This window comes from Hydrogenophaga sp. (genome assembly GCF_030656115.1).
Lineage (GTDB): Bacteria > Pseudomonadota > Gammaproteobacteria > Burkholderiales > Burkholderiaceae_C > Hydrogenophaga.
Genome location: NZ_JAUSOO010000080.1, coordinates 1 through 54924 on the forward strand (window position 1 = coordinate 1; position 54924 = coordinate 54924).

At 63.3% G+C, this 54924-nt stretch carries 53 protein-coding genes, 4 tRNA genes, 2 pseudogenes and 1 riboswitch (1 of these 60 only partly in view); of the genes and pseudogenes, 19 read left to right on the plus strand and 40 right to left on the minus strand.

The window, feature by feature from the left end; translation table 11 throughout:
* Positions 1-169 precede the first annotated feature (169 nt).
* The 9 genes and pseudogenes from Q7J58_RS11265 to Q7J58_RS11305 all read right to left on the minus strand — a co-directional run.
* Positions 170-352 (minus strand): annotated as a pseudogene (locus Q7J58_RS11265) (reverse transcriptase domain-containing protein); the annotation flags it as partial.
* A gap of 77 nt (positions 353-429) precedes the next feature.
* Positions 430-1035 carry a hypothetical protein gene (locus Q7J58_RS11270; RefSeq protein WP_304827703.1) on the minus strand — a complete coding sequence of 202 codons (606 nt, stop codon included), beginning with the start codon at positions 1033-1035 and terminating at the stop codon, positions 430-432.
* Positions 1032-1592 (minus strand): hypothetical protein, encoded by a 561-nt coding sequence (locus Q7J58_RS11275; RefSeq protein ID WP_304827707.1) that lies wholly within the window; start codon positions 1590-1592, stop codon positions 1032-1034. Before Q7J58_RS11275 ends, Q7J58_RS11270 begins: the two co-directional genes overlap by 4 nt.
* A 236-nt stretch (positions 1593-1828) precedes the next feature.
* Positions 1829-2374, minus strand: coding sequence for a phasin family protein (locus tag Q7J58_RS11280; RefSeq protein WP_304827710.1), 546 nt, complete (start codon positions 2372-2374; stop codon positions 1829-1831).
* Positions 2375-2563: 189 nt separating this feature from the next.
* Entirely contained in the window at positions 2564-3553 is a 990-nt protein-coding gene (locus Q7J58_RS11285; protein ID WP_304827713.1) for a TauD/TfdA family dioxygenase, read from the minus strand.
* 64 nt (positions 3554-3617) lie between these two features.
* Positions 3618-4895, minus strand: a complete 1278-nt coding sequence (locus tag Q7J58_RS11290; protein WP_304827716.1) for an amino acid deaminase — start codon at positions 4893-4895, stop codon at positions 3618-3620.
* A gap of 20 nt (positions 4896-4915) precedes the next feature.
* A complete protein-coding gene (locus Q7J58_RS11295; protein WP_304827719.1) occupies positions 4916-5089 on the minus strand; it encodes a hypothetical protein in 174 nt (57 codons plus the stop codon).
* Positions 5090-5094: 5 nt separating this feature from the next.
* A complete protein-coding gene (gene parC / locus Q7J58_RS11300; protein ID WP_304827721.1) occupies positions 5095-7446 on the minus strand; it encodes a DNA topoisomerase IV subunit A in 2352 nt (783 codons plus the stop codon).
* A gap of 136 nt (positions 7447-7582) precedes the next feature.
* Positions 7583-9574, minus strand: a pseudogene (locus Q7J58_RS11305) (DNA topoisomerase IV subunit B); the annotation flags it as partial.
* Between the two features lie 556 nt (positions 9575-10130).
* Between Q7J58_RS11305 and Q7J58_RS11310 the strand changes: the two are divergent.
* The 5 genes from Q7J58_RS11310 to bamC all read left to right on the plus strand — a co-directional run bounded on the left by Q7J58_RS11310 (position 10131) and on the right by bamC (position 14273).
* A complete protein-coding gene (locus Q7J58_RS11310) occupies positions 10131-11360 on the plus strand; it encodes an MFS transporter (protein ID WP_304827728.1) in 1230 nt (409 codons plus the stop codon).
* Positions 11357-11500: a hypothetical protein gene (locus Q7J58_RS11315; protein WP_304827731.1), complete on the plus strand. Its 144-nt coding sequence runs from the start codon at positions 11357-11359 to the stop codon at positions 11498-11500. Before Q7J58_RS11310 ends, Q7J58_RS11315 begins: the two co-directional genes overlap by 4 nt.
* Positions 11500-12093 carry a class I SAM-dependent methyltransferase gene (locus Q7J58_RS11320; RefSeq protein WP_304827734.1) on the plus strand — a complete coding sequence of 198 codons (594 nt, stop codon included), beginning with the start codon at positions 11500-11502 and terminating at the stop codon, positions 12091-12093. The genes Q7J58_RS11315 and Q7J58_RS11320 overlap by 1 nt, the downstream gene beginning before the upstream one ends.
* A 78-nt stretch (positions 12094-12171) precedes the next feature.
* Entirely contained in the window at positions 12172-13059 is an 888-nt protein-coding gene (gene dapA / locus Q7J58_RS11325; RefSeq protein WP_304827736.1) for a 4-hydroxy-tetrahydrodipicolinate synthase, read from the plus strand.
* 131 nt (positions 13060-13190) lie between these two features.
* Positions 13191-14273, plus strand: coding sequence for an outer membrane protein assembly factor BamC (gene bamC, locus Q7J58_RS11330; protein WP_304828012.1), 1083 nt, complete (start codon positions 13191-13193; stop codon positions 14271-14273).
* Between the two features lie 102 nt (positions 14274-14375).
* On the opposite strand, the gene Q7J58_RS11335 is transcribed toward bamC, so the two are convergent.
* The 3 genes from Q7J58_RS11335 to Q7J58_RS11345 all read right to left on the minus strand — a co-directional run bounded on the left by Q7J58_RS11335 (position 14376) and on the right by Q7J58_RS11345 (position 16547).
* Complete coding sequence (locus tag Q7J58_RS11335) at positions 14376-14693, minus strand: hypothetical protein (RefSeq protein ID WP_304827739.1); 318 nt, start codon at positions 14691-14693, stop codon at positions 14376-14378.
* 229 nt (positions 14694-14922) lie between these two features.
* A complete protein-coding gene (locus tag Q7J58_RS11340) occupies positions 14923-15447 on the minus strand; it encodes a hypothetical protein (protein ID WP_304827742.1) in 525 nt (174 codons plus the stop codon).
* 32 nt (positions 15448-15479) lie between these two features.
* A complete protein-coding gene (locus Q7J58_RS11345; RefSeq protein WP_304828015.1) occupies positions 15480-16547 on the minus strand; it encodes a cupin domain-containing protein in 1068 nt (355 codons plus the stop codon).
* A 134-nt stretch (positions 16548-16681) separates the two neighbouring features.
* Here Q7J58_RS11345 and Q7J58_RS11350 point away from each other — a divergent pair, with 134 nt between their 5' ends.
* Positions 16682-17224, plus strand: a complete 543-nt coding sequence (locus Q7J58_RS11350; protein WP_304827745.1) for a peptidylprolyl isomerase — start codon at positions 16682-16684, stop codon at positions 17222-17224.
* A 70-nt stretch (positions 17225-17294) separates the two neighbouring features.
* Here the strand turns inward: Q7J58_RS11350 and dut are convergent, their stop codons facing one another.
* The 8 genes from dut to Q7J58_RS11390 all read right to left on the minus strand — a co-directional run bounded on the left by dut (position 17295) and on the right by Q7J58_RS11390 (position 25672).
* On the minus strand, positions 17295-17744 hold the full coding sequence (gene dut / locus Q7J58_RS11355; protein WP_304827748.1) for a dUTP diphosphatase: 450 nt from the start codon (positions 17742-17744) through the stop codon (positions 17295-17297).
* A gap of 15 nt (positions 17745-17759) precedes the next feature.
* Entirely contained in the window at positions 17760-19550 is a 1791-nt protein-coding gene (locus Q7J58_RS11360) for a TRAP transporter large permease subunit (RefSeq protein WP_304827750.1), read from the minus strand.
* Between the two features lie 12 nt (positions 19551-19562).
* The gene (locus Q7J58_RS11365; RefSeq protein WP_304827751.1) at positions 19563-20180 is read right to left on the minus strand and encodes a TRAP transporter small permease subunit; all 618 of its coding nucleotides are present in this window, start codon (positions 20178-20180) and stop codon (positions 19563-19565) included.
* A gap of 187 nt (positions 20181-20367) precedes the next feature.
* Positions 20368-21447, minus strand: a complete 1080-nt coding sequence (locus tag Q7J58_RS11370) for a TRAP transporter substrate-binding protein (protein ID WP_304827753.1) — start codon at positions 21445-21447, stop codon at positions 20368-20370.
* A gap of 234 nt (positions 21448-21681) precedes the next feature.
* Positions 21682-22482: a GTP cyclohydrolase FolE2 gene (folE2, locus tag Q7J58_RS11375; RefSeq protein WP_304827755.1), complete on the minus strand. Its 801-nt coding sequence runs from the start codon at positions 22480-22482 to the stop codon at positions 21682-21684.
* A gap of 26 nt (positions 22483-22508) precedes the next feature.
* The gene (gene dxs / locus Q7J58_RS11380; protein ID WP_304827757.1) at positions 22509-24404 is read right to left on the minus strand and encodes a 1-deoxy-D-xylulose-5-phosphate synthase; all 1896 of its coding nucleotides are present in this window, start codon (positions 24402-24404) and stop codon (positions 22509-22511) included.
* Between the two features lie 50 nt (positions 24405-24454).
* A complete protein-coding gene (locus Q7J58_RS11385; protein WP_304827760.1) occupies positions 24455-25360 on the minus strand; it encodes a polyprenyl synthetase family protein in 906 nt (301 codons plus the stop codon).
* A 42-nt stretch (positions 25361-25402) separates the two neighbouring features.
* The gene (locus Q7J58_RS11390; RefSeq protein WP_304827763.1) at positions 25403-25672 is read right to left on the minus strand and encodes an exodeoxyribonuclease VII small subunit; all 270 of its coding nucleotides are present in this window, start codon (positions 25670-25672) and stop codon (positions 25403-25405) included.
* 314 nt (positions 25673-25986) lie between these two features.
* Between Q7J58_RS11390 and Q7J58_RS11395 the strand changes: the two genes are divergently transcribed.
* From Q7J58_RS11395 to Q7J58_RS11405, 3 genes are read left to right on the plus strand one after another with little or no spacing between them, the layout of a single operon-like run.
* On the plus strand, positions 25987-27138 hold the full coding sequence (locus Q7J58_RS11395) for an aromatic ring-hydroxylating dioxygenase subunit alpha (protein ID WP_304827766.1): 1152 nt from the start codon (positions 25987-25989) through the stop codon (positions 27136-27138).
* A 55-nt stretch (positions 27139-27193) separates the two neighbouring features.
* On the plus strand, positions 27194-28084 hold the full coding sequence (locus Q7J58_RS11400) for a DMT family transporter (protein WP_304827769.1): 891 nt from the start codon (positions 27194-27196) through the stop codon (positions 28082-28084).
* Between the two features lie 60 nt (positions 28085-28144).
* On the plus strand, positions 28145-29005 hold the full coding sequence (locus Q7J58_RS11405) for a sulfurtransferase (RefSeq protein ID WP_304828018.1): 861 nt from the start codon (positions 28145-28147) through the stop codon (positions 29003-29005).
* Between the two features lie 111 nt (positions 29006-29116).
* On the opposite strand, the gene Q7J58_RS11410 is transcribed toward Q7J58_RS11405, so the two are convergent.
* The 3 genes from Q7J58_RS11410 to Q7J58_RS11420 form a co-directional block, all read right to left on the minus strand.
* The gene (locus Q7J58_RS11410; RefSeq protein WP_304827772.1) at positions 29117-29953 is read right to left on the minus strand and encodes a ZIP family metal transporter; all 837 of its coding nucleotides are present in this window, start codon (positions 29951-29953) and stop codon (positions 29117-29119) included.
* 95 nt (positions 29954-30048) lie between these two features.
* Positions 30049-30948, minus strand: coding sequence for a dienelactone hydrolase family protein (locus Q7J58_RS11415; protein ID WP_304827775.1), 900 nt, complete (start codon positions 30946-30948; stop codon positions 30049-30051).
* Positions 30949-31192: 244 nt separating this feature from the next.
* Positions 31193-31966, minus strand: a complete 774-nt coding sequence (locus Q7J58_RS11420) for a ferredoxin--NADP reductase (protein WP_304827778.1) — start codon at positions 31964-31966, stop codon at positions 31193-31195.
* Positions 31967-32277: 311 nt separating this feature from the next.
* Here Q7J58_RS11420 and Q7J58_RS11425 point away from each other — a divergent pair, with 311 nt between their 5' ends.
* From Q7J58_RS11425 to Q7J58_RS11435, 3 genes are read left to right on the plus strand one after another with little or no spacing between them, the layout of a single operon-like run.
* The gene (locus Q7J58_RS11425; RefSeq protein WP_304827781.1) at positions 32278-33315 is read left to right on the plus strand and encodes a ZIP family metal transporter; all 1038 of its coding nucleotides are present in this window, start codon (positions 32278-32280) and stop codon (positions 33313-33315) included.
* A 45-nt stretch (positions 33316-33360) separates the two neighbouring features.
* Positions 33361-34764, plus strand: coding sequence for an MBL fold metallo-hydrolase (locus Q7J58_RS11430; protein WP_304827784.1), 1404 nt, complete (start codon positions 33361-33363; stop codon positions 34762-34764).
* 34 nt (positions 34765-34798) lie between these two features.
* Positions 34799-36001, plus strand: coding sequence for a lytic murein transglycosylase (locus Q7J58_RS11435; RefSeq protein WP_304827787.1), 1203 nt, complete (start codon positions 34799-34801; stop codon positions 35999-36001).
* Positions 36002-36025: 24 nt separating this feature from the next.
* Here the strand turns inward: Q7J58_RS11435 and Q7J58_RS11440 are convergent, their stop codons facing one another.
* From Q7J58_RS11440 to Q7J58_RS11475, 8 genes are all read right to left on the minus strand, one after another.
* The gene (locus tag Q7J58_RS11440) at positions 36026-36544 is read right to left on the minus strand and encodes a DUF6398 domain-containing protein (protein ID WP_304827790.1); all 519 of its coding nucleotides are present in this window, start codon (positions 36542-36544) and stop codon (positions 36026-36028) included.
* A gap of 56 nt (positions 36545-36600) precedes the next feature.
* A complete protein-coding gene (locus tag Q7J58_RS11445) occupies positions 36601-37047 on the minus strand; it encodes a hypothetical protein (protein ID WP_304827793.1) in 447 nt (148 codons plus the stop codon).
* A gap of 21 nt (positions 37048-37068) precedes the next feature.
* Positions 37069-37413 (minus strand): heavy metal-binding domain-containing protein, encoded by a 345-nt coding sequence (locus Q7J58_RS11450; RefSeq protein WP_304827796.1) that lies wholly within the window; start codon positions 37411-37413, stop codon positions 37069-37071.
* A 124-nt stretch (positions 37414-37537) separates the two neighbouring features.
* Entirely contained in the window at positions 37538-37810 is a 273-nt protein-coding gene (locus tag Q7J58_RS11455; RefSeq protein WP_304827799.1) for a HepT-like ribonuclease domain-containing protein, read from the minus strand.
* The gene (locus Q7J58_RS11460) at positions 37800-38090 is read right to left on the minus strand and encodes a nucleotidyltransferase family protein (RefSeq protein WP_304827802.1); all 291 of its coding nucleotides are present in this window, start codon (positions 38088-38090) and stop codon (positions 37800-37802) included. The genes Q7J58_RS11455 and Q7J58_RS11460 overlap by 11 nt, the downstream gene beginning before the upstream one ends.
* Positions 38091-38131: 41 nt before the next feature.
* The gene (locus Q7J58_RS11465; protein ID WP_304827805.1) at positions 38132-38776 is read right to left on the minus strand and encodes an ABC transporter ATP-binding protein; all 645 of its coding nucleotides are present in this window, start codon (positions 38774-38776) and stop codon (positions 38132-38134) included.
* Complete coding sequence (locus tag Q7J58_RS11470; protein ID WP_304827807.1) at positions 38769-40415, minus strand: iron ABC transporter permease; 1647 nt, start codon at positions 40413-40415, stop codon at positions 38769-38771. The genes Q7J58_RS11465 and Q7J58_RS11470 overlap by 8 nt, the downstream gene beginning before the upstream one ends.
* Before the next feature lie 220 nt (positions 40416-40635).
* On the minus strand, positions 40636-41655 hold the full coding sequence (locus tag Q7J58_RS11475; RefSeq protein ID WP_304827810.1) for a thiamine ABC transporter substrate-binding protein: 1020 nt from the start codon (positions 41653-41655) through the stop codon (positions 40636-40638).
* Positions 41656-41764: 109 nt separating this feature from the next.
* Positions 41765-41873: riboswitch (TPP riboswitch) on the minus strand.
* Between the two features lie 179 nt (positions 41874-42052).
* On the opposite strand from Q7J58_RS11475, the gene Q7J58_RS11480 reads away from it, so the two are divergent.
* Positions 42053-42709, plus strand: a complete 657-nt coding sequence (locus Q7J58_RS11480; protein WP_304827813.1) for an SAM-dependent methyltransferase — start codon at positions 42053-42055, stop codon at positions 42707-42709.
* Between the two features lie 92 nt (positions 42710-42801).
* Here the strand turns inward: Q7J58_RS11480 and Q7J58_RS11485 are convergent, their stop codons facing one another.
* Positions 42802-42972, minus strand: coding sequence for a hypothetical protein (locus tag Q7J58_RS11485; RefSeq protein WP_172823098.1), 171 nt, complete (start codon positions 42970-42972; stop codon positions 42802-42804).
* Positions 42973-43080: 108 nt separating this feature from the next.
* Complete coding sequence (locus tag Q7J58_RS11490; protein ID WP_304827815.1) at positions 43081-43977, minus strand: transglutaminase family protein; 897 nt, start codon at positions 43975-43977, stop codon at positions 43081-43083.
* A gap of 201 nt (positions 43978-44178) precedes the next feature.
* Here Q7J58_RS11490 and Q7J58_RS11495 point away from each other — a divergent pair, with 201 nt between their 5' ends.
* From Q7J58_RS11495 to Q7J58_RS11505, 3 genes are read left to right on the plus strand one after another with little or no spacing between them, the layout of a single operon-like run.
* Positions 44179-46770 (plus strand): FtsX-like permease family protein, encoded by a 2592-nt coding sequence (locus Q7J58_RS11495; RefSeq protein ID WP_304827818.1) that lies wholly within the window; start codon positions 44179-44181, stop codon positions 46768-46770.
* Between the two features lie 4 nt (positions 46771-46774).
* Positions 46775-47932 (plus strand): carotenoid 1,2-hydratase, encoded by a 1158-nt coding sequence (locus Q7J58_RS11500; RefSeq protein ID WP_304827821.1) that lies wholly within the window; start codon positions 46775-46777, stop codon positions 47930-47932.
* 21 nt (positions 47933-47953) lie between these two features.
* Positions 47954-48823: a MipA/OmpV family protein gene (locus Q7J58_RS11505; protein WP_304827823.1), complete on the plus strand. Its 870-nt coding sequence runs from the start codon at positions 47954-47956 to the stop codon at positions 48821-48823.
* Between the two features lie 36 nt (positions 48824-48859).
* On the opposite strand, the gene msrA is transcribed toward Q7J58_RS11505, so the two are convergent.
* A complete protein-coding gene (msrA, locus tag Q7J58_RS11510) occupies positions 48860-49432 on the minus strand; it encodes a peptide-methionine (S)-S-oxide reductase MsrA (RefSeq protein WP_304827826.1) in 573 nt (190 codons plus the stop codon).
* A gap of 100 nt (positions 49433-49532) precedes the next feature.
* Here msrA and Q7J58_RS11515 point away from each other — a divergent pair, with 100 nt between their 5' ends.
* The 3 genes from Q7J58_RS11515 (at position 49533) to Q7J58_RS11525 (ending at position 53156) form a co-directional block, all read left to right on the plus strand.
* Positions 49533-49826 carry a hypothetical protein gene (locus tag Q7J58_RS11515; RefSeq protein ID WP_304827829.1) on the plus strand — a complete coding sequence of 98 codons (294 nt, stop codon included), beginning with the start codon at positions 49533-49535 and terminating at the stop codon, positions 49824-49826.
* A 70-nt stretch (positions 49827-49896) separates the two neighbouring features.
* Positions 49897-51684 (plus strand): ABC transporter transmembrane domain-containing protein, encoded by a 1788-nt coding sequence (locus tag Q7J58_RS11520; protein WP_304827831.1) that lies wholly within the window; start codon positions 49897-49899, stop codon positions 51682-51684.
* A 143-nt stretch (positions 51685-51827) separates the two neighbouring features.
* Positions 51828-53156, plus strand: coding sequence for a Glu/Leu/Phe/Val dehydrogenase (locus tag Q7J58_RS11525; protein ID WP_304827834.1), 1329 nt, complete (start codon positions 51828-51830; stop codon positions 53154-53156).
* A 206-nt stretch (positions 53157-53362) separates the two neighbouring features.
* Here the strand turns inward: Q7J58_RS11525 and Q7J58_RS11530 are convergent, their stop codons facing one another.
* From Q7J58_RS11530 to lon, 6 genes are all read right to left on the minus strand, one after another.
* Positions 53363-53986, minus strand: a complete 624-nt coding sequence (locus Q7J58_RS11530; protein WP_304827837.1) for a DUF6806 family protein — start codon at positions 53984-53986, stop codon at positions 53363-53365.
* Between the two features lie 40 nt (positions 53987-54026).
* A tRNA-Leu gene (locus tag Q7J58_RS11535) sits at positions 54027-54115 on the minus strand.
* 215 nt (positions 54116-54330) lie between these two features.
* Positions 54331-54406 (minus strand) — tRNA-Gly (locus tag Q7J58_RS11540).
* Positions 54407-54430: 24 nt separating this feature from the next.
* Positions 54431-54504, minus strand: a tRNA-Cys gene (locus Q7J58_RS11545).
* 75 nt (positions 54505-54579) lie between these two features.
* Positions 54580-54655: transfer RNA gene (locus Q7J58_RS11550), tRNA-Gly, on the minus strand.
* A 78-nt stretch (positions 54656-54733) separates the two neighbouring features.
* Positions 54734-54924, minus strand: partial view of an endopeptidase La gene (gene lon / locus Q7J58_RS11555; RefSeq protein ID WP_304827840.1) — the 3' portion only. 2242 nt of this gene lie beyond the right edge of the window; only the last 191 of its 2433 coding nucleotides appear in the window; the start codon falls outside the window, past its right edge; it ends in the stop codon at positions 54734-54736.

A 54924-nucleotide genomic window follows, 5' to 3' on the forward strand; every position in this document is an offset into this window, starting at 1 on the left:
CTTCATCGCCATTGCTTACCTGCGTATGTCCAAACTGGTCCATTTGCCAGCGAATCCGTTTGAGGCTGCAAAACCACGTAGCCAGAGGCTCATCATGCGGTGCGTCTGATGTCAAGTTCCACTCAAAACGTCATAGAGCCCCTTGATGCTGCCCACGTAGACGCAAGCAGTCGTCGGCGTAGCGCGCCAGGCTGTGGCCTCGCGCCTCCAACGCCTTGTCCACTTCGTCGAACAGTACGTTGGCCAGCAGCGGGGAGAGTGGCCCACCTTGCGGCGTGCCCAGGTGGCGATCCACCACCACCCCACCATCCATGATCCCGGCGTTCAGATACGACCGAATCAGCCGGATCACGCCAGGTAGGCATCCACCACACGGATCAACGTCCCTATTTTTCGCCCATTCGACGAAAAATTAAACAAAAAATTCCGTCAACGCAGCTTGCTTGCATTGTCGGCAACCGATCTGAGCAATTTGCCCAAGGCTTCATCGGCAGCTCGCTTTGCGGACAACGAAAAATCGCTCTTGAACTCGTCGAATTCCGCCCTTCCTTCGCCCATGGCTCGCAATTCGGTCACGAGCCGCCCTTCTCCATCGGTCACTTTGCAGACCAGTTCAATCGTGAAAATGGTTGGCGGCCAAGTAACGATGCTGGGCGAATACGACGTGGTGTTGATCTGAGGCGTAATCACGAAGCGCAAACCTTCGGACTTCACTTTCGGGTCCTGTTGTCCGCTAACCCGAACGACCTTGGTAAAACTTTCCGAAAGAGCGATGTATATCCCGGTTTCCAGATCGCGATAAGGCAGATAGCTGACCTTGTCGCCACCACCACCAGGGGTAATGACTTCGCGCTTGCGGTCTTCCTCGCTAATGGCCAGACCTACCGCATGATCAAGCTTGACCTTACCAGCTCCAATCAGGGCATCCGTGTTGCCCATCAGCGAGATGGGATGTGCACAACCCGATGCGATGACCACCAGCAACAGGGCAATCAGGGTGCCGAAAAAACGGCGCAAGATCAATCCTGTGCTCATTTCAGAGACTCCTGAAAGTTGGCATCACCCCACAGCAAAGCCAGAAGCTTCTGCACGATCAGCGGATACTGCTGCTGAGCCTTTGGGATAGCGATGTAACCCAGCAGGGATGAATCCCAGCTCAAGTCGGCACGCTTGACTTGGTCATAACGCTGCACCCCATCGTTTTTCACCACGAACCGTGCCTCAATCTCGCCACTGTTGGTAAGAATGCCGGCCGCTGCGATATCGTTCTTCAACAGTTGTCCGCTGATCTCGAGCTTGGAGTTTGGATCGAGCTTGCCCGCAAGTTTCAACTCCTTTTGCAGAGCGTCAGCAAGGTAAGCCGCATAGTCGGATCCTACAGGGGAGTCCATCTGATTGCCGCGCAAACCGATTGATCCACTGGTACCGGACTGGACAGTAAAGCTACCCACCTTGACGGAGGCCGGTGCTTTTTTGAGTTGCTCAATGTTGTCCAGCGAGGCGTTGTACTGGGGGGCTTTGATGGCGCACCCGGTAGAAAGGAGCAAGGCGGCAATGGCAACACAACTCAGGAGCGAGCGAGATGAAAACATCGGATGTACTGATAGTAAAAGGGACCAAAGTTTAACCATGAAAATAAGGATCCGAGTTCATCACGCCATGCAAGGATGAACAAGGAAAAGACAATGAGCACAATGGGTGGCGTAATCATCTCCGCTCGCTCGGAGTCCAAAGACTGAAATGCAACAACGCAAAAGAGGCTCCCGAAGGAGCCTCTTTTGCGTCAGACGGAGCCCATGGCCCGAAGGCCATTCGCTCCAGACCGGATTCAGACAGCCTTGGCGGCTTTTTTCACCATGTCGGTGGTCTGCTTGGTTGCGACAGCAAAGTTCGACTGAGCGGCTTCGGTGGCTTTCTTGATGCTGGCCTGGGCCGACTCGACGGCTTTCTGGCTGTTGCTCAAGGCGTTCTGGAAAGCGGCCACAGCAGCTTCAGAGCCAGCAGGGGCGCTCTTGACGAGCTGTTCCACCGAGGCGCCAAAGGCCTTTTGTGCTTCGGCCATCTTGGCTTCGATCTGCTTGGTGACGTCGGCGCTGCCTTCGGTGGCAATGCTTTGCACGTGCTGGAAGTAGGCGGTGGACTTTTCGGCCATGGGCTGAACGAAGCCGGTTTGCAGGGTCATGAATTCCTGGGGCGTCTTGACAGCCATGGAGGCTTTGGCGTGGCTGAAGGACTCGCTCATGATGGCTTTGGAAGCGGCCATATTGAGTTCAACCAGTTTTTCAGCACCGGTGAAGGCTTTTTTGAAGGCAGCTTCGAAGGCTTCCATGTTGGCTTTGTTGGCGGCCATGATCTGTTCAGCGGGGTTGTTCATTTCGGTTTCCTTGAGGTGGAGTGGAGGGATTGAGCCTTGAACACGGATCGGGTGACCGATTTATGTTGCAGTGCAGCATGGTTTGAATTCTACGGGTATTCCCGAAGATGGCAAGCATTTTTGCTGCACTGCAGCAAAGTTAGAGACATTCCCCCAACATCTACCATGGGCGGTGGGAACGAAAGCCGCTCAGGCCGAGGCTGGTTCACCCGGTGCCGGGAAACCGTTGCGCCCTGGGAACTCGGGCGCCAGGGCGCGGGCGTTGGGCATCTTGAGCCACAGCCGCAGCATTTTGCGGTGCCGTGCGGGGTCGGCATCGTCCTGAAAGTCGTTGCGCGAATGCAGCACGGCGTAGTTGTTGGCGAACTGCAGGTCGCCGGGCTCCAGCATCATGTCCAGGCGGATGCTGGGCTGGTGCATGACGGTATCGAACAGGTCCAGCGCCTCGATCTCCACCCTCGACAGCGGCTGTTGGCGGATCTCGTGGCCCAGCTCGATGTACTGGCGCAGGTAGCGGCAGCTGAGCTTGCCCTGGTGGTGGCTGAAGATGGGCGACAGGCTGGGCAGCGGCTCGCACAGGTGGGCGAAGTACAGGGGGCGGTAATACAAGCCCAGGTACTCGGGGTGCTTTTCCAGGATCTCGTTGTAAATGGCGGCCACGCTCACCAGGCTGCTCAGACCGCCGGCTTTGGCCTTGCGCACGCAGAGCAGGCCCACCACGTCGGACGGGTCGGAGTGGTAGGGCAAATACAGGTTGGTTTCGTAGACGCGGGTATTTTTGTCGCTGGCATCGCCCACGTTCATCACCGTGCCGATCCGTTCACCGCGTGGGTTTTGGCATACCGGCTGGCCCAGGTGCAAACCGAGGCCGTAGTACACGGTGTTGATGTCGTCGTCGGTGTAACGCTCGACCGGCAGGCCGCGCAGCGCCAGGAAACCACGGCCGTTTTCCAGCTCGTCGGCCCAGCGCTGGAGTTCGGGCTCCAGGGCTTTCAACGGAAAGTCTTCTTTGCCAAAGTGGGGGAAACGCAGGCCTTGGGCTTTGACGTGGGCAAGCGCGGCGTCGATTTCGGCAACCGATTCGCGGCTGAGTGGGTGGAGCCAGGTGGTGTCACCGGCGAGATCGGCGCCGCGCCAGGCGGCGGGGCCGGTGATGGGTTGTTTCAGGATGAGGCTCACAGAAAGGCTCCTTCAAGCAGGGAGAAACAAGAAAACCCACACGCGGGCCACAGGCAGCGCCCCGTCAAAACACGGTGGTCACCGCGTCCACCACGCGGTAGGTGTCGTCCACCACCGGCAGCCAGCGCCATTTGTCGAACGTGGTGCAGGGGTGCGAGATGCCGCTGGCCACGGTTTCGCCCAGGCGGGGCCATTCGGCCTCGGGCGCCATCGGGTCGAAGCGCAGGTAGGCGTGCTGGTCGTTCAAGGCGTCTGTGCGCCAGTGGCTGGGCACGGCCTGTGGTGCACCGCCTTGGGCGTCTGAGCGCCAGATGGGCTGCGGCAGGTCCAGGTCGTAAGACACGTCGCGCTTGCCCATGCTCAACAGCGCCAGGCCGGGCTCGGGCTGGCTCTGGACGCACGCCAGCACCTCCAGCGCGGGCTTGAGCGTTTCCCGCAGGTTCAACCGCTCGCCCACGCAGCACAGGTAGCGCGTGTAGCGTTGGTGGTCGTGCGTGAGGTAGCAGCCCGAACGCAGCACGCCGCGCACCGGGCGGCCCAGCTGGGGCGTGAGCCGTTCAGCCACCAGGTCAAAAATGGCGGAGCCACCGGCGCTGAGGATGATTTCTTCGTGCGCAAACCAGCCTTGCGCGATGGCTTCTCGCGCGATCGCGGCGACACGGTCCATGAGCTGCTGCACGGTGGCGCGGTCTTGGGCGTGGTTGCAGGTGGCGGTGGTGCCTTCGTAGCACTCAATACCGGCCAACTGCAGCACCGGACTGGCGTGGATGCGCTGGGCAAGTTGCCGCGCCCCGTCTGCGGTGCGGCAGCCGGTGCGCTGGCCGGCCATGCCCAGCTCCAGCAGCACCTCCAACCGGCCCTGGAAACCCCGGGCTGCCGCCCAGGCTTCAATGTGGTCCACCTGGCCGAGCGAGTCCACCAGAAACAGCGTGCGCAGCGTGGGCTGCTCAGCGTGCAGCAGCGCCAGCGCGTCCAGCTCGGCACGCTGGATCACCTGGTTGGCGATCAGCAGCACCGGCACACCGTGGCGCGCACCCACCGCCGCCTGAAACACGGTGGCGAAGCTGATGCCCCAGGCGCCCGCGTCCAGTTGCATGCGCCACAGCTCGGGCGACATGCTGGTTTTGCCGTGCGGCGCGATGAACAGGCCGCGCTGCGCGCAGAAATCGCGCATCCAGTGCAGGTTGTGCTGCAGCGCGCTCTGTTTGAGCACGGCCAGCGGCAAGGCCAGGTCGCCGTGCAGCAGCTGCCAGTCTTGCTGACCGATCTGCTCACGCGACAGTGGCGCCTGGCCCGCAGGAAAGCCCTTGAGGTGGGGGCCAAAGGTGGGTGTGTCAGGCATGGTGCTTTACTGGCGCTTCTTTACTGGCGGTTTTTGCGCGCCTGGGCACGCCGCACCTGGCGGCTTTGTCCGGCCAGCTGTTGCTGGGCCTGCTGGGCGGCGCGGCGGGAACGGATGCGTTTGCCCAGCGCGCGGGCCACGATGAAGGCCAGCACAGCGCTGGCCACGATGATGAACAGGGCGGTGAGGTCCATGCCGTTCACGCCACCCGCGTGATGCGGTTGGGCTTGAAGCCCAGATCGGCCGCCTTGCCTTTGCGGCCCCGAACGGCACGCGCGTTATTCAGGCTGCGAATTTCCAGCGTTTCGTCGCGCTCTTTGCCGCCACGGCCCATGCCTTCAATCTTCACGCTGCGGGTGTACGGCGCCGCACCGGCCAGGGTGTCTTTGTCTTCCAGGTCGATCAGCATGAGACCGCGCCCGCCTTTTTCCATGGCCTTGAGCTCGGTGATTTCAAAGGTGAGGATGCGCCCGCCGGTGGAGGCGCAGGCCACGTGCGTGGCGGGCAACAGCGGCTGGCCGCCCGAGGTGTGGGCGGCGTGCGATGGCGCGCAAATGGTTTCGCCGTCACCCAAGCTGATGAAGGCCTTGCCGGCTTTCTGGCGCGACACCAGATTCTCCACCGTGGCCAGGAAACCATAGCCGCCGGTGCTGGCGAGCAGCAGCGTGGCGTTGGCCGGGCCGGCGAAGTAGTGCAGCGGCTGCGTGCCGCTCTCCAGCTCGATGAGGGTGGTGATGGGCTGGCCGTCGCCCCGGGCGCCGGGCAGGCTGGCCACGGGCACGCTGTAAACACGGCCGTTGTTACCGAACACGATCAGCGTGTCCACCGTGCGGCATTCAAAGGTGCCATACAAGCCGTCGCCCGCCTTGAACGCAAAGCTGCCAGCCTCGTGGCCGTGGCCAGTGCGCGCCCGCACCCAGCCTTTGCTGGAGATCACGACAGTGACCGGCTCGTCCACCACCTTGATCTCGGCCACGGCCTTTTTCTCGGCCTGAATGAGTGTGCGGCGCGCATCGGCAAAGGTTTTTGCGTCGGCTTCGATCTCTTTGACCATCAGGCGTTTCAAGCTGCCGGGATTGCCCAGAATGTCTTCGAGCTTGCCCTGCTCTTGGCGAAGGGTGCTGAGCTCTTGTTCAATTTTGATGGCTTCAAGCCGGGCCAGCTGGCGCAGGCGAATTTCCAGAATGTCTGCGGCCTGGCGCTCGCTGAGCTTGTAGGCTGCGATGAGCGCGGGCTTGGGCGCATCGCTGTGGCGAATGATGCGGATCACCTCGTCGATGTTCAGCAACACCAGCTGCCGGCCTTCCAAGATGTGGATGCGGTCGAGCACCCTGTTCAGCCGGTGCTGCGAGCGGCGCACGATGGTGGTCTGGCGGAACGCGATCCACTCGTTCAGCATGAGCCGCAGGCTCTTTTGCGTGGGCCGTCCGTCCAGGCCGATCATGGTGAGGTTGATGGGCGACGAGCTTTCCAGGCTGGTGTGGGCCAGCAGCGCGGTGATGAGTTCTTGCTGCTGGATGCGGCTGCTCTTGGGCTCAAACACCAGGCGCACAGGCGCGTCTTTGCTCGACTCGTCGCGCACCACATCCAGCACCATCAGCATGCTGGCTTTGAGCTGCGTCTGGTCCTGGCTCAGTGCCTTTTTACCGGCCTTGACCTTGGGGTTGGTGATCTCTTCAATCTCTTCCAGCACGCGCTGGCTGCTCACGCCCGGTGGCAGCTCGTTCACCACCAATTGCCACTGGCCGCGCGCCAGATCTTCAATTTTCCAGCGCGCGCGCACCTTGAGGCTGCCACGGCCGGTGCGGTAGGCGTCGGCAATGTCGCCCGCCGGGCTGATGATTTGCCCGCCACCGGGGTAGTCGGGCCCGGGCAGGATGGTCAGCAAGTCTTCTTCGCTGAGCTGCGGGTTTTTGATGAGCGCCACGCAGGCGTCGGCCACCTCGCGCAGGTTGTGGCTGGGAATTTCGGTGGCCAGGCCCACGGCAATGCCGCTGGCGCCGTTGAGCAGGTTGAACGGAAGTCGGGCCGGCAACTGCTTGGGCTCCACGGTGGATCCGTCGTAGTTGGCGATGAAGTCCACCGTGCCTTCGTCGATCTCGTCCAGCAGCAAGCCGGTGATTTTGGCCAGGCGCGCTTCGGTGTAGCGCATGGCAGCAGCGCCGTCGCCGTCGCGGCTGCCAAAGTTGCCCTGGCCGTCGATCAGCGGGTAGCGCTGCGCGAAGTCTTGCGCCATGCGCACCAGCGCATCGTAGGCGGCACTGTCGCCGTGCGGGTGGTAGCGGCCCAGCACATCGCCCACCACACGGGCGCACTTCACCGGTTTGGCGGCGGGGTTGTGGTTGGTGCCGCTGTAGCCCAGGCCCATGCGGTCCATGGCGTACAAAATGCGGCGCTGCACCGGCTTCTGGCCATCGCACACATCGGGCAGCGCTCGGCCCTTGACGACGGACAGCGCGTACTCCAGGTAAGCGCGCTGGGCGTAAGTGGCCAGGTTGTCTTCGCCGGGCAACTCTGCCGGTGCGAGATCGAGTTCAGGGGTGTCGTTCATGTGGTTTCAGCTGTCTTGATGAGGAACCGCTGCGCGAGAAATGCCTGCCGTCCAGAACATCGCGGAACCGGCTTTGCCGGGCCGCGGATGTTGCCTCCCAGGGGGGGTGACGCCGCAGGCGGCGCGGGGGGTATCCAATATCTATTTCCACCGAGTCGCCGTGCAATTCCATGAGTTCGCGGCGCGAAGCGGCTTCGCCCTTGCCCATGAGTTTGGTGATGAGCGCTTCGGTGGCGGCAAAGTCCATAGACCCGAGGTTGACCTGCATCAGGCGGCGGGTGTCGGGGTTGAGCGTGGTGTCCCACAGCTGCTCGGCATTCATTTCGCCCAGACCTTTGAAGCGGCTGATCTGGCACTTGTCGCGCGGCACGCCGTCTTTTTCGGCCTTGTCCAGGATGGCGTGCAGCTCGCCCTCGTCCAGCGCGTACTGTTTGAGCGCCGGCTTCTTGCCGCGCGCAGGCACGTCCACCCGGAACAGCGGCGGTCGCGCCACGTACACGTGGCCGGTCTCGATGAGCTTGGGAAAATGCCGGAAAAACAGCGTCAGCAGCAGCACCTGGATGTGCGAACCATCCACGTCGGCGTCGGACAGGATGCACACCTTGCCGTAGCGCAAACCGCTCATGTCGGGTGTGTCCAGCGGGCCGTGCGGGTCGATGCCGATGGCCACCGAAATATCGTGGATTTCGTTGTTGGCAAACAGGCGGTCGCGCTCCACCTCCCAGGTGTTGAGCACCTTGCCGCGCAGCGGCAGAATGGCTTGGCTTTCCTTGTCACGGCCCATCTTGGCGCTGCCACCGGCCGAATCGCCCTCGACCAAAAAAACCTCGTTCTGCGCCAGGTCTTTGCTTTCGCAGTCGGTCAGCTTGCCAGGCAACACGGCCACGCCCGAGCCCTTGCGTTTTTCCACCTTCTGGCCGGCCTTCTGTCGCGACTGCGCGGCCTTGATGGCGAGTTCGGCCAGCTTCTTGCCGTAGTCCACGTGCTGGTTGAGCCAGAGTTCAAGCGCCGGGCGCACAAAGCTGCCGACCAGGCGCACCGCGTCGCGCGAGTTCAGGCGCTCCTTGATCTGGCCTTGAAACTGCGGGTCGAGCACCTTGGCTGAGAGGACATAGCTGGCGCGGGCAAACACGTCTTCGGGCAGCAGCTTCACGCCTTTGGGCAGCAGTGCGTGCAGTTCAATGAAGCCCTTCACCGCCTGAAACAGGCCGTCGCGCAGACCACTTTCGTGCGTACCGCCCGCGCTGGTGGGGATCAGGTTCACATAACTTTCGCGCACCGGCTGGCCGTCTTCGGTGAAGGCCACGCACCAGTTGGCGCCCTCGCCTTCGGCAAAGCTGTCGTGCCCGCTGTCGGCGAAGCCCTCGCCCTCAAACAGCGGAATCACCGGCTCGCCGTGCAGCGTTTGCTGCAGATAGTCGCGCAGGCCGCCTTTGTAGAGCCACACCTGCGAGTCTTTGGTTTTCTCGTTCACCAGGGTCACCGTCACGCCCGGCATCAGCACCGCCTTGCTGCGCAGCAGGTGGGTGAGTTCGTTCATGGGCAGCGCGGCGGATTCGAAATACTTGGCATCGGGCCAGGCGCGCACCGTGGTGCCTTGTTTGCGATCGCCCTCCCCTTTGGGCGCGATCACGAGTTGTTCGATCACATCGCCCGCCGAGAACGCCAGCTTGGCCACCTTGCCTTCGCGGTAGCTGGTCACTTCCAGCCGGGTCGAGAGCGCGTTGGTGACCGACACGCCCACGCCGTGCAAGCCGCCCGAGAAACTGTAGGCGCCACCGCTGCCTTTGTCGAACTTGCCACCGGCGTGCAGCCGGGTGAACACCAGTTCCACCACCGGCGCTTTTTCTTCCGGGTGCAAGCCAAAGGGTATGCCCCGGCCATCGTCTTCCACGCTCACCGAGCTGTCGGCGTGCAGCGTGACCTTGATTTTTTTGCCGTGCCCGGCCAACGCTTCGTCGGCCGCGTTGTCCAGCACTTCCTGAATGATGTGCAGCGGGTTGTCGGTGCGGGTGTACATGCCCGGACGTTGCTTGACCGGCTCCAGTCCCTTGAGGACGCGGATCGAACCTTCGGAATAAGCATCGCTGGCGGCGACGGACTTGGGTGCAGCGGGTTTCTCTGTCATGCGCGGCATTGTAGAGCGCCGCACCATTTGGCCTAGAAACCACAATTGATCGCTTATGTGAACGTGTAAGTTATTGATATTAAAAACATTATTGATATTCAGACCAGTCACCCATCTGGTGAAAATGTGGATCGCCCGGTGGCGCCACCCTGGTGCAGGCTGGCGGCATTGTTCCTCCTGGCTGGCAGCCGCCAGCAGCGGCGCCGCGCCTTGCCAGCACGCCCCAGACAGCCCTCTCGGGCGCGTCCAACTGCGGCTTTCCGGAGCTTGTCGAACTTGGGAGTCGCCGGCTGCACATCGACCACAGCGGCCCACGTACCCGCTTCTTGACCCACAGCGGTGCTATGGGCCTGCGAATCGGGCAAAAACGTTCCGCACGGGGGCTGTTTTTTGCTTTCGGCGCTTCAGGTCCGACCGGCTCCTCGCTCGACGCAAGCGCAGTTTTCTGATGGCCATGGCTGAGTGCACGGTCAATTTCCCCAAGGTGGCAGCGGACGTGGGGCAAATTCGCTACATTCGCCGGATGTCCATTGCCTCAAAAAACCCCTCCGGAGCCATGCCTACCCCGGGCCCCGCCGGTCTGTCCACCCTGCAGGTGCTCGCCTGCGGTGCTTTCATCGTCACGCTGTCCATGGGCATCCGCCACGGTTTTGGTCTGTGGCTGCAGCCTGTGACCCAGTCCCAGGGCTGGACACGCGAAACCTTTGCCTTTGCCTTGGCGGTGCAAAACCTGTCCTGGGGGGTGTTCGGTATTTTTGCCGGCATGGCGGCCGACCGCTTCGGCGCCTTCAAGGTGCTGGTGATGGGCGCGGTGCTGTATGCGTTGGGCCTGGTCGGCATGGCCATGTCCACCACCTCGGTGGGCTTTGCGCTCACGGCAGGCATTTTGATTGGCGCGGCTCAGGCCGGCACCACCTACGCGGTGATTTACGGCGTGATCGGGCGGCAAATACCGGCTGAAAAACGCTCGTGGGCCATGGGCGTGGCGGCGGCGGCAGGCTCGTTTGGGCAGTTCCTCATGGTGCCGGTGGAAGGCTGGCTCATCAGCAGCTTCGGCTGGCAAGAGGCTCTCATGGTGCTGGGCGCAGCGGTGCTGCTGATCATGCCGCTGGCCTGGGGCCTGCGTGAGCCGGGCTTCGCGGGCGGCACCATGCCCAAGCGCGAGCAATCCATTGTGCAAGCGCTGCGCGAGGCGTTCAAATACCGCAGCTTCCAGCTGCTCATGGCGGGCTACTTTGTGTGCGGCTTCCAGGTGGTGTTCATTGGTGTGCACATGCCCAGCTATTTGAAAGACAACGGGCTGTCGCCCCAGGTGGCGAGCTACGCGCTGGCGCTGATTGGCCTGTTCAACGTGATCGGCACCTACGCGGCGGGCGCGTTGGGCCAGCGCATGCCCAAGCGCTACATCCTGGCGTTCATTTACCTGGCGCGTGCAGTGGCTATCAGCATCTTCTTGATCGTGCCGCTGTCTCCCGCCAGCGTGTATGTGTTTTCTGCCGTCATGGGCGTGCTGTGGCTGTCCACCGTACCACCCACCAACGCGGTGGTGGCACAAATCTTTGGTGTCGCCCACCTGTCCATGCTCGGCGGGTTTGTGTTTTTCAGCCACCAGATTGGCAGCTTCATGGGCGTGTGGCTGGGCGGTGTGCTGTACGACCGCACCGGCAGTTACAACATCGTCTGGTACATCTCGATTGCCTTGGGTGTGATGGCCGCGCTGATCAACCTGCCGGTGCGGGAGTCTGCCATCGTGCGCGGAACCCAACGCGTGGGGGCCGCAGCGTGAAAACCACCGGCTGGAACGGTCTTTGGGCCAAGACAGCCCTCTGGGTGGGCATCGGTGCGGCGCTGCTGGTCACCCTGTCGCTGTACAACCAGCCCGACTTTCTGTTGAACCTGGCCGACCAGCTTTGGAGTTGCTTCTGATGCCCCGTACCGCCGATCCATCGCCAGGCCCCGCTGTGTTGCACGGCAACGAAGCCCCCTCCAGCTGGGTGCGCCGCTGGACGCACCTGATCGCCACGGGCGGCACGGTGCTGGACGTGGCCTGCGGTCATGGCCGCCACCTGCGCTGGCTGGCCGCGCAGGGCCACAGTGTGACGGGCGTGGACCGCTCGCCCGAGGCCATCGCCGCCGTGGCACCGCTGGGGCGCGCCGTGCTGGCCGACATTGAAAACGGACCCTGGCCGTTTGCTGGCGAAACGTTTGACGCGGTGGTGGTCACCCACTACCTGTGGCGTCCGCTGCTGGCGCAAATCGTGGCCAGCGTGGCGCCGGGTGGGGTGCTGCTGTACGAGACCTTTGCCATCGGCCACGAAACCGTGGGACGGCCGGCGCGGCCCGACTTTCTGCTGCAACCGGGCGAACTGCTGCAGGCCTGTAGCGGGCTGCGGGTGGTGGCCTTTGAGGACGGCTTTTGCAGCACGCCCGAACGCTTCGTCCAGCGCATCGCGGCGGTGCGCGAAACCAAGGCCGCCGGGGGCCTGCCAGCGCGTCATCGGCTCGACATCCCTGAGTAGAATGCAAGATTCCGTGCCCATCGCGGGCCGGCCCGTCCTGACGCTGGGTCAGGGTGCATTCTTTCGAGCCTGAAGCTTATGAAAACCATCACCGGCAGCATCGTGGCCCTGGTCACGCCCCTGTTAGAAGACGGCAGCGTGGACTACCCCACCCTGCGCAAACTGATCGACTGGCACATTGCCGAGGGCACCGACTGCATCGGCGTGGTCGGCACCACCGGCGAGTCGCCCACGGTCACCGTGGAAGAGCACTGCGAGATCATCCGCGTATCGGTAGAGCAGGCGGCCAAACGCGTGCCCATCATGGCCGGCTGCGGCGCCAACTCCACCGCCGAGGCCATTGAACTGGCCAAATTTGCCCAAAAAGTGGGCGCCGACTGCCAGCTGCAGGTGGTGCCCTACTACAACAAGCCCACCCAGGAAGGCCAGTACCAGCACTTCAAGGCCATCGCCGAAGCCACGGGCGACCTGCCCATCGTGCTGTACAACGTGCCCGGTCGCAGCGTGGCCGACATGTCGGTCGAAACCGCCCTGCGCCTGGCGCAAGTGCCGGGCGTGGTTGGTATCAAGGAAGCCACCGGCAACATTGAGCGCGCACAGTGGCTCATTCGCGAAGCACCCGAAGGCTTTGCCATTTACTCGGGCGACGACCCCACCGCCGTGGCGCTGATGCTGTGCGGTGGCCAGGGCAATGTGAGCGTGACCGCCAACATTGCCCCGCGCCTGATGCACGAACTGTGTGTGGCCGCCATCGCGGGCGACGTGAAGCGCGCCATGGACATCCAGTTCCGCCTGATGCCGGTGCACAAAAACCTGTTCGTGGAAGCCAACCCAATCCCGCTCAAGTGGGCCATGGCCCGCATGGGCCTGTGCCTTGAAACCATGCGTCTGCCGCTCACGCCCATGTCGCGCGCGCTGGTGCCGGTGGTCGAGAACGCCCTGCAGGACAGCGGGCTGATTGCCTGAAGCCCCCGCTTGCTGCGGCCGCCAACCTTGCCCTTACATATTCCCCTCTCACCAAGCTCCCCAACATGCCCACTCCCGCACCGTTTGACACAGCATCCCACCCGGCCGCCCGGGTTCACACCGGCGTGCGGATGGCCCGCCTGAGCCTGCTGGCCGCTGCAGCCGTGCTGGCCACGGGCTGCTCCATCTTGCAAGAAGACAAGATCGACTACAAAAGCGCTGAGCGCGGTGTTTCGTTGGATGTGCCTCCCGACCTGACCCAGCTGAGCCGCGATTCGCGCTACAACGTGCCCGGTTCCGTGGTCACGGCCAGCGGCTACCTGACCGCGCAACCCGCACAAGCTTCAAGCAGTACCACTGCGGTCAACACCGTGGGCGACGTGCGCATTGAACGTGCTGGCAACCAACGCTGGCTGGTGATCGACCGTCCGGCCGACAAGCTCTGGAGTCCGGTGCGCGACTTCTGGCAAGAGAACGGTTTCCTGCTCGAACTTGACCAGGAGAACCTGGGCATCATGGAAACCGACTGGGCCGAGAACCGCGCCAAACTGCCGCAAGACATCATTCGCCGCACCATTGGCAAAGTGTTTGAAAACCTGTATTCCACCGGGGAACGCGACAAATTCCGCACCCGTCTGGAACGCAACACCGCAGGCGGCACCGAGATCTACATCAGCCACCGCGGCATGATCGAGGTGTATTCCAGCGCACAAAAAGACCAGACGGTGTGGCAACCCCGCCCTGTCGACAGCGAACTCGAAACCGAATTCCTGCGCCGCCTGATGGTGAAGCTGGGCATGAGCGAAGCGCAGGCCAAAGCGGCCACTGAAACCGAACCGGCACAGGCTGCGGCGCGGGTCACCACAGTCAACAACCTTCCCGTGGTTCAGATCGATGATGGTTTCGACCGCGCCTGGCGCCGGGTCGGCTTGTCGCTCGACCGCACCGGCTTCACCGTGGAAGACCGCGATCGCACGCAGGGCATTTACTTCGTCCGCTACGTGCCGGCACAGGCCACCGACGCGGCCAAGCCTGGCTTCTTTGGCCGTCTGTTTGGTGGCTCCGCATCGCAAGCTGCGCCCGTCAAATACCGTGTGGTGGTGCGCAGCAGCGGCGAGAACACCACGGTGTCGGTGCTGGACGCCCAGGGCCAACCTGAGAACTCGGCCAATGCGCAAAACATCCTTCAATTGCTGGCCAACGACCTGAAGTAACCCAAAGTGCTGCAGGTCGAATCACACCTGCAGCGCACCCAAACAAAAAAGCCGCCCGTGGGCGGCTTTTTTGTGCCCGGGCACCAGGCCCGGGTGCAGCAATTACTGCGCAGGCTTGGCAGCGGCTTTGGCGGCTTCAGCAGCAGCGTCGGCAGCGGCTTTGGCTGCATCGGCAGCACCAGCGGCAGCGGCGTCAGCGGCTGCACCGGCGGCGGCTTCAACTGCACCAGCAACGGTAGGCGCTGCAGCTGCATCGGTAGCGGCAGGCGCTGCGTCGGCTGGAGCCGCTGCAGGCGCAGCCTCCACAGGTGCTGGTGCAGCAGCAGGTGCCGGCGCCTCAACAGGTGCTTCTTCTTTTTTGCCGCAAGCGGTCAGGGCAACGGCGGCCAGCAGGCTGGCGATCAGGATGGTTTTTTTCATGAAAATTTCCAATGGATGTGTACAAAACGAAGCAAAACGATTGAACCGACCAAAAAAAAACCCGAACGTTGATTCGAGTTGGATCGATTCAGCCTGGCGCCCATTTTTGAATGTGTGTCCCGGCTGGGTCGGAATCATACGATGGAAAAATCAACCGTATTTACCCTGGTCAACTTTTTCTTTTTCTCATCAAAAAGTGTTGCAAAAAAGATAATTGAATACTATTTATCTACAATCCAAGAATGCTCGGCGGCAAAGAAGGGCTTCCTTTTTGCCACCAGTGGTCAAGCCTTTCCGCCAACGCTACATGGTCTCGGGCTTCGCGGCTCGCCACCATGACGCCGTGGGTCGCATCGATGCGCTCCAGCGTCCAGGCGGGCGACCAGATCGCGCTGGGCCATTCATCGGCCGATGCACTGTTGCAGGCACGAACCTCAATGACATGAGCCCACGCCACCCGCCATTGCACAAAGCGTGGATGTTGCAAGCGCAAGGGACCAAAGTCCCGCCCCAGCATCTGCAGTACCCGGCCACGCCGAGCCCAGGCCTGCAGCGAAGCCACCACAGCCCGCTCACCCAAGGGCCAATCGGAAAAATCGGGGTCGCAGAGCACCAAACGAGGCCAGCCTTCGGCGGCGGCTGTGGCCAGTGACTGGCGCACCAAGTCGGCAAACAATGGCCGGCCCTGCAAACGCCCTTCGGGCAAGGGCTGCAAGGTGGTGGGTACATCGGGCGCACGGAAAGTGTCGGTCATGGCAGGCTCCTGGTGAGCTTGAACGAAAGTTTTCAGCCTTTCAGGCCAGCGTGCAGCCAACCGGCCTCAAACCAGTCTTGCAGCAGCGCGAGCGCGTCGGCGCTGGCACGTTGCACCTGCGCTGCGCTGAGGCGGCGCTCGTCCGCCAACGTGCGCATGAGTCGCGCATCGGCACCGCCAGCGCGCAGGCTTTCGCCGTTGATGAACACGTGGCGCTCGTCGTACATCATGCGGGTGCGTCGGTCCAGCTGTAGGGCACCGGGCACCCAGCCGGCCTCGGGCTCTTCAAACCATACCCGCGGCTTGGGCTCGGTCATGACCTCACCCAATGCGCAAGCCAGCGACTGACGCTCGGCCAGCAAACGCTGCAGCGCATCCACCGCAAACGCTTCCAGCGCGGGCGGCATGGCGGCGGGTGTGGCGGTGGCGGGTTGGCTGGGATCGCGGTAGAGCGTGGCATCTTCAAAGTCGTCGGCCATGCGCTGGAGCAGTTCGCCGGCCAGCCCCCCGCGCTGGGGCACGCGAAAGCCCACCGAATAGGTCATGCAGCCGTCACCCACCGCCACGCCGTCGTGCGCCCAACGCGGGGGCAGGTACAGCATGTCGCCGGGGTTCAGCAGATGCTCTTCTTCGGGTTCGAAGTGGCTCAAAATTTTCAGCGGCACCCCCTCTTCCAGCGTCAGGTCTTTTTGCCGGCCAATGCGCCAGTGGCGCTGGCCACTGGCCTGCAGCAAAAACACGTCGTAGCTGTCGAAATGCGGGCCCACCCCGCCGCCATCGCTGGCCCACGAGATCATCAGGTCGTCGAGCCGGGCGTCGGGCACAAAACGGAAGCGCTGCAGCAGTTCGTGCGCAGCATTCACATGCAGATCGACCCCTTGCACCAGCAGCGTCCAACGAGGCTGTTTGATGGGCGGCAAAGCGGTGCGTGCCAGCGGCCCGTGCTTGAGCGTCCAGCCTTGGGCCTGGTGCACGATCAGGCGCGACTCAACCGCTTCGTCAGCAGCCATGGCAAACAATTGTGGCCGGGTGAGAAAGGGCTTGAAGCCGGGCACAGCATTGCGAATCAGCAACGGCTTTTTTTGCCAGTAACGGCGCATGAACTGCGCGGGCGACAGGCCGCCCAGCAGCGTGCTGGGTGCGTCGGGTTGGGGGTGCGCGGGCGCCACTGGGGCGCCGGTCAGACTGGATGGGTTGGCTTTGAACATGGGACAATTGTCCAATGAAAAGCCCTATGACCATCACCGAACAATGCGTTGTGGCCCTGACCTGGACGCTGAAAGACACGCTGGGCGAAGAACTGGATGTGCTCGACGAGCCGATTGAGTTCTTTGTCGGCGGCAGCGACTTGCTGGCCAAGATTGAAGAAGCCCTGCAAGGCCATGAGGTCGGCGACACGCTGGACCTGCACCTGGAGCCGCAAGACGCCTTTGGCGACTACGACGACCGGCTGCTGTTTCTGGAGCCTCGCCACCTGTTCCCCTGCGAACTTGAAGATGGCATGGGCTTTGATGGCCTGCCCGCAGGATGCTACCCCAGCGCCCCACAAGACCGCATCTATTTTGTCAGCGACATTTACCCTGAACATGTGGTGTTGGATGCCAACCACCCACTGGCAGGCATTGCGTTGCGCATCTCGCTCAAGGTGCACGCTGTGCGCGAAGCCGAAGAACGCGAAGTCGGCTCAGGTTCACTGGGCACCGGCTTCTTCAGCATGCAGGTCACCCCAGCGCCAGAGGTCGGCACATCCGACGACGACACTTCCACACTGCACTGAACCCAGACTGGGTGCACACCAACGAAAGAGGGCTCCATATCTGGAGCCCTTTTCGTTGCAACCGCGGCGCTCAAGACCGTCCGGTTGATCCGTAGCCCCCTGCCCCGCGTTCGCTCGCGGCGGTGAATTCAGACACCACGTTGAATTGGGCCTGCATTACCGGCACGATGACCATTTGCGCAATGCGCTCCATGGGCTCAATGGTGAAGGCCACGTCGCTGCGGTTCCAGGCGCTCACCATGAGCTGGCCCTGGTAGTCGCTGTCGATCAGACCCACCAGATTGCCCAGCACAATGCCGTGCTTGTGACCCAGACCGGAGCGCGGCAGGATCATGGCGGCAAAGCCCGGGTCGGCCAGGTGAATGGCCAGACCCGTGGGAACCAGTTGCCAGGCGTTGGGCGGCAGGGTCAACGGTGCGTCCAGGCAGGCGCGCAGGTCCAGACCTGCGCTGCCACGGGTGGCATAGGCGGGGAGCTGTTCCGCCATGCGCGGGTCCAACACTTTCACATCAATCTGCACGGGAGGTGTCCTCACTCATTCGGCTTTTTTCATCGCGTCTTCGAGCGCCTTGGCCGGATCCACTTCGCCTTCATCCTCCGCTGCGGCGGGTTCAGACGCCTCGGCGTCCCCTTCGCTACCACCGCTCATGTTGGGCTCATCGTCATCGTCGGTCTGCAGATCTTGCATGTTGTTCAACATGTCGCTCACAGCAGCGTCATCCACCACGATGGCCTTGCCCAGGTTGCCGGTCACGATGCCCGGGTTGAACAGAATCACAGCGACCATGATGACCTGCAACACGATGAAAGCAATGGAGCCTTTGTAGATCTGGGCGGTGGTCACCGCCTTGATGCGCTTGCCGGTGACCAGATCGTCGTAGTCGTTGCGCGCAGCCACACTGCGCAGATAGAACAGCGCAAAACCAAACGGCGGCGTGAGGAACGAGGTTTGCAGGTTCATGGCCAGGATGATGCCGAACCAGATCAGGTCGATGCCCAGCTTGTCGGCCACCGGCGCCAGCAACGGAACCACGATGAACGCGATCTCGAAGAAGTCGATGAACATGCCCAGGATGAACACCATGAAGTTCACCACGATCAGGAAGCCGAGTTGGCCGCCGGGCAACTTGTCAAACAGGTGTTCGACCCAGATGTGACCATCGGCAGCGTTGAACGTGAAGCTGAAGACCGTGGAGCCGATCAGGATGAACATCACGAAGATGGCCAGCTTGGTGCTGTTTTCCATCGCCTGCTTGAGCAGGTTGAACGACAGTGTGCCCCGCGCACCGGCCATGATCAGCGCGCCAATGGCACCCATCGCGCCGCCTTCGGTCGGGGTCGCCACGCCCAGAAAGATGGTGCCCAACACCAGAAAGATCAACACCAGCGGCGGGATCAGAACAAACGTAACACGCTCGGTCAGGCGCGACAGCAGGCCCAGTTTGAACAACCGATTCAGCAGTGCGAGCCCCAGTGCCAGAAACGCACCGATGGCGGTTGAGAGGATGAACACTTCGTCACCCGGTGCGGCGTTTTCGCGTCCCAGCCAGGGGTTCATGATGGACTCATGAACCTGCGACCACAGCACACTGGCCACAGCACAAATCACCAGCAGCAAGAGCAGCGACATATGGCCGCTGGACCCATTGGGCTCGTTGTAAATGCGCGCCTCGGGCGGCAAAGCGGGTACCCAACCGGGCTTGACCAATGCGACGACCACGATGAACAGCAGGTACAAACCCACCAGCATCAGGCCGGGAACCAAGGCTCCGGCATACATGTCACCCACCGAGCGGCCGAGCTGGTCGGCCAGCACGATCAACACCAGCGACGGCGGCAGCGCCTGTGCCAGCGTGCCCGAGGCGGTGATGGTGCCGGTGGCAATGGTGCGGTTGTAGCCGTAGCGCAGCATGATGGGCATGGCAATCAGGCCCATGGAAATCACCGAAGCAGCCACCACACCCGTGGTGGCTGCCAGCAGCGCACCGACCAACACCACGGCAATACCCACACCACCACGCAACGGACCGAACACCTGACCCACCGTTTCCAGCAGGTCTTCGGCCATGCGGCTGCGCTCCAGCACGATGCCCATGAGTGTGAAGAACGGTATGGCCAGCAACGTGTCGTTCTGCATGATGCCGAACACCCGCAGCGGCAACGCCTGGAACAGGTTGGAGGGAAACAGCTCCAACTCCATGCCGATCAGGCCAAAGAACAACCCGGTGGCAGCCAATGAGAAAGCGACAGGAAAACCGATCAGCAAAAACACGAGCAGCCCGACGAACATCACCGGGACAAAATTGGAGGACAAAAATTCAACCATGGTGCAACCCGATCAGTGCTTGTTGGCCGAAGCGAGAGACGCTTCCAGCTTGTGTTTTTCTGCATCGGCAATTTCTTTTGCCAACAGCTCGGTTTCACTGGGGCCCGTGTGGCTCAGCGGGTCGGGACCCTGGCCCGTCAGAAAGGCAAAACGTTTGACCAGCTCGCTCAAACCTTGCAACATCAGCAAGGCAAAACCCAAGGGAATGAAGAGGTACACCGGCCAGCGAATCAGACCGCCGGAGTTGGACGACATTTCACCCGACGTCCAGGCATTCACAAACAGCGGCCAGCCCTCGACGATCATGAGGTAACACAAAGGGAACAAAAAGATAACGATGCCGCCAACGTCAATCCAGTTGCGGGTGCGGTCGCTGAACTTGGTGGAAATGAAGTCGATGCGCACATGGGCATTGCGCAAGAAAGCGTAGCCGCCGCCCAGCATGAACACCGCAGCAAACAAATACCACTGGATTTCAAGCCAGGCGTTGGAACTGGTGCCAAAGGTCTTGCGTATGACCGCATTGCCGGCACTGATGAGCGTGGCCGCCAGAATCAGCCACATGGCCAGCTTGCCAATGAGATCGCTGAGGCCGTCGACCAGACGGGATAGTTTGAGCAAAAGAGGCATGAATATTCCCCAATGGGTTACTGGTGAGGGTGTGTACAAAAAGCGGTTGCGTCTGTTGAAACAAACAAATCGCCACGGCGGTGGCGTGGCGAAATTGGCCGGACACCAAGGCACCCTGGGTAGGATGACTTGGTGTCCGATCAAAAAACCCCGCAAAGGCGGGGTTTTTGTCGGACTCGAAAACCGATTACAGCTTGGCCGACTGCATGTAGCGGTCAAACTGGGCTTCGGTGAAGCGGAACCAGAGGTTTTGCTCTTTGCGGAAATTGGAGTAATCCGTGTAGATTTTTTTCCAGTTCGGGTTGCTCGCGCTAAGTTCTGAATACAGCGCCATCGACTGTTTGAAGGACTCGTCCATCACCACTTTAGGGAACGGCAGCAACTTCGCGCCACCGGCCACCAGGCGCTTCAAAGCAGCTGGATTGCGTGCGTCGTACATGGCTTGCATGGTCGTGTGCGCATGCGAAGCTGCGCACTCAACGATGGCCTTGTTTTCGGTCGACAAGGCGTTGAACGCGGCCTTGTTGATGTAGAAGTCGAGCTGTGCGCCACCTTCCCACCAGCCAGGGTAGTAGTAGTTCTTGGCCACTTTCTGGAAGCCGAGCTTTTCATCGTCGTAAGGTCCGATCCACTCGGTCGCATCGATGGTGCCTTTTTCCAGGGCCTGGTAAATTTCGCCGCCGGGAATGTTTTGCGGCACAGCGCCCATGCGGGTCATCACCTTGCCGGCAAAGCCACCCACACGCATTTTCAGGCCCTTGATGTCAGCCAGCGTCTTGATCTCCTTGCGGAACCAGCCACCCATCTGGGCGCCCGTGTTGCCACCGGGAAAGTTCACGATGTTGTATTGGTCGTAGAACTCGCGGAACAGTTTCAGACCGTTGCCGTCGTAGTACCAAGCGGTGAGCTGGCGGCTGTTCAGACCAAACGGAATGGCTGTGCCCATGGCAAAGGTGTCGTCTTTGCCGAAGTAGTAGTAAGGCGCGGTGTGACCGGCTTCTACCGTACCGGCTTGAACCGCATCCACCACACCGAAGGCCGGCACCAGTTCACCAGGGGCGTGCACCGTGACGGAGAACTTGCCGCCCGACATTTCGTTGACTTTTTTGGCGAACACGTCGGCCGCGCCGTGAATGGTGTCCAGTGCCTTGGGAAAGCTGGAGGTCAGTCGCCAGCGGATGGCGGCTTGCGCGTGAACGGCGGGTGCTGCACCGGCGGCAAGCACGCCGGCAATGCCTGCGTGCTTGATGATGGAACGACGATCCATATTGGGTAACTCCATGGTTGTTGAAATCTCACTGACTTGCGCGACTGCACAAGCCTTCGACGTTAAAGCCGACATTATTTTAAGAGCGGCGCAGGCTGCATTGTCGGGGGTTTTCCCTTGAGGAGGTCCCGAAATCGCAGGTTTTCAACATCATTTTTGAACGCCATGGATCGCATGCAATTCAGCTCAAAAGGCGTGTGAAAAAACATCCCAAAAATAGCGAACCGTGCCGATTCAAGACTGCCGTTTGTCACGCGAAACGCGCGCGTGCACGTCGTGTGCATGGATCGACTCGAAGTTGGTGACATCGACCGAGTAGGCATCGATGCGGGCGTCACGCTCCAGCGCCAGCGCCACATCGCGCACCAGATCTTCCACAAACTTCGGTTGCGCGTAAGCCCGCTCGGTCACCCACTTTTCGTCGGTGCGCTTGAGCAGGCCCCAGAGCTCACAGGAGGCGTTGTCTTCTGCAAAACGCACCAGATCTGTCCAGGCCATGGGTGCATTGAGCAGCACCTCCATCCGGATGTGCGAACGCTGGTTGTGGGCGCCATCGTCGCTGACCTCTTTGGAGCAGGGGCACAACGATTTGACAGGCACGGTGGCGATCATGCGAATTTCGGTAATTGCGCCAGCGGTGCGCCCGACCGACCATCCGCCGTCGTACTCCATCAGACTTTGCAGACCTGAAACAGGTGCCGCTTTGCGAATGAAGAATGGAAAGCGCACATCAAAACCGCCAGAGGTGGTTTCCAGCAGCGACAGCAACCCGGGCATCGCCGTTTGCAGCCGCTCAAAGGTGACGGGCAACGCAGCGCCATCGGCTGGCTGGGTGAACCCATCCAGCCAGGCCAGCAGACGCGACATGTGAGCGCCTTTTTGCTCGGCACGCAGCCCCACATGCACATGCCAGGTGCCTACGCTGTGCTGCATGCGATCCGACACCAGCAACACAATGGGGTAGCGCAAATTTTTCACACCCACTTGGGCAATGGGCATGGCGCGCGGGTCGTGCCGACCTTGCACGTCAGGCATGCGCATATCAGCGGTTCGACAGTCCATTACGCCACCGCTTTCAAACCAACTTCTGTTTCCAGCAGATCGCCAAAGCGCTGACGCACCGAGCGCTCAATGCCGGTCGCATCCAAGCCCAGCATGGACAGGAGTTTGGTCGGGTCACCGTGTTCAATGAATTCGTCGGGCAGGCCCAGTTGCAATACCGGCAGGTTCCAGCCCTCGGCTTGCAAGACTTCAAGCACGGCACTGCCGGCGCCCCCTTGAAGACACCCCTCTTCCAGCGTCACCAGGGCTTGGTGATTCTGCGCAAGCTCGCGCAGCAAATCCAGGTCGATCGGCTTGGCCCAGCGCATGTTGGCCACGCTGGCACCCAACTGGTTGGCGGCTGCCAGGGCGGGGTGCAACAAGGTACCAAACGCCAAAATAGCCACACCACGGCCTTTGCGGGTCCATTCACCGCGACCGTAAGGCAGGCCATCCAGCCCGGCGGGCTGTACAGCGCCCACACCGGCACCGCGCGGATAGCGCACCGCCACCGGGTGGTTTTGTTCAAACGCGGTGCTGAGCAACTGCCGGCATTCGGCCTCGTCTGCAGGACAGGCCACCGCCATATTGGGAATGCAGCGCAAATAGGCAATGTCGTAGGCACCGGCGTGGGTGGCGCCGTCGGCACCCACCAGACCAGCGCGGTCCAGCGCGAACACCACGGGCAGGTTTTGCAGCGCCACATCGTGAATCAGCTGGTCGTACCCGCGTTGCAAAAAGGTGGAATAAATGGCCACCACCGGCTTCAGGCCTTCGCAGGCCAGACCGGCAGCAAAGGTGACGGCGTGCTGCTCGGCAATGCCGACGTCGAAATAACGGGCCGGAAAGCGGCGCTCGAATTCGACCATGCCAGAGCCCTCGCGCATGGCCGGCGTGATGCCCACCAGGCGCGGGTCGGCTGCAGCCATGTCGCACAACCACTGACCGAACACCTGGGTGAAGGTGGTTTTCGGTGGCGTGACGGGCTGGGTAAGGCCCACCGCCGGATCGAACTTACCGGGGCCGTGGTAAGCCACAGGGTCGGCTTCGGCCAATTTATAGCCTTGGCCTTTTTTGGTGACCACGTGCAGAAATTGCGGGCCGCTGTCGGTGTCGAGCAGGTGGCGGATGTTTTCCAGCGTGGGAATCAGCGAGTCGAGGTCGTGACCGTCGATGGGACCGATGTAGTTGAAACCGAACTTTTCGAACAACGTGGCCGGCACCACCATGCCTTTGGCATGTTCTTCCAGGCGCTTGGCCAGTTCAAACAGCGGAGGGGCATTTTTCAGCACCTGTTTGCCCACGTTTTTCGCAGCCGCATAAAACTGACCGCTCATCAGCTGTGCGAGGTAGCGGTTGAGCGCCCCCACGGGCGGTGAGATCGACATGTCGTTGTCGTTCAGCACCACGAGCAGACGGCCCTCGGCCACGCCGGCGTTGTTCAGCGCTTCAAAGGCCATACCGGCGGTCATGGCGCCGTCGCCAATGATGGCCACAGCGTTGCGGTTTTCGCCCTTGATCTTGGCGGCCAGCGCCATGCCCAAAGCCGCTGAAATGCTGGTGGACGAGTGCGCGGTACCGAAGGTGTCGTATTCGCTTTCTTCGCGGCGCGGAAAACCGCTGATGCCGCCCTGCTGGCGCAGGCTGTGCATGCGGTCGCGCCGGCCGGTCAGGATCTTGTGCGGGTAGGTCTGGTGACCCACGTCCCAGACCAACCGGTCTTCGGGTGTGTTGAACACGTAATGCAGCGCCACCGTCAACTCAACGGTGCCCAGGTTGGAACTCAGGTGCCCACCGGTGCGGGCCACGCTGTCCAGCAAAAAGGCCCGGAGCTCATCGGCCAGCGGGTGCAACTGGGTGCGCGACAGGCGCCGCAGGTCGGCAGGTGACTGGATGTGGGACAGCAAAGAACTCATGGATTGGGTCACGTAAGTCGCTCTCAAGGGGCTCTGTGGGCCGTTGTGATTCAGTGGGCGCGTTGCCCTACCCAGTCGGCCAGGGCATGCAAGGTGTCCAAATGGGGCAGACCGGTCTGGTCCAGCGCACTGTGCGCCTGGTCCAGCACCCGGTCGGCGTAGGCCTGGGCTTGTTCAAGCCCCAGCAGAGACACGAAGGTGGGCTTGTCGCAGGCAGCATCTTTGCCCGCTGTCTTGCCCAGGGTGGCGGAGTCGGCCGTCACATCCAGAATGTCGTCAACCACCTGAAAGGCCAGGCCCAGACTGGCACCGTACTGCGCCAACGCGGTCAACACGCCCGCGCTGACATGCCCAGTGGCGGCACCCATCATGACGCTGGCCTGCAACAAGGCACCGGTTTTCTGTCGGTGCATGGCTTCCAGGGCCGCCTGGTCCAAGGCCAGCCCCACACTGGCCAGGTCCACCGCCTGCCCGCCGGCCATGCCCGAAGAACCGGCAGAGCGCGCCAGCAAGCGGCACAGCAGAGCGGCCATACCGGGCGCTACGCTGCCGTCGTCGGGCACCAGCAATTCAAAGGCCAGCGCCTGCAAGGCATCGCCTGCCAACAGGGCCTGCGCTTCGCCAAAGCGCACATGCACCGTGGGCTTGCCACGGCGCAGCACGTCGTTGTCCATGCAGGGCATGTCGTCGTGCACCAGCGAATAGGCGTGTATCAACTCCACCGCACAAGCCGCGCGCATGGCCGCAGCGGGCGAGCCGCCCATGGCGGCACTGGTGGCCAACACCAGCAACGGGCGCAGGCGCTTGCCCCCGTCCAACACAGCGTAACGCATGGCTTCGCCCAGACCCGCAGGCGCGTGCGGCGACACCCACAAAGACAGGGCTTGCTCGACAGCGGCCTGCTGCGACGCGCGCCAAGCCACAAAAGAAGGGTTTTCAGGCAACAAAACGGTCATTCAGCGACTTCCGGGGGGCGGGTTGCATGGCAAACGCGGCATTCATGCGGCGTCCCAGGGCTTCAGCTCATCGCCGTCGAGCACCTTGATCTGGTTCTCCACGGCTTCAAGCCGTGCACGGCAATAGGCCAGCAACTCAGCGCCACGCTGGTACTGCGTGAGCAGCTGGTCCAGTGGCAGCTGACCCGCGTCCAAGCGAGCCACGAGCTGTTCCAGCTCGTCGAGTGCAGCCTCGTAGCTGGTGGCCACGGGGCTGGCCGAGCGGGCGCGCGCCAGGGATTTGGTGGGTGGGGATGGTGTGGGTGAGGTCATGGAACTGCAACAAAACAGACCGCCTCGCCGTCGGGACTGACCACAGCCAGCACCCGGCCAGCCAGACCGTCGATCGAAGATTTTAGCCGTGAGTCCTGGGCCTGCTGCTGCTGGGGAAAACCGGCGCCCAGCGGCGCGAGGCCAAACCACAGGCCGGCAGAGACCCCGGGGTACAATCCTCGCTCATTTTTTCATCACTGACGGACAAGCTTTGTCCGGAGGGACGCACCACTCCACCCATCCCGCGCGAATTCGATTTTCGACCAGCGCTTACCCTGCCCCTTCATAGGGGGAGTCTCTAGGTCAAGACCACCATGTCTGATTTAAGTCTTCAACTCCAGCAGGCCAGAAGCCAACTCCCGGTTTCCAGCTACTTCAACCAGACGCTTTTTGAGCGCGAACTGGAAACCCTCTTTCAGCGCGGGCCCCGGTATGTGGGGCACGAACTCGCTGTACCCAACGTAGGGGACTACCACGCCCTGCCCCAGGAAGCGGGTGGCCGCGCCTTGGTGCGTACACCGAACGGCGTGGAACTGGTGTCCAACGTATGCCGCCACCGCCAGGCGGTGATGCTCAAGGGCCGAGGCAATCTGAACACCGCCCAGCCTGGCAGCGCAGGCGGCAATATCGTGTGCCCGCTGCACCGCTGGACCTACAGCGGCGGCCAGGGCAGCGCGCCTGCCGGCAACCTGCTGGGCGCACCCCATTTTGCGCAAGACCCCTGCTTGAACCTGAACAACTACAAGCTGCGCACATGGAATGGCCTGCTGTTTGAAGACAACGGCCGTGACATCACCGCCGACCTGGCCCACATGGGCCCGCGTGCGGCGCTGAATTTTGACGGCATGGTGCTGGACCATGTGGAACTGCACACTTGCAACTACAACTGGAAGACCTTCATCGAGGTCTATCTGGAGGACTACCACGTCGGTCCGTTCCACCCGGGCCTGGGCAACTTTGTGACCTGCGACGACCTGCGCTGGGAATTCAAGCCCGAATACTCGGTGCAAACCGTGGGCGCAGCCAACCTGCTGGGCAAGGCGGGCAGCCCGGTGTACCAACGCTGGCAGCAGCAGCTGATGCAGTACCGACAGGGCCAGATGCCCGAACACGGCGCCATCTGGCTCACCTACTACCCGCACATCATGGTGGAGTGGTACCCACATGTGCTGACGGTTTCGACCCTGTTCCCCCTCAGCGTGGACAAGACGCTGAACATGGTGGAGTTCTATTACCCCGAAGAAATTGCGGCCTTTGAGCGCGAATTTGTGGAGGCCCAACGCGCGGCCTACATGGAAACCTGCATCGAAGACGACGAAATCGCCGAGCGCATGGACGCTGGGCGCCAAGCGCTGCTCGCGCGTGGCGACAACGAAGTCGGCCCCTACCAGAGCCCCATGGAAGACGGCATGCAGCATTTTCACGAGTGGTACCGGCGCCAGATGCGCGGCGCTGCCCTGGACTGAATCGAGCCCGTCCATCACCGCCAGCAACCCCCTTCACCGCACCAGCGCCTGAACCATGCAGGCGCTCTGGATGCTGCTCGCGTCGCTGTTTTTTGCCACCATGGGGGTGTGCATCAAGTTCGCATCCGAGCACTTCAACAGTTTTGAGATCGTGTGCTACCGGGGCATGGTTGGGGTTGTCTTTCTGATCGGAATGACCCGCGTGCGGGGCGTTTCTTTGCGCACCAGCGTGCCCATGATGCATTTCTGGAGGAGCGTGGTGGGCGTCACCGCGCTCACGTCCTGGTTCTACGCCATTGCCGCCCTGCCGTTGGCCACGGCCGTCACGCTCAATTACATGAGCAGTGTGTGGATTGCGGCCTTTTTGCTGGGCGGCGCGCTGCTGGTGCAGGGCCGCAACGCGCCCATCAAACAGCAAGGGCCGCTGTTTCTGGCGGTACTGGCCGGTTTTGGCGGGGTGGCCATGATGCTGCGCCCGACCCTGAACGAAGACCAGTTTGTGGGTGCCTTCGTGGGCTTGCTGTCGGGCATTTTTTCGGCCTTTGCCTACCTGCAGGTGGCCGCCCTGTCGCGCGCGGGTGAGCCCGAAAGCCGCACCGTATTTTATTTTTCCATCGGTGCGGTGCTGGCCGGGGCGCTGGGCATGGTGTTCGTGGGTGCCAGCGCATGGCACTGGCCCAGCGCGCTGTGGCTGCTGCCCATTGGCTTGCTGGCGGTGTTGGGCCAACTGTGCATGACGCGCGCCTACGCCAGCGGCGCCACGCTGGTGGTGGCCAACCTGCAATATTCGGGCATTGTGTTTGCGGGCATTTACAGTCTGACCATTTTTGGCGACCAACTGCCGCTGATCGGCTGGCTGGGCATGGGCTTGATCATCGTCAGCGGCATCACCGCCACCGTGCTGCGCGCCCGAGCGGTACCGCATGCGCCCGTCGAAGAGCATTGACACACCAGAACGGACTCAGGACTCACGCCCACGCTCAACCCCCTGCCCAACCCCATGCCCATGCACACCACCCTCATCTCTGCCGCCGATCTGAAACAGCTGCTCAACGCCGCCACGCCTGTGCAGGTGTACGACTGCAGCGCCGACCTGATGAACCCCGCCACTGGCCGGGCGCAATACGAGGCCGAACACATACCCGGTGCGTGTTTCGTGGGTCTGGACGAGCACCTGAGCGACAAAACCAGCCGCGCCAGCGGCGGGCGCCACCCGTTGCCCTCGCGCGAACGATTCGCCACCTGGCTGGGCCGCACCGGCCTCACATCGTCCCACACCCAGGTGGTGGTGTACGACCGGCAAAACGCCAACTACTGCGGCCGCCTGTGGTGGATGCTGAAGTGGTGCGGGCACGACAACGTGGCCGTGCTCGATGGCGGTTGGGCTGCTTGGCAGTCTTTGGGGGCTTCGGTTGAAAACGGCGCTGGTCCCACACTGGCAGCAGAAGCCCCGGCCTACCCGCTGAGTACAGCGCGCGCCACCATGGTCGACACCACCACCATTGCGCAACGCCTGGGCAACCCCGGCCTGACCTTGATCGATGCCCGTGCAGCGGCCCGGTTTCGGGGCGAAGTAGAGCCGCTGGACCCGGTGGCTGGCCACATTCCTGGCGCTCTGAACCGACCCTTCACCGAGAACATCGGCCCCGACGGCCGCTTCAAACCCGCAGCCCAATTGCGAGCCGAATTCGAACAGCTGCTGGCGGGTCGCGACCTGGCCAGCGTGGTGCACCACTGCGGCAGCGGCGTCAGCGCCATTCCCAACCTGCTGGCCATGGAAGTGGCCGGTTTGGGCCGCACCGCGCTCTACCCCGGCAGTTGGAGCGAGTGGTGCAACACGCCTGGCGTGCCGTGTGCGGTGGGTTGACATCGACAGCACACCCACAGCGACGCCCACGGTGCCCAGATCGGTAGCCGGAGCTTCCAGCTCCGGTTCCTCTGACACTCTGGAGCGGGAAGCTCCAGCGACTTCGCTTGCTCAGTGCGCGTGCGCCAGGCGGCTGACCACCGTCACCAACCCAATCCCCACCAACAACCAAGCCACCTGGGCCGCTGTCTCGCGCAGGCTCAGCCGCTTTTGCAGTTGCGGAATCAAATCCGCCAGCGCCACATAGACAAAACTGCTGGATGCCGCCACCAGGAAATAAGGCAAAAACTGGTCCAGCGTTGAGAGCAAAAAGTAGCCCACCAAGCCGCCAATGGCGGTGACGGTGCCGGCCAGCGACACCTTCACCAGCGCGGCACGCGAGGTGCCCGAGGTGTGCCGCAGCACCACCAAATCGCCCATGTGGTGTGGCACCTCGTGCGCCAGCACCGCCAACGAAGCTACCACCCCCAGCTTCATATCGGCCATGAAGGCCGATGCAATCAGAATGCCGTCGCCAAAAGCGTGCACGCTGTCGCCAGCGAGCACCGCCCAGCCCCCCGAACGCGGCCCATGGTGGTGGTGGCCGCCCCCATGGGCTGCCGCGCTGGCGTGGCTGTGGTGGGAATGGCCGTGCCCGTGAACAGGCTCATGTGCAGGCTCGGCGTCCTGGTGGTGCTCGTGCCCGTGGTGCCACAGCTCGGCCTTGTCGAGCAAAAAGAAAAACACCAACCCCGCCAGCAACATGGAAAACAGCTCGTGCGCGCTGGCCTGACTCTCAAAAGCCTCCGGCAACAGGTGCATGAAGGCGGTGGCCATCAGCGCACCCGCGGCCAGGCTCAGCATGTGCTGCGTGTAACGCGCCAGCATGGCCAAGCCGAGCAAGGCGGCCAGCCACACACTGCCCACACCCGCCAGAATGGTGCCCACCAGAATCGCTAACAAAGTCATCTTGTTCTGCTCAATTCGCCAGAGGAAAAATTCCACCACACGGTGCCACCGCAACAAAAAAGCCGCTTTTCAGCGGCCCGTGTTGGCTCAAACACCTACGCCACACCGTGTTGCTTGAACCAGGCCAGCAACCGCTTCCAGCCGTCTTCGGCGGCTTCCTGGCGGAAACTGGGCCTGTAATCGGCATGGAACGCGTGCGGTGCGTCGGGGTACACCACGAAGGTGGACGCCTTGGCCGCTGCGTTGCCCGCCGCCAACGCCGTCTTCATCTTATCCACCGTGTCCAACGGAATGCCGGTGTCGGCCGCGCCGTACAAACCCAGCACCGGCCCATGCAGCCCCGCAGCCACGTCCACCGGGTGCCTGGGGTTGAGTTCACTGGTCTGGCCCACCAACCGGCCGTACCAAGCCACACCCGCCTTCACCGCCGGGTTGTGTGCGGCGTACAACCAAGTTTGGCGTCCACCCCAGCAAAACCCGGTCACACCCAGTTTGCGGGCATCACCGCCGTGGGCTGCAGCCCATTTCACGGTGGCGTCCAGGTCGGCCAAGACTTGCGCGTCGGGCACTTTGGAAATCACCTCGGCGATCAGCTTGGCCATTTCACCGTAGCTCTGGGCGTCGCCCTGGCGCACAAACAGCTCGGGGGCAATGGCCATGTAGCCGGCCCGGGCAAAGCGCCGCGCCGTGTCGGCAATGTACTCGTGTACGCCAAAAATTTCGGACAGCACCAGCACCACCGGCAAACCGGTTTTGCCTGCGGGCGCAGCCCGGTAGGCCGGCATGGCGTAGCCGTTCACGTCGATCATCACCTCGCCCGTGGTCAGGCCATCGGCCGGGGTTTTGATGGCGGTTTGGGCCATGACAGGCAAGGCTGCGGCGGCGTAACCCACACCCAGCGCGGCTTTCAGCGCGGTGCGGCGTGTGGCGCCCTGCTCGGTGGATTGGCCGGGCAACAGCGCGCCGAGGTCTTGGATCTGCGATTCGTTGAGCATGGAGCGTCTCCTGGTCGGGTTGAGGAAGAAAAAGCAGGACTTGCGCAAAACCGTCAGGGCTAAGCGCAAAGCCGCAGACAGTACACCCGGTACGGCAAGGCTTTGCAACAACGCCATCGCGGTTGTGCACAAGTCCTGGAACGATTATTTCCACATGGACAAAGTTCTGCCCTGTGTGGGAATGGTGCGCTCGTGCAGGCCGTCTGGCCGATCGCGGGCACCCCCATGTTCAGCCTCTCAGCGCTTAGCTGCCAGCAAACGCCCGTTCAATCACAAATTCCCCAGGGCGGCTGGTGCTGCCTTCTTCAAAACCGTATTTTTCAGCCAGACCTTTCAGATCGCGCAGCATTTCGGGGCTGCCGCAGATCATGATGCGGTCTTCAGTCCGGTTGAGCTGGGGCAGGCCCAGGTCTTTGGCCAGCGTGCCGTTTTCAATGAGCGTGGGAATGCGGCCCTGGTGCACAAAGGGCTCGCGGGTCACCGTGGGGTAATACAGAAACTTCTGCGCCACCATTTCGCCCAGAAACTCGTCCTGCTTCAGGGTTTCTGACAGCAGCTCACGGTAAGCCAGTTCTTTCACCTCGCGCACGCCGTGCACCAGCACCACTTGCTCAAAGCGCTCGTAGGTTTCGGGGTCGCGGATCACGCTCAGGAACGGCGCCAGACCGGTGCCGGTGGCAAACATGTACAGGCGCTTGGCGGGCAACAGGTAGTCGATCAGCAGCGTGCCCGTGGGTTTGCGTCCCACCAGCACGGTGTCACCCACCTGGATGTGCTGCAGTTGCGAGGTGAGCGGGCCGTCGGGCACCTTGATGCTCAGAAACTCCAGATGCTCCGCGTAATTGGGGCTGGCAATGCTGTAAGCGCGCACCAGCGGCTTGCCGTTGATGCGCAGGCCAATCATGGTGAAGTGGCCGTTGGAAAAACGCAGGGACGAACCCCGGGTGGTGGTGAAGCTGAACAGGCGGTCGGTCCAGTGGTGAACGCTCAACACGCGCTCTTCGTCAAATGCACTCATGGGGTCCGGGAGGTTGGTGAGAAAACAGGATGCGGGCCGTGCACACGGCGGCTGCCGCGCAGGGTCCTGATGCAGTGAATGCCGCAAGCCACCCCTGATCGGCAACTCTGGGGCATCCCTGAATTGTAAAACGTGTGGAAACCGTGCCACCGGCACCCCCATGAACGCGGCACCCCTGCCCGCGCTCCCACCCAACAAAAGTGCCCTATGGAACCGATAAAAATGATCGAATGGTCTTTTTCAATAGGTTTTGACAAACTACTCCACACAGACGATTGAACGCATCCCACCAAGGCAAGGAGCACAACACCATGGCAACACTCATCAGACACGTTCGCCCTGTCTGGGCACAAATACAGCGCTTTGAACGGCCTGTGCCACCGCACGCCTTGTTGCACAGCCTGCTGGCGCTGGGCGCTGGCCTGCTGCTGATGGCGGGGGTGGTGTCGCTCAGCACGTTCTGGGCACCCACCCGCGCCTGGTGGGACGCCGCCCACAACGGCAGCGCCATGGCCGCAGGCGTACAGGCTTCGTTGATCGCGGCACTGGCCACCGCCGTGGGTGCGTTGCCGGTGTTTCTGGTGCAGCGCGTGAGCAAGCTGCAAGAAGCGGCGCTGATGTCGTTTTCTGCCGGGGTGATGCTGGCTGCCGCCATTTTTGCGCTGCTGTTGCCTTCGCTGGCCGCTGGCCAGGCCTTGCTGGAGGGTGCTCCCGGCAGCGCCACCGGTGCGGCCGCACTCAGCGGTGTGGGCCTGGCGCTGGGCATGGGCCTCATGCTGGCCATTGACCGCTTCACACCGCACGAACACGCGGTGTTGCCGCCCGCAGCCCCAGGCCATGCCGGTCAGTGGTCCACCGCCGGCGCGGTGGACCAGGCCGCCGCGCAGCGTGCCTGGCTCATGGTGTTGGCCATCCTCATTCACAACGTGCCCGAAGGCCTGGCGGTGGGTGCCGCTTATTCCGGCGCTGCCTTGGGCGTTGAGACCGGTGGTACGGCGCAAGCCGGCGCCTCGGTGGCGCTGGCCATTGGCCTGCAAAACATGCCCGAGGGCCTGATTGTGGCCATGGCCCTGCGCACGCTGGGCCGCAGCGCGGGCCAGGCCTGGGGCGTGGCCGCCCTCACCGGGCTGGCCGAGCCGCTGGGCGCCATCCTGGGCCTGTGGGTGCTGGGCAGCGTGCCGGCGCTTTACCCAGTTGGGCTGGCGCTGGCGGCGGGTGCCATGCTGTTTGTGGTCAGCCACGAGATCATTCCCGAAACGCACCGCAACGGGTTTGAAACCCTGGCCACATCCACCCTGCTGGGTGGCTTCATCTTTATGCTCTTGCTCGACGCGGCTCTGGGCAGCTGAATGACCGCAGCTTGACGCCTCGCTGGTCGGAGGTAGGATGCGCCCATGAACGTACACATTCGCTTTCTGGGTGCGGCCGGCACCGTCACCGGCTCCAAATACCTGGTCGAGCATGGCGGCCACAGCGTGCTGGTGGACTGCGGCCTGTTTCAGGGTTACAAGCAGTTGCGCTTGCGCAACCGCGACCCGCTGCCGGTGATGCCCAACCACATCAACGCGGTGGTCTTGACCCACGCCCACCTGGACCACAGCGGCTACTTGCCCGTGCTGGCCAAAGAAGGCTTTCACGGCAAGGTGTGGGCCACGCCCGCCACGCGCGATCTGGCCAAGATACTGTTGCCCGACAGCGGCCACATTCAGGAAGAAGACGCCGCGTTTGCCAACCGCCACGGTTTTTCCAAACACGCGCCTGCCCTGCCGCTGTACACCGAAGACGACGCCCATGAAAGCCTGAAGCTCTTCAAGACCGTGCCCATGGGCCAAAGCTTTGAACCTGTGCGCGGCTGGACGGCCCAGTTCTTCGGTGCCGGGCACATTTTGGGCGCGGCCAGCCTGCTGCTGGAAGTGGGCGGGCGGCGCATCCTGTTTTCAGGCGACCTGGGCCGCCCCGACGACATGCTGATGAAGCCCCCTGAAAGGCCTCCAGCGGCCGACGTGGTGGTGATCGAGTCCACCTACGGCGACCGCGAACACCCCGAAGAAGACGTGCTGGCCGAACTGGGGCCGGCCCTGCAGCGCGTGGCCGCACGCGGCGGCACCGCCGTCATTCCTGTGTTTGCTGTGGGCCGCGCCCAAGAGCTGTTGCACGCCATTGCCCTGCTCAAAGCCCATGGTGTGCTGCCGCACAGCCTGCCCATTTACCTGGACAGCCCCATGGCCATCCACAGCACCGACCTGTTTTCGCAACACTTGGGCGAACACCGGCTCAGCGCGGCCCAGTGCGAAACCATGGAGCGCGTGGCCAAAATGACGCGCTCGGTTGAAGAATCCAAGGCCATTGCCCTGCAACACGGGCCCAAAGTGGTGCTCTCGGCCAGTGGCATGGCCACCGGCGGGCGCGTGCTGCACCACCTGGCCCAGTACCTCGGGCACCACCGCAACATGGTCGTGCTGGCCGGTTATCAGGCGCCTGGCACCCGTGGCGCCACGCTGGCCGGGGTTGCCAGCCAGGAAGGCGGCACGCGTGGCGCACCGGCTCCCCACAGCCACCTGCGCATCCACGGGCAAGACATTCCCGTGCGCGCCGAAGTGGTGCAACTCGGCTCGGCCTCCGCCCACGCCGATGCCAGCCAACTCATCGACTGGCTGCGCGCCCTGCCCACACCACCGCACCGCGTATTCGTGACACACGGCGACATGGACGCGTCGGACCGGCTGCGCCACCGCATTGAGACCGAACTGCGCTGGTCAGCGCGGGTGCCCGAACACGGCAGCACCTGGGGTGTTTGACCGGCCGCTTCGAGCGTGCCTGACAATGCAACGAATGAAGACAACCGCTGCCATCCCCACCCTCTTGACCGCCTGCCTGCTGCTGGCCACCCCAGCCAGGGCCCAGGCCCCCAACGCCGAATTCGACGCCTGCCTGAACAACCTGCGCGCACCCGCCCGGGCTGCAGGCGTGCAAGACGCCACCTTTGCCCAGCACACCCAGGGCCTCGCGCCCGACATGAGCGTGATCGACAAGCTGAACTTTCAGCCCGAATTCCGCATGCCCATCTGGGACTACCTGGCCGGCCTGGTGGACGAAGAGCGCGTGTCCGAAGGCCAGGCGCTGCTGGCGCAACACGCCGACACGCTGGCGCGCGTGCAACAGCGCTACGGCGTGGACCCGGCCACCGTGGTGGCGGTGTGGGGCGTGGAAAGCAATTTCGGCCAAACCTTTGGCAAATACCCGCTGGTGCAAGCGCTGGGCACGCTGTCGTGTTTTGGTCGGCGCCAGGCCTTTTTTCGGGGCGAGTTTTACGCCACGCTGCGCATCTTGCAGGCTGGGCACATCGCACCCGAGCGGCTGGTGGGCTCGTGGGCCGGCGCTTTCGGCCACACCCAGTTCATGCCCACCACCTTCGAGCGGCTGGCTGTGGACTTTGACGGCGACGGCAAGCGCGACCTGATGGACAGCACCGCCGACGCCTTGGCGTCCACCGCCAATTTCCTGGCCAAAGCCGGCTGGCAAACCGGGCAGTCCTGGGGCTTTGAAGTGCAGCTGCCTGCCGACTTGAGCACCAGCGGCGAAGGCCGACGCAGCAAACGCCCCATGGCCGAATGGACTGCACGCGGCCTGCGCAAGGTAGATGGCGCGCCACTGCCCAATGGCCTCGGATCGGCCGGGCTCATGACCCCCGCAGGCCCACAAGGCCCGGCGTTTCTGGTGCTGCGCAACTTCGACGCGCTCTACAGCTACAACGCCGCCGAGAGCTACGGCCTGGCCATTGCCCACCTGAGCGACCGCCTGCGCGGCGCCAGCCCCTTCAGCACCGCCTGGCCCACCGACGATCCCGGCATTTCGCGCGCCGCGCGCCGCGAACTGCAAGGCCTGCTGATTTTGCGCGGGCACGACATTGGCGAGGTAGATGGCATGCTGGGCGACAAAAGCCGTGCCGCCATTCGCATCGAACAAGCGCGGCTGGGGCACGAAGTGAACGGGCGCGGCGGGTTGAAGTTGCTGCGGGCGCTGCGTGGGTGGTGATGCTGCGGGCCCATTCGGAGCTTTTCAGCTCTTTTCTTTGAGCGCTGGCACGTAGGGAATAAACCCTTTGTCGAATGCGATTTGTTGCACTTCTAGGGGCATGCGGCGCACATCCACCATGAAGCCGTTGACTTCCAGCATCCAGAGCATAGGGTTTTGCTCCATCCGGCTCGGCAGCGTCCAGTCGGACGACATGGGATGCATGCCGAGGGCTTCTCGCACTTCTTTGGATTTGCTGGAGCCGTTGCTGCTGGAGATGCCGAAGTGATCAAACAGATCGGCGGCTTTGCAGTGCGGGGTTTGCGTGGAGTCGAACAAAAAATTGACCGTGCCCAAGGCGTGCAACACCGCAGCGGCCCAGGTGGGTTCGCGGCTTTTGAGCAGGGGCGAGGGCCGCTTGCGGCTGAGCGCGGCCAGCACCAGGCGGGCCAGGTCGCGGTATTCGCCGTTCAGGTGCTGGGCACAAAACCCATCGGTGAGCTGGGCAATGGCATCGAACTTGGCCTGCATGGCGGCAGGCACGCGGGTAGACGGGGTGGTCATGGCGGTGCACGGTGAAACAGGAGGTTGGCAAATGAATGAGCGGCTGTCAGCGCCCGTCACACCCAGCCGAACTGCGCCCGCACATCGCGCGCGGTCAGGTTCACTGGTGCGGTGGGGGCGGCGGTGTATTGGCGCAGGTTGGGTGCACGCACGCCACCGGCGTTTTGGCCCAGCACGGCCACGGCTTTGATGCGCCAGCCGCGCTCGCGCAGTGCGGCCACGTAGGCTTGGGCGTCGGGGTATTCGAGGGTGTCGGTTTTGTGGGCCTCGGGCGAGAGGCAGAACAACACGGCTTCGGCACGGGCTCGGGTCACTTCCGCCACGTACTGTTCCACCGTTACCCGCGTGTCTTGCAGGGTGCCGACACGGGCATAGAAGCGCAGCGGTTTTTTGCTGCCTTGGAGTTGGATGTCGCGCACGCTGCGGTTGAAGCAACCGGTGAGGCTGCGCACCAGCGAGGCTTTGCGGGTGTTGCTGTTGCCGATGATGATGTAAGCGTCCATGGGGTGTTTCAGGCCTTCGCGTCAGAGTTTCACCGCCGTGCCGCTCACGGCCACCATCATCATGCCGTTGGTCTCGCCCAGCACTTCGTAGTCGAAGTCGATGCCAATGACGCCGTTGGCGCCCATCTCTTTGGCGGCCTCCACCAGGCTTTCCATAGCGGCATCACGGGCACCGCTCAGGGCGCGCTCATAGCCACTGGCCCGGCCACCCACCACATCGCGCACCGAGGCGAACATGTCGCGAAAAATATTGGCGCCGATGATGGCTTCGCCGTTGACCACGCCCAGGTACTGGCTCTGCGCGATGCCGTCGGGGGTGGTGGTGCTGAGGAAAAATTTGTCGGTGCTTTTGGAAAACCAGCCCATGGTGATCGCCTCGGTTGCGCACCGCCTGTTGGGTGCGGGTTCATTGTGCCAGCGGGTGCGATCCATCCCCGAGCAAGGCACGAAGCATCTGCAAGAGCACGGGAATGTCGTCTGTGGCGGTGCGTCAGAGCACATTCAGATCCACATCAAAGTCTGCGTGAATCAGGCGGTTGCGAATATCTACCGCTTCACGCCAAGGAATGCCGGGCGCCATTTGCCGTGTTTCGGCAGACACTTTGCCCGCTGCCTCGCCAATGATTTCAATGGCACGAACCAACGCGAAGCACAGCATTTCATCCTGATCAAGGTTGGCGCGCTCTTTTTCGTGCACAAACCGTGTGACAGACAAGCAAGCGTCGCGCATGTGCATGATGCGAATGCGGTCTTCAGGCCGCATATTGCACCTGGGCACTTTCAATAACTTCTTGCCGAAAATACCGCGACAAATCGCCTGCGGTGCGCAAGTCCACGGTTTGGCCGAGCATGGCGCTGAGCTGTGCCTGCATGCGCACCATGCCAAACAGAGATGGCGTGTGTTCGGGTTCGAACTCCACCAACAAGTCCACATCGCTGTCGGGGCGCTGCGAGCCCTTGAGCCGGGAACCAAACAGCGACAGGCGCCGAACATGGTGTTGTCGGCAAAAGTCGCGAAGCACTGGGTCGGGCAGATTCAACATGCATTCATGATAGCCCGGGCATGCTGTGCGCTGCGCTCAACTCACCACAAAGCCACCAGCCGCCCGCCCTGCACGCCCCAGGCGTGTTGCGCCATGGCGCGGGCTTCGTGTTCGTCGTGGGTGACCAAAATGGCCGACATGCCAGCGGCCTGGATGCGTTCGCGGAATTCGGCGCGCAGTTGCTCGCGCAAGCTGGCATCCAGCGCGGAAAAGGGTTCGTCCAGCAGCAGCACACGCGGGCGGGTGATGAGGGCGCGGGCCAGGGCCACGCGCTGTTGCTCGCCGCCGGAGAGTGTCCAGACCCGGGCCGTGGCGTGGTCGGCCAGGCCAAAACGGGCCAGCATGTCGCGGGCTTGTTCGCGGGCGGCGGCCTTGCCCACGCCCTGTTCGCGCAGGCCAAAGGCCACGTTGTCTTGCACGTTCAGGTGCGGGAACAGCGCAAAGTCTTGAAACATGAGGGCAAAGCGGCGCTGTTCGGGCGGCTGGTGGGTGATGTCTTGGCCCTCAAACCACACGCTGCCGCGCTCAGCCGCCTCCAGCCCGGCCACGATTTTGAGCAGTGTGCTTTTGCCGCTGCCCGACGCGCCCAGCAGGGCCACGGTTTCGCCGCTGTTCACCTTCAGGTTCACGCCGTCGAGCAGCGGGCGGTGGTCCCATTGTTTGGCGATGTCGCGCAGTTCAAGCATGGGGCAGTTTGTCCTTGTTGCCCTCAATACCGGCAAAGGCCAGCAGCGCCAGCGCCATGAGCAGGCAGGCCAGCACCAGCGCGGCATCGAGGTTGCCCGCGCCGGGGCGGCCCAGGCGTTGGTAAATGAGGGTGGTGAGGGTGGTCCATTCGGGCCTCGACAAAAACAGCGACACCGCAAATTCGCCCAGCGCGGTGGCCGCTGCAAAGGCCATGCCCCGGCGCAGCGCGCCCGACACCAGCGGCAGCGTGACGCGCCAAAACACCCGCCAGTGGCTCGCGCCCAGCGTGGCCGCGGCTTGGGCGTAGCTGGCGGGCAGGTTGTCCAGCGCGGTACTGAGCGACTTGGCCACAAACGGGTAGGCCAGCAGCGCGTAAGCCGACACCAGCAGGCCCAGGCTGGCGGTCCACTGCGGGTACAGCAGCAGCAAGCCAAACCCCACCGTGACCGGCGACACCATAAACGGCAAAAAAGCCGCTGCCCGCCAACCCAGGGCCAGCAAACCCCGGGCGCTGTGGGCACCGTGGGCGGCCCCGGCCACGTCCAGCGCCCGCACCGCCAGCGCGTGGCACAGGCCCAGCGCGGTGGCCAGCGCCAGCGCCAGGGCGGAAAAGCGCAGCGTGTTCCACAGGGCTTGGGCGGTTTCGGGCTCCAGCAGCACCGCCCCGCCCTGCCCCCACAGCAGCGCCCGCGCCGCCTGCCCCACGATGGCCAGCAAGGGCGCGGCGCACACCAGCCCCAGCACGGCCCAAGTACCCACCACCGCAGCCCACGGGCCCCGCCCTTGCGGACGCTGGCGGGCCACCGGCGTGGTGCGTCCAGGCGCGGCCAGCCGCTTTTCCATCCAGGCATACGCCAGCGCCACGGCACCGGTGAGCAGCAGCATCCACACCGCCAGCACACCGGCTTGGCCCAGTTCCAGCTCGTGCGCTACCAGGGTGTAAATCTCCACCTCCACCGTGGCGTAGCGCTGTCCGCCCAACATGAGCGCCAGGCCAAAACCCGAAAAGCAGTACAAAAAGACGAGGCACAGCGCCGACGCCATCCAGGGCGCGACAGCGGGCCATTCCACCCGCCAAAAAGCCCGCCAGGGCGTGGCCCCCAGGCTGCGGGCAGCGGCGATGCGGGTGGCGCTCACCTGCTCCAGCGCGTCCACACCGGCGCGCACCACCAGGCAGAGGTTGAAAAACAGGTTGCCGTAGAGCAGCAAAAAAGGGCTGTTTTCCAGGTCAACCCCGGCGTTGGCCAGCGGCTCGCCCAGCCAGCCACGCGGGCCCCACAGTGCCAGCACGCCCATGGCGGCCACCAGCGTGGGCACGACGAAAGGCAGCATCAAGGCGCGCAGCAGGGTGGCGCGCCCGGCAAATTCCAGCCGCGCCAGCACCCAGGCCAGCGGCAGACCGAGCAACAAGGCCAGCGCGCAGGTGATGGCGGCCTGCGCAAACGACCACAACAAACGCCAGCGCAGGTGGTCGTCTTGCCACAGCGCCCACCACGACAGGGCCTCGCTCGCGGTGGCGGTGGCCCCCAACCCTTCGGCCAGCAGCCGCACCACGGGCGCGGCCAACACCAGCGCCAAAAAAACCAGCGGCACGGCGGGGAGCAGCCAGCGCATGGGCCGGGGTGGCGCGGTTTTCATGGGGTGGCGCGGCGGTGTAAACGGGCGGGATGCGCCGTCTCACGCGTGCCCCCACCCCAACATTCCCCCAGCGGGGGAAGGAGCCATTCGGGGACAGCCCACTCTGCGCTTTGGGGATTGGCTCCCTCCCCCGCTGGGGGAGGGCTGGGGTGGGGGCGCTCCCGGATTGGGGTGGGCGAAACGCGATACGGCATGCCGTTGGCCTAAAGGCCCAACCGCCTTACTTCAACACCACCTTCGTCCAGCGCTGCAACCAGGCTTTGCTTTGTGCCATCTGGGCGGCTGGGGGGTTGTCGAAGCGGGTGGGTTCGCTGGCGTGTTGTTGCATCACATCCACCCGCGCCGCACCGGCCTCGGCGGGAAACATCCACATGCTGGTTTGCAAGGCTTGCTGCACCGGGGCCGAGCGCATGAATTCGATGAACCGGCCAGCGGCCTCGCGCGCGGCGGGGTTGCCGCCTTTCACCAAAGCCACGCCCTCCACCTGACGGAACACGCCGCCTTTTAAAAACAGGTTGGCGGTGGGCGATTCGCTGAGCTTTTCTTTGGCGTAAAACACCTCGGCGGCGGGGCTGCTGGCGTAGCTGACCACGATGGGGCGCGTGCCGCCATTGCGGGTGAAGTCGGTGTAATAGGCCTCGGTCCAGCCCTTGGACACCTTCACGCCGTTGGCGCGCATGCTGGCCCACCAGTCAAATGCGGCTTGTTCGCCCAAACCGGCGATGGTGGCCCACAAAAACGCTTGGCCGGGGCTGGAGGTGGCGGGGTTTTGCACCACCAGCAGCTTGCGGTAGGCGGGCAGGGTCAGGTCTTGCAACGAAGTGGGCAGGGCCAGCTTGTTCTGGGCAAACCAGGCTTTGTCGATGTTGAGGGTGACGTAGCCAACGTCCACCGGCACCACACCGGCCACCACACCGCTGGGGCCTGCGTCTTCGCCCATGCCGGCCGCAGCGGCACGCTGGGCGGCGGGGCCGCTGTAGGCGTCGAGCACGTTGGCGGCCTGTGCGCGCGGCAGCAAGGTGTTGTCGATGCCAAACACCACATCCGCCAGCGGTTTGGCGCGGGTCAGGATGAGTTTGTTGACCATCTCGCCTGCGTCGCCCGCTTTCACGATTTGCAGCTTCACGCCCGCGTCTTTTTCAAACTGGGCCAGCAGCTCTTTGGGCAGGTCAAACGAGCTGTGGGTGAGCACGCGCAGAGGCGTGGCCGGTGCGGTTTGCGCCAGGGTGGCCGTGGCCACGAGTGACAGAGAAAACAGAAGCCCAGAAAAAATCCGCCGTTGCATGCGATGCCGCCTTGTCAAAAAACGCCACGCCGGGCGCCTGAAAAGAACGGACCACAGCACGCGGCGGACCGGCTCATCACGCTCCCTACGCTGGCACAACCCAGATCAGGTGAGAGGGGTATTTCTCAGCCGCCGCTTGCATGGCTGCAAGTTGGGCACCCCCGGTGAAGTGGCGGATTGTAGTCCTGCACGGCTTGGGCTGACCCGCGTGTTACTGTGCGTGGGCCGAACCCGCAAGGGCAAAGCCCACCGCGAGAGTGCCTCTTCGGCCCGCATGCTTTTCTTCTGGAAACGTTGTGCCCGTTCGATCTGAACTGTTTCACCACGTCACACACCATGAGAAACCCACCCCATGCCCGGCTACCAGGTCAAAACAGAGACCGTCACCTTGGGCGGCGTCGGTTGGCGCATTCGCTGCCTGATGGACACCCAGCAATACGCAGACCCCATCAACACCTCGGGTGATTTGGGCATTCCGCCCGCAGGCTGGTCGCTGTTTGGTCAGGTGTGGCCTTCGGCCCGCGTGCTGGCTCTGGCCATGCAAACGCATGCGCTGCATGGCCAGCGGATACTGGAGATGGGCGCAGGGCTGGCACTCTCCAGCCTGGTGATGCACCGCCGGGGCGCCCATGTGACCGTGAGCGACTGGCACCCGCTGACCGAACCTTTTTTGAAAGAAAACCTGCTGCTCAACGGGCTGAGGCCCCTGAATTACCAAGCCGGCAACTGGGCAACCGACAACCCACAACTGGGGCAGTTCGACCTGCTGGTAGGCAGCGACCTGCTGTATGAACGCCAACAACCGGCCCAGTTGGCGAGCTTCATCCACCGCCATGCAGCACCCACTTCGCAGGTCATCATCGTGGACCCGGACCGCGGCAACCGAGCAGCTTTTGGGCGGGAGATGGGCGTTCTGGGGTTCACACTGGACATGCGGGTGGCCGACCGGCGGCTGGAGGATGGCACCGCCTATAAAGGCCGGTTTCTGACGTTTCAACGCTCGGGCTGAGTGCCCAGCGCCCACAGGCAGAGCCCCCATGCAAAAAGCCCGCTTTCGCGGGCTTTTTGCATGGGGGCTGACCCGCGAAGGCCAGCAACCGATCAGCCGCCTTTTTTGGAGCGCTTGCCCGGGTTTTTCTTGCTGCGCGTCGCCACGCCACGCTCCAGGCTCACGCGCTGACCACGGCCAGGGCTGGTGAGCGACACGCCAGCGACGGGCGTGGGACGGGGGGTAGCTTTGCGGTCGGCTTCGGTGACGATTTTGTTGCCCATGTCGGTTCCAGAGAGAAATTGGTTGAAAACCCCTCTATTAGGCCACAGGCCGCAGCCCCTTGGCCCGAACGGGGGCGCCAAAGCGGCGGTCAAACGGTGCAAAGCCCCTCAACGGATCACATCCACCATGTTCCAGGTGAAGGCCGAATCGGTGGACAGGCCTTCTTCGCGGCGCACCGGCAACTGCCAGCCGTTTTGCGGATTGACTTGGGCGGAAATGTCGATGCGGGGCGCTTGCGCCACCACAGGGCCGAATATCGTGGCAAACGAGGCGTCGGCCGCATCGCGCCCGGTGCCGATGCGCACGAAGCCCATGGGAATGGCGGTGCCCGAGGGGTCGAAGGTGTACCAGCGGTGGCCCAGGTAGACCTCGACATAGGCGTGAAAGTCGGTCGGGCCCAGGGCCGGGTCGGCGCCGTAATCGATGGCGGTGGTGAAACGCGCCGGAATGTTCAGCGCGCGGCACATGGTGATCATGAGGTGGGCGAAGTCGCGGCACACGCCTTTGTGGTCGTTCAGCGTGTCCAGCGCCGAGGTCATGGAGTTGCTGGTGTTGGACTGGAACGTGACCTGACTTTGTACCCATTTCTGAACCGCCTCAACCCGCCGGTAGCCCTGCGGCATCTGCCCAAACAGGCTGTTGGCCAGCGCGGTCACGCAGTCCGACTGGCAGTAGCGGCTGGGGTAGAGGTAGATCAGCGCTTCGGGCGGCAACTGGGCCACAGGGGTTTCAAACACGCTGTCGGGCGCAGCCACGTGGTGGGTGATGTCCAGCGTGGCGCGGTAGCGCAACTTCAGATCACCCGGTCCGGCGGTCAGGCGCAGGGTGCGGCTGCGGGTGGCCGGGTCGGTGTGACTGACCAGCGGCACCGGCTGGCTCACCTGCAGTTCTTCCCAGACCACGGTTTGCTGCGGTGTGTGAGCAGCCTGCACATTGAAAATAAAGTCGGCAGAAGGAGGGTTGATCGCGTACTGCAGATCAATCGCGAGGTGGATGCGAACCATGGGTTTCACCGTAAAAAAAGAGGGTTGGCCAAAAATGGCAGTCCGAAGGACGGTGGATTTGAGAAGCCTGAAATGGACCATCCTACGCGCATGCAAGCATCGGGCCAGCTGAGAAGCTGAACGCTGGGGTCGCAGGCACCATGCCGGGAGCGCAGCAGCCCGGCGCAGGGGCATTCGGCATTGCATTAAGCTGCCCGGCTTATGCGCGCTTTGCTCACCACGTTTTCCTGGCAAGAACTGCGGTACCACCCGTGGCGCAACGCGTCGGCGGTGGTGGCCGTCATGCTGGGTGTGGCGCTGGCGTTGGCGGTGCACCTCATCAACGCCTCGGCACTGGCCGAGTTTTCCAGCGCGGTGGGTTCGGTCAACGGCCAGCCCGATCTGGAACTGCGTGCCCGCCAGGGCACCCTGCCCGACGAGCTGCTGGAGCGCGTGGCCGCACACCCGGGTGTGGCGCTGGCCAGCCCGGTGCTGGAGGTCAACACCGCGGTGCACCTGCCCAGCGGCGACAAGCTGCCGGTGAAGCTGCTGGGTGTGGACGCGCTCAGCGTGGCCAGCATGTCGCCCGCGCTCATGCCCCGGCCTGCGGGCGGTGGCGACAACAGCCGCCGGTTTGAGCTGTTTGCGCCCGATGCGGCGTTTTTGAACCCCGCCGCGCGCCAAGCCTTGCAAACGGAAGGCCAGGCACCCACACAGCTGCGACTGCAAAGCGGCCTGGCACTGCGCACGGTGCGGGTGGCGGGCACGGTGAACGCGCCGGGCTTGCCGCTGCTGGTGATGGACGTGGCCGCCGCCCAAGCGCTGATGGACCGGCCCGGCGAGCTCAGCCGCATCGACCTGCGCCTGCAACCCGGTAGCCAGCCCGATGCGGTGCTGACCGCGCTGCAACTGCCCGACCATGTGGTGGCGCAGCGCCCCGAGCAGGCGGGCGAGCGGGTGAGCAACCTGTCGCGCGCTTACCGTGTCAACCTCACGGTGTTGGCCTTGGTGGCGCTGTTCACCGGTGCTTTTTTGGTGTTTTCGGTGCTGTCGCTGTCGGTGGCGCGGCGCCAGCAGCAGTTTGCTTTGCTGGGCGTTCTGGGCCTGTCGGCCACCGAGCGTTTGCGGCTGGTGCTGGCCGAATCGGCCGTGCTGGGCCTGCTGGGCAGTGCGCTGGGTGTGGCCTTGGGCACCGGCCTGGCGGTGCTGGCGCTGCGGGTGCTGGGTGGCGACCTGGGCGGTGGCTACTTTGCGGGCGTGGCACCCAGCTTGCAATGGAGCACCAGCGCCGCCTTGCTGTACGGTGCGCTGGGTGTGGCCGCTGCGCTGGCCGGGGGTTGGTGGCCCGCACGCGCCACCGCCGGCATGGCCCCTGCGCTGGCGCTCAAGGGTTTGGGCGCTGCGGGCAGCGTGCGCCCGCACCACCCCGGCTGGGCGCTGGGCCTCATGCTGCTGGCCGTTGCCTTGGCTTTTGCACCGCCGCTGGGCGGTCTGCCGTTGGCGGCTTATTTTTCGGTGGGCTTGTTGCTGGTGGGCGGCATTGCCGCTTTGCCACTGGCGGTGGGCGCTGTGTTGAACCGGGTGGCGCCGTGGGTGGCGCGGCACGCCCTGCCGCTGCTGGCGGTGGAGCGTTCGCGCCGTCTGCGCGAAACCGCCGCCGTGGCCACCAGCGGCGTCGTGGCCAGTTTGGCGCTGTCGGTGGCGCTCACGGTGATGGTGGCGAGCTTTCGCGATTCGGTTACCCAGTGGCTCGACGGCGTATTGCCCGCGCCGCTGTATGTGCGCGCAGGCAGCAGCCAGGGCGAAGGCAACACCCTGCCCGACGACTTTGTACAGGCCGTGGCGCGCCTGCCCGGCGTGGCTCGGGTGGAGCCGCTGCGTGCCACCCAGCTGCAGCTCTCGCCCAACTTGCCGCCGGTGACCCTGCTGGCGCGCCCCCTGGCCGTGGTCGGCAACGCCGGGTTGCCCGGCCAGAGCCTGCCGCTGGTGGGCAATCCGCTGTCGCCACCCGACACCCGCAGTGCGGGCGCAAACGCAGGCGCGGTGGTCACGGTGTACGTGAGCGAGGCCATGCAAGACCTGCACGGCGCTGTGCCTGGCGGCTGGCTACCGTCGCTGGCGCTGGCGTTCCCAAACGCCGCACCGGGCACACGCTACTTTGTGGCCGGTGTGTGGCGCGACTACGCCCGCCAACACGGCAGCGTGGTGCTGGACCGGACCGACTTTGTGCGCCTCTCAGGCGACGCCCGGGTCAACGACCTGGCGCTGTACCTGGCCGACGGTGCGGGCGAAGACACGGTCAGCGAGCGCGTTCGCGAACTGGCCGAGTCGCTGGGTACGGCCGACCTGATTGAGCTGGCCTCTGCCGGACAAATCCGCGCCATTTCACTGGGTATTTTTGACCGCAGCTTCGCCGTGACCTACTGGCTCCAAGCGGTGGCCATTGGCATTGGCCTGTTCGGTGTGGCCGCCAGCTTCAGTGCGCAGGTGCTGGCGCGGCGGCGCGAATTTGGCCTGCTGGCCCACTTGGGCCTGACGCGGCGCCAAATTTTGGGCGTGGTGGCCCTCGAAGGCCTGGCCTGGACGGTGCTCGGCGCGCTGGCAGGTTTAGCGCTGGGCCTGGGCGTGAGCCTGGTGCTGGTGTATGTGGTCAACCCGCAAAGTTTTCACTGGACCATGGACCTCGCCCTGCCCTGGGCAAGACTGCTGATTTTGTGCGCCGCCGTGGTGCTGGCGGGCACGGCCACCGCCTGGCTGGCCGGACGCGCTGCCGCCAGCCGCGACGCGGTGCAGGCTGTCAAAGAAGACTGGTGAAGGCATGCCCCAAGAAAAACACAACCCCCAACGCCGCAGCGTTTTCATGGGCGGCACCAGCCTGCTGGCCGCGCCCTGGCTGGCCCTCGCCCCAGCGGCCACCGCATCCACCCCAAGCCCAAGCCCAGCCCTGGTGCTGCGCCCGCGCCCCCTGGTGTTCCCGCGCGACCACGGCACGCACAACGACACCCGCACCGAATGGTGGTACCTCACCGGCCACGCCCAAGACGCAGCGGGCCGGGCCTTCGGCTTTCAGGTCACGTTTTTTCGCAGCCGGGTAGACGGCACCCACACCCTGCCCGGGCGGCTGGCCGCGCGGCAGTTGCTGTTTGCCCATGCCGCCATCACCGACGTGCAAGCCGGCAAACTGTGGCACGACCAGCGCATCGCCCGCTGGAACGGCGAGCCCCCCGCCCCCGGCCTGCCCACCGAACGCGGTGTGTTCGCCAGCGCCCAAGACACCCACGTGGTGCTGCGCGACTGGTCCATCCAACGCCAGCCCAACGGTGCCTACGCCACCCGCATCCAGAGCGACCAACTGCGCATCGACCTGCACGCCACGCCCACCCAGCCCCTGCTGCTGCAAGGCGACAACGGCTTTTCGCGCAAAGGGCCCGACCCGGCCCAAGCCAGCTTCTACGTCACCCAGCCCCAACTGGCGGTGCAAGGCCAGCTGGCCTTTGGTCTCCAGCGCTTTCAGGTGCAAGGCACCGCCTGGCTCGACCACGAATGGAGCGAAGCCCTGCTGCACCCCGACGCCGTGGGCTGGGACTGGATCGGCATGAACCTGTTCAACGGCGACAGCCTCACCGCCTTTCGGCTGCGCCGCGCCGACGGCAGCGCGCTGTGGGCAGGCGGCTCTTGGCGCAGCGCAACGGCATCCACTGCCAGCAGCTTTGAGCCTCACCAAGTCAAATTCACCCCCCTGCGCCACTGGATCAGCCCCCGCACCCGTGCCCGCTACCCGGTGGAATGGCGCATCCAGACACCGGATGCGCTCTACACCGTCAAAGCCGTGATCGACCCGCAAGAGCTGGACAGCAGCGCCAGCACCGGCACGGTGTACTGGGAAGGTCTGTCCGACCTGCTGGACCAACAAGGCCAGCCCGTGGGCCGAGGTTATTTGGAGATGACGGGCTACGCCCAGCGTCTGGTTTTGTAATGCACACACCATAATTTGCCCATGAAACAAAACACCCTCCTGGCCTGTACCGTGGCCAGCCTCGCCAGCCTGAGCAGCTGGGGTGCTACCTCTGCGACTGCCCCCGATGCGCCAGCCACCGCCGTCGCACCAGCGCCCGCGGGCCTGCCGCTCTGGGAAGCCGGCCTGGCCGCCGGCGCAGGCTACGTGCCCGATTACCCCGGCGCCGACCGCTACCGCACCCGCGCCGCTGTGCTGCCCGTGTTCATTTACCGAGGCCCCGTGCTGCGCATTGACGGCGGCAGTGTCAGCGGACGTCTTGCGCGTTCCTCAGACTGGGAACTGGACCTGAGTGCCAACGGCGCTTTCAACGCCAACAACAACGCCCTGCGCCAAGGCATGCCCGACCTGGACTATCTGTTTGGCGTCGGCCCGCAAGCCATCTACAAAGGTCTGAAAACCTGGCCCGGCAAACCCACGCTGCACCTGAAACTGCGCGCCATCCTGTCCACCGACTTCAGCCGCGTGGACTCGCGAGGCATCAGCTTCGACCCCCAACTGCGCTGGCGCCTGCCCCAAGTGGCCGGCACGCCCGCCACGCTGAGCCTGTCGCTGCAACCCAGCTGGGCCAGCCGGTCGCTGCAATCGTATTTTTACCAAGTGAACCCCAGCGAAGCCACCGCCATCCGCCCGGCCTACAACGCCCGCGCAGGCTACATGGGCACCGAAGCCGGTATCACACTGAGCCACCGCCCCCTGCGCGACGTGTCGTGGTTCGTCACCGCCCGCCTCCTGTCGCTGCACGGCGCCGCCAACACAGCAAGCCCGCTGTTGCGCGACAAGCGCAACGTCTCGGTGGGCGCGGGTGTGGTGTGGACGCCTTGGCGCAGTGGCCGCACCGCCGCAGACTAAAAAACGTGTTCACCATCGGGTCGGACAAATAACAGATCACTTCCAGAGCAGCTTCACCCGCGCATCGCGGCCACAAGACAAGCGGTAATAGCTGTAGCGCACCGTGTTTTTCTTGTAATCGTCTTGGTGGTAATCCTCTGCCAGATAGAACACGTTGGCGGGTGCCAACTCGGTGTGGATGGTCTTGAAACGGCCCGACTTCTGCAGCGCATCGCGGCTGTCCAGCACCGCCTGCCGCTCGGCTGCATTGCCCCAATAAATGCCGCTGCGGTACTGGTCGCCCAGGTCACAAAATTGGCGGTCCTTCACCGTGGGGTCAATCTGGCGCCAGAAATAGTCCACCAGTTGCGGGTAGCTCACGCGGGCCGGGTCGTAGGTCACACGCACGGCTTCCGCGTGCCCGGTGTGACCCCGAGCCACCGTTTCGTAAGTGGGGTTGGTGGTTTTGCCAGCGGTGTAGCCCGACTCCACCGCCACCACGCCTGCGAGCTTTTCAAAATCGGCCTCCAGGCACCAGAAGCAACCGCCGGCAAAGAGCGCCGTGGCTGTGGCCGCCTGCGCGCTGGTCACAGCACCCGACAGCAGCCACGCCACCCAAACCCGCCGCATGGGCATCGTGGTTCACAGCCGTAGAGCACACTCTCTAAACACGCACGCTTTTCAAAATGTAAGTTTCGAGTCAGTTTGCAGGATAATGCTGCACTGCAACATGAACACATCTTCTGCACCTCTTCAACTCGGGCTTGAGGATCTCCTCGGGGAACTGCAGTACGCCCGTCGAAACGGAGACCTGGGTCGGCTGGCCTTGCTGGCCTACTGCGAAGTGCGGCGCTGGGCTCGTGCAGCCGGTGAAGAAGCGCTGGCCGAACATGCCACGGTCTTGGTCACACACAGCCCCAAAGTCAGCCGCGAGGCGTTCATGAACGATGTCGATGGGCTCATCGTTCAGCTTGAAGAAGCCCACAGCCGTGTATCGAACCGGTCCGCTGCCTTGCGCGACTGACCCGGGCACCTGCTCTGCGGCTTGAACTACCGACAGCCGCAAGCCCGCGAAACCGGCACACTTGGGCCCCATGAGCGCACCCCAACCCACCGAACGCCCCCAAGGCACCACCCCCACGTCACTCAGCGGCCTGCTACCGTTCATGCGGCCTTACCGGCTGCAAATGGGGCTGGCGGTGCTGTTCCTCATTGGGGCTGCTGCGGCCACGCTGCTGTTTCCCGTGGCACTGAGACACCTGATTGACGGCGGCTTGGTGTCGGCCGACCGCAGCGCGCAGGCCATGGGCTTGCGGGGCCATTTCTTGCAACTGTTTGGTGTGGCGGTGGCGTTGGGCTTTTTCTCAGCGGCACGGTTTTATCTGGTGAGCTGGCTGGGCGAGCGCGTGACCGCCGATTTGCGCAACGCGGTGTACAGCCATGTGCTGCGCCAGAGTCCGCAATTTTTTGAAACCACCCAGACCGGCGAGGTGCTCAGCCGCCTGACCACCGACACCACGCTGGTTCAAACGGTGGTGGGTTCGTCGCTCTCCATGGGACTGCGCAATGCCTTCATGGGTGCGGGCGCGCTGATCATGCTGGTGTGGACCAACCCGTATGTGATGACGCAGGTGTTGCTGATTTTGCTGTTGGTGGTGTTGCCCAGCATGTGGTTTGGGCGGCGGGTGCGCAAACTTTCGCGCGCCAGCCAAGACCGTGTGGCCGACTCCAGCGCCATCGCGGCCGAGGTGTTGAACGCCATTCCCATCGTGCAGAGCTACACCGCCGAAAACCGCGAGGCACAGCGCTTTGCCACGGCCACCGAATTCGCCTTCAGCACCGCCGTGCGGCGCAGCCGCGCTCGCTCGGGGTTGGTGGCGTTCATCATCATCAGCACGGCGGCGCTGTTGTTGTGGGGGCTGTACCAGGGCACGCAAGCGGTGATGGCGGGCGAAATCAGCGCTGGCCATTTGGGCCAAACGGTGGTGTATATCGTCATCCTGGCCGGCGCGGTAGCGGTGCTGGGCGAGGTGTATGGCGACCTGTTGCGTGCCGCCGGAGCCAGCGAACGGCTGATGGAGTTGCTGGCCAGCGAGTCGCCGGTGCAGTCGCCACCGCAGCCTTTGCACAGCCCATGGCCTGTGGGTGGCAGCACGCTGGAATTTCACCAGGTGGGGTTCAACTATCCTTCGCGCCCACAGCAGGCGGCGCTGACCCACTTCAGTTTGCAGGTGCGGCCGGGGCAAACGGTGGCCCTGGTGGGCGCCAGCGGCGCGGGAAAAAGCACGGTGTTTGGGCTGGTGTTGCGCTTTTACGATCCGCAGCACGGCCACATGGTGCTGGACGGTGTTCCCATTGACCAACTGAGCCTGCAGGCACTGCGCGAGCGGGTGGGCATCGTGCCGCAGGACCCGGTGATTTTTTCGACCAGCGCGCGGGAAAACATCCGCTACGGCAAGCCCGGCGCCAGCGATGCCGAGGTGCATGCCGCGGCGGTGGCGGCGTTTGCCGACGAGTTCATTGCCCAGTTGCCCGAGGGCTACGACACGTTTTTGGGCGAGCGCGGCGTGCGCCTCTCGGGCGGGCAACGCCAGCGCATTGCCATTGCCCGCGCTTTGCTGAAAAACCCGCCGCTGTTGCTGCTGGATGAGGCCACCAGCGCGCTGGATGCGCAAAGCGAGCGCATGGTGCAAGCTGCGCTGGAGTCGGCCATGCGCAACCGCACCACCTTGGTGATTGCGCACCGCCTGGCCACGGTGCAAAAGGCCGACCACATCGTGGTGCTGGAACATGGCCATTTGGTGGAACAAGGCACACACGCCGAACTGGTGGCGCGCGGCGGCGTGTACGCAGGGCTGGCGGCACTGCAGTTCAACGCCTGAACTCGCGAAGTGAGTGTTATGCATTCGGCGCATAGATAGCCGAAAACTTGGCCTTGGACAGGCACGCAGAGGCTTCGTACAGTGGCGACCGCTGGCCCGCAAAAACAAAGGCCAGCGCAAACCCACAGGAACCATCGCACCACATGTCACAAGCACCGCACCCCACAGGCGCTGTCGCCAACAGCCCAGCCGCCCTCACCAACGCCCTGCCCTCGTACCTCGACCCGAACAACCTGGGGCCTTGGGGGATTTACCTGCAACAGGTGGACCGCGTCACGCCCTACCTGGGTAACCTGGCGCGCTGGGTCGACACGCTCAAGCGCCCCAAGCGCACGCTGATCGTGGACGTGCCGATCCACCTGGACGACGGCTCGGTGGCCCACTTTGAGGGCTACCGCGTGCAGCACAACACCAGCCGTGGCCCGGGCAAAGGTGGTGTGCGCTTTCACCAGAATGTGACGCTGTCCGAAGTGATGGCGCTGTCAGCCTGGATGTCGATCAAAAACGCAGCGGTCAACGTGCCCTACGGCGGCGCCAAAGGCGGCATACGCGTGGACCCGCGCCAACTCACCATCGGCGAACTGGAGCGCGTAACACGCCGCTACACCAGCGAAATAGGCATCATCATCGGCCCGACCAAAGACATTCCGGCGCCCGATGTGAACACCAACGAGCAGATCATGGCGTGGATGATGGACACCTATTCCATGAACGAGGGCTCCACCGCCACAGGTGTCGTGACCGGCAAGCCAGTGGACCTGGGCGGCTCACTGGGCCGGCGCGAAGCCACTGGGCGCGGCGTGTTCACGGTGGGCGTAGAAGCGGCCAAACACACCGGCATGGACATCAGCACCGCACGGGTGGCCGTACAGGGCTTTGGCAACGTGGGTGGTGTGGCGGGCAAGTTGTTTGCCGAGGCTGGCGCCAAGGTGGTGGCGGTACAAGACCACGGCGGCACCATCTACCGTGAAGCGGGCCTGGACGTGCCCGGTTTGCTGGCGCATGTGGCGCGCACCGGTTCGGTGGCCGGTTTCGAGCAGGCCGAGGCGATGGCCGACGATGCCTTTTGGGACGTGCCCTGCGACATCCTCATTCCGGCCGCGCTGGAACAACAGATCACACATGCCAACGCGGGTCGCATTCAGGCGAAGATGGTGATTGAAGGCGCCAATGGCCCGACCACCCCACAGGCCGACGACATCCTGCACGATCGCGGCGTTCTGGTGGTACCCGATGTGATAGCCAACGCGGGCGGCGTGACCGTGAGCTACTTTGAATGGGTACAAGACTTCTCCAGCTTTTTCTGGAGCGAGGACGAGATCAACGCCCGTTTGGTGAAGATCATGCAAGACGCGTTTGCGGCTGTCTGGCAAGTGGCCGACGCGAACAAAGTGAGCCTGCGCACGGCCACCTTCATCGTGGCCTGCAAGCGCATCCTGCATGCGCGGGATCTGCGCGGCCTGTACCCCTGATCAATCGCCCTGGCCTTGGCGCCAGGTGCTGATGCTCACAGGCCGACGACGGTGCGCCAATAGGTCAACACCCCTGTGCGGCGCAGGGCACATCCTGCGCCGCACAACGGTCAACCGGCAACGCGCAGCGGGCGCAAGTGTGCGCGGCTCTGATCGATTGAACGAGCCCATCGAACGCGTTCAGGGACAAGGATCACATCTACATGTCAATGCAAATGGCGGGGTTTGCGTGGTCCACCATGGCCGGACGCCCCACCAAACCCACGGGGAGGACGGCCGAGCTGCATGGAGTTCACCAGTGCGTCAAAACGTTCAGTGAACAGCTTGTCAATGGCCACGACCACGTCACCGAGTTCCGCGGCATCAAAGTGGCGCTCCATGATATGGACCACGTCCTGCACGAGCAAATCTCGCTGAACCTGCATGATGGCAGCAGGCGTCGGGCCCACAAAGCACATCATGAAGTCATCACGAGCATCCTCTTCAGACGATCCGTCTTCTTCATCGTATTCGGTATCGTAGAAAGACACCTCAAGAGGTGCTCCAGCAGAGGCAATTTCGTTGAGGCCCATACACGCCTCTTCAATCACCTGCCGAAAATCTTCGTCTCCTGGAACGGTCCAGCACATCTGCAACACATGTGCCGTGGCATCGAAGCGTATACCAGGCTCGTCTTCATACGCGCTCTCAGCCGCTGCAGCCAGCGAGCGAGCGCCAGCATAGTGCCACAGGGGCTTCAAAGCATCCTGAATCTGGCTGAAGACCACATCGTCACGCAGTGGCACATCTCCATGCACATGGATTTCGAAAGGTGCGTTGTATCGTGTCATGGAAAACTCACTGTACCGGTGAAACCAGAAAAACTAGCGTTGGTGCCTCGAACCGGGGTCGAACCGGTACAGCCGATTAAAGCCGGCGGATTTTAAGTCCGCTGTGTCTACCTATTTCACCATCGAGGCCGGCCTGCCATTGTCGCAGGTTCAACGCTTAAATTTCGCAGAGGCACGAGCCAGACACAGGGCAAAAATCCTGAACATCCCACATGCATTCCTATAAGAGGAACGCGTAGATTTCTCAAGGAATCGCCTGTATATGGTTGGAACCGGATGGGGAGGCACCACCGACTGATTCCGATCAGCCAACAAAAAAGGAAGCATAGCTTCCTTTTTTGAACTGGAGCGGGATAAGAGACTCGAACTCTCGACCTATACCTTGGCAAGGTATCGCTCTACCAACTGAGCTAATCCCGCAAAACTGTGACATGCTCCAATGACTGGAGGCGCGACCCGGAGTCGAACCGGGCTAGACGGATTTGCAATCCGTTGCATAACCGATTTGCTATCGCGCCATCTGCACCATGTAAGTACACTCAATGCATCATTTGCCGACGAAAAGGGGAAGCACAGCTTCCCCTTTTCTAAGATGGAGCGGGATAAGAGACTCGAACTCTCGACCTATACCTTGGCAAGGTATCGCTCTACCAACTGAGCTAATCCCGCATGTTTCTCTAAAACTTGTCAGAAGCTGGTATTCTAGTGCAAAAAACCACCAGTTTTCACGCCTCTGCAATTTTTTGATCAGTGTTTGACCGCATCTGGAGCCACCGCAGCCGGCCGTACCGACGCAGCCGCCACCTGAGCCGCCACCTCTTCGTCGGTCAGCGGCACCGGCAAACGCTCCAGCGCAATAGCCAACACTTTGTCAATCCACTTCACCGGCACGATCTCCAAGCCCTGCTTCACGTTGTCTGGAATTTCAGCCAGATCCT

What these genes read in the sequence shown, in the direction of transcription:
- Q7J58_RS11505 (WP_304827823.1), top strand. Translation starts at nt 47,954, where the DNA reads ATGAAACAAAACACCCTCCTGGCCTGTACCGTGGCCAGCCTCGCCAGC.
- Q7J58_RS11515 (WP_304827829.1), top strand. Translation starts at nt 49,533, where the DNA reads ATGAACACATCTTCTGCACCTCTTCAACTCGGGCTTGAGGATCTCCTC.
- Q7J58_RS11395 (WP_304827766.1), top strand. Translation starts at nt 25,987, where the DNA reads ATGTCTGATTTAAGTCTTCAACTCCAGCAGGCCAGAAGCCAACTCCCG.
- Q7J58_RS11270 (WP_304827703.1), bottom strand. Translation starts at nt 1,035, where the DNA reads ATGAGCACAGGATTGATCTTGCGCCGTTTTTTCGGCACCCTGATTGCC.
- Q7J58_RS11465 (WP_304827805.1), bottom strand. Translation starts at nt 38,776, where the DNA reads ATGCTTGAACTGCGCGACATCGCCAAACAATGGGACCACCGCCCGCTG.
- Q7J58_RS11460 (WP_304827802.1), bottom strand. Translation starts at nt 38,090, where the DNA reads ATGTTGAATCTGCCCGACCCAGTGCTTCGCGACTTTTGCCGACAACAC.
- Q7J58_RS11370 (WP_304827753.1), bottom strand. Translation starts at nt 21,447, where the DNA reads ATGGATCGTCGTTCCATCATCAAGCACGCAGGCATTGCCGGCGTGCTT.
- Q7J58_RS11430 (WP_304827784.1), top strand. Translation starts at nt 33,361, where the DNA reads ATGAACGTACACATTCGCTTTCTGGGTGCGGCCGGCACCGTCACCGGC.
- Q7J58_RS11530 (WP_304827837.1), bottom strand. Translation starts at nt 53,986, where the DNA reads ATGACACGATACAACGCACCTTTCGAAATCCATGTGCATGGAGATGTG.
- Q7J58_RS11520 (WP_304827831.1), top strand. Translation starts at nt 49,897, where the DNA reads ATGAGCGCACCCCAACCCACCGAACGCCCCCAAGGCACCACCCCCACG.
- Q7J58_RS11405 (WP_304828018.1), top strand. Translation starts at nt 28,145, where the DNA reads ATGCACACCACCCTCATCTCTGCCGCCGATCTGAAACAGCTGCTCAAC.
- Q7J58_RS11320 (WP_304827734.1), top strand. Translation starts at nt 11,500, where the DNA reads ATGCCCCGTACCGCCGATCCATCGCCAGGCCCCGCTGTGTTGCACGGC.
- parC (WP_304827721.1), bottom strand. Translation starts at nt 7,446, where the DNA reads ATGAACGACACCCCTGAACTCGATCTCGCACCGGCAGAGTTGCCCGGC.
- Q7J58_RS11420 (WP_304827778.1), bottom strand. Translation starts at nt 31,966, where the DNA reads ATGAGTGCATTTGACGAAGAGCGCGTGTTGAGCGTTCACCACTGGACC.
- folE2 (WP_304827755.1), bottom strand. Translation starts at nt 22,482, where the DNA reads ATGCCTGACGTGCAAGGTCGGCACGACCCGCGCGCCATGCCCATTGCC.
- Q7J58_RS11310 (WP_304827728.1), top strand. Translation starts at nt 10,131, where the DNA reads ATGCCTACCCCGGGCCCCGCCGGTCTGTCCACCCTGCAGGTGCTCGCC.
- Q7J58_RS11335 (WP_304827739.1), bottom strand. Translation starts at nt 14,693, where the DNA reads ATGAAAAAAACCATCCTGATCGCCAGCCTGCTGGCCGCCGTTGCCCTG.
- Q7J58_RS11435 (WP_304827787.1), top strand. Translation starts at nt 34,799, where the DNA reads ATGAAGACAACCGCTGCCATCCCCACCCTCTTGACCGCCTGCCTGCTG.
- Q7J58_RS11525 (WP_304827834.1), top strand. Translation starts at nt 51,828, where the DNA reads ATGTCACAAGCACCGCACCCCACAGGCGCTGTCGCCAACAGCCCAGCC.
- Q7J58_RS11365 (WP_304827751.1), bottom strand. Translation starts at nt 20,180, where the DNA reads ATGCCTCTTTTGCTCAAACTATCCCGTCTGGTCGACGGCCTCAGCGAT.
- Q7J58_RS11390 (WP_304827763.1), bottom strand. Translation starts at nt 25,672, where the DNA reads ATGACCTCACCCACACCATCCCCACCCACCAAATCCCTGGCGCGCGCC.
- Q7J58_RS11495 (WP_304827818.1), top strand. Translation starts at nt 44,179, where the DNA reads ATGCGCGCTTTGCTCACCACGTTTTCCTGGCAAGAACTGCGGTACCAC.
- Q7J58_RS11345 (WP_304828015.1), bottom strand. Translation starts at nt 16,547, where the DNA reads ATGCGCCGTTACTGGCAAAAAAAGCCGTTGCTGATTCGCAATGCTGTG.
- dxs (WP_304827757.1), bottom strand. Translation starts at nt 24,404, where the DNA reads ATGAGTTCTTTGCTGTCCCACATCCAGTCACCTGCCGACCTGCGGCGC.
- Q7J58_RS11400 (WP_304827769.1), top strand. Translation starts at nt 27,194, where the DNA reads ATGCAGGCGCTCTGGATGCTGCTCGCGTCGCTGTTTTTTGCCACCATG.
- Q7J58_RS11440 (WP_304827790.1), bottom strand. Translation starts at nt 36,544, where the DNA reads ATGACCACCCCGTCTACCCGCGTGCCTGCCGCCATGCAGGCCAAGTTC.
- Q7J58_RS11450 (WP_304827796.1), bottom strand. Translation starts at nt 37,413, where the DNA reads ATGGGCTGGTTTTCCAAAAGCACCGACAAATTTTTCCTCAGCACCACC.
- Q7J58_RS11470 (WP_304827807.1), bottom strand. Translation starts at nt 40,415, where the DNA reads ATGAAAACCGCGCCACCCCGGCCCATGCGCTGGCTGCTCCCCGCCGTG.
- Q7J58_RS11445 (WP_304827793.1), bottom strand. Translation starts at nt 37,047, where the DNA reads ATGGACGCTTACATCATCATCGGCAACAGCAACACCCGCAAAGCCTCG.
- Q7J58_RS11290 (WP_304827716.1), bottom strand. Translation starts at nt 4,895, where the DNA reads ATGCCTGACACACCCACCTTTGGCCCCCACCTCAAGGGCTTTCCTGCG.
- msrA (WP_304827826.1), bottom strand. Translation starts at nt 49,432, where the DNA reads ATGCGGCGGGTTTGGGTGGCGTGGCTGCTGTCGGGTGCTGTGACCAGC.
- Q7J58_RS11415 (WP_304827775.1), bottom strand. Translation starts at nt 30,948, where the DNA reads ATGCTCAACGAATCGCAGATCCAAGACCTCGGCGCGCTGTTGCCCGGC.
- Q7J58_RS11360 (WP_304827750.1), bottom strand. Translation starts at nt 19,550, where the DNA reads ATGGTTGAATTTTTGTCCTCCAATTTTGTCCCGGTGATGTTCGTCGGG.
- Q7J58_RS11480 (WP_304827813.1), top strand. Translation starts at nt 42,053, where the DNA reads ATGCCCGGCTACCAGGTCAAAACAGAGACCGTCACCTTGGGCGGCGTC.
- Q7J58_RS11500 (WP_304827821.1), top strand. Translation starts at nt 46,775, where the DNA reads ATGCCCCAAGAAAAACACAACCCCCAACGCCGCAGCGTTTTCATGGGC.
- Q7J58_RS11385 (WP_304827760.1), bottom strand. Translation starts at nt 25,360, where the DNA reads ATGACCGTTTTGTTGCCTGAAAACCCTTCTTTTGTGGCTTGGCGCGCG.
- dapA (WP_304827736.1), top strand. Translation starts at nt 12,172, where the DNA reads ATGAAAACCATCACCGGCAGCATCGTGGCCCTGGTCACGCCCCTGTTA.
- Q7J58_RS11350 (WP_304827745.1), top strand. Translation starts at nt 16,682, where the DNA reads ATGACCATCACCGAACAATGCGTTGTGGCCCTGACCTGGACGCTGAAA.
- Q7J58_RS11485 (WP_172823098.1), bottom strand. Translation starts at nt 42,972, where the DNA reads ATGGGCAACAAAATCGTCACCGAAGCCGACCGCAAAGCTACCCCCCGT.
- Q7J58_RS11340 (WP_304827742.1), bottom strand. Translation starts at nt 15,447, where the DNA reads ATGACCGACACTTTCCGTGCGCCCGATGTACCCACCACCTTGCAGCCC.
- bamC (WP_304828012.1), top strand. Translation starts at nt 13,191, where the DNA reads ATGGCCCGCCTGAGCCTGCTGGCCGCTGCAGCCGTGCTGGCCACGGGC.
- Q7J58_RS11455 (WP_304827799.1), bottom strand. Translation starts at nt 37,810, where the DNA reads ATGCGGCCTGAAGACCGCATTCGCATCATGCACATGCGCGACGCTTGC.
- Q7J58_RS11410 (WP_304827772.1), bottom strand. Translation starts at nt 29,953, where the DNA reads ATGACTTTGTTAGCGATTCTGGTGGGCACCATTCTGGCGGGTGTGGGC.
- Q7J58_RS11275 (WP_304827707.1), bottom strand. Translation starts at nt 1,592, where the DNA reads ATGTTTTCATCTCGCTCGCTCCTGAGTTGTGTTGCCATTGCCGCCTTG.
- Q7J58_RS11280 (WP_304827710.1), bottom strand. Translation starts at nt 2,374, where the DNA reads ATGAACAACCCCGCTGAACAGATCATGGCCGCCAACAAAGCCAACATG.
- Q7J58_RS11490 (WP_304827815.1), bottom strand. Translation starts at nt 43,977, where the DNA reads ATGGTTCGCATCCACCTCGCGATTGATCTGCAGTACGCGATCAACCCT.
- Q7J58_RS11295 (WP_304827719.1), bottom strand. Translation starts at nt 5,089, where the DNA reads ATGGACCTCACCGCCCTGTTCATCATCGTGGCCAGCGCTGTGCTGGCC.
- Q7J58_RS11425 (WP_304827781.1), top strand. Translation starts at nt 32,278, where the DNA reads ATGGCAACACTCATCAGACACGTTCGCCCTGTCTGGGCACAAATACAG.